This window comes from Flavobacterium sp. R1_16, assembly GCF_057652095.1.
Genome location: NZ_JBYFCG010000001.1, coordinates 634386 through 692056, shown reverse-complemented (window position 1 = coordinate 692056; position 57671 = coordinate 634386). Strand labels below are relative to the sequence as shown.

The window sequence follows — 57671 nt, the reverse complement described above, 5'->3', positions numbered from 1 at the left end:
TCCGTTAGCAACCGATGCAGTATAGGAAGTAGTTCCCGATGCAAAAGTTGGCGATATTGCTCCCGCTGTAGTGGTCAATGCTGATAAGGTAGCATCAGTAGACAAAACCGTAGCCGAACGTGTAACTGTTATAGTATATGTAGTAGTAGTAACACCATCTTCCGCAGTAACTAAAACCTCTATGGTATTTGGACCTACATTCAAAGGCAAAGCACCCGAAGGGCTTCCGCTAGTTACTGAAGCATAACTACCTCCGTTTACTCTAGCTTGTAGGGTTGCACCAGCATTGGTTCTCGTTGGAGTTACCGTTACCGATGTCACAGCATTCAAAACAGAAGCTGTATAGGAAGTCGTACCCGATGCAAAAGCTGGCGCTAATCCCGTCGCTGTTGTGGTCAATGCTGACAAACTGGACACTGTTGAAGCCGCCGCCCGCGTGACCGTAAGCGTATATGTTTTTTGTGTGGTAGCATCCTCTGCGGTAACTCTTACATCTATAGTATTGGCACCCACATTTAAAGATAAAGCTCCCGAAGCAGTAGCATTAGCTAATGAAGTATATGAACCTCCATTTACTCGAACTTCTAGTGTAGCCGCCGCCTGATTACGAGTAGCCGTTACTGTGGTGGTGGTGGTAGCAAATGTTGTTGTAGCATCATATGCAGTTGTACCCGCAGCAAATGTAGGAGTAAATCCTGTTGCTGTAGTAGTAAATGCTGATAAATTAGCATCGTTAGATGGACCAGCAGCTGTTGAAGTAACAGAAATATTGTCAATACTTATTTTAGCCTGAGAACCCGTTGGAGTTGCGCCAGTTGTTAAACTGTACTGATAAAATCTTAATCTAGCAGTTGCAGAATTATTAAAAGCACTTGGCAAAGCAATACTTGTTATACTTAAACTAGAAGCAACATTATTTCTTGCGGTAAATGGCAAATTTGTTCCAGTTAATTCAGTAAAAGTTGTACCATCTGTAGACCAAAACAACTTGAGTCTTGAATCTCTATCTCCAGTTGAGTTAAAGACAGTTGCCGCATCAAAAGAAACCGTTCCAGCAGTTCTGCCCGTGAAATTTAATCTCAAATCAACAGCACAAGCGTTTGTTGTACTAGTAGAAAGTAATTGCATATTTGCAGTTCCTCTCTGAACTCCTCCAGTTGAACCCGTTTGAAAAGTAGCCGTAGAAACTGTAATTCTGACACCATCACCTAATGTTCCAGATGCATTAGTTGCAACCGATGTCCATTCAGCACTGTCAGTACCATTAAAGTTATTTGGCCAGTTGGTAGCATTAGCAATGTTTGTAAAGGCTTCTGTATAATTACCTCCTGACATCACATATGGAGTTTGAGCAAAACTTTCCTGAGTACTCAAGAAAAACAAAGCCAATACTGCGAACACCCACTTGATTGATTTGCTTTTTGTGGTATAAAAAGCTTTAGTAAAGTTATTCATAAAAAAAATGGTTTAATTAAAAAACGTTTTGGTTTAAATTTAAAATATATATTGGGGGAAATGCATAGCACTTCCTCTTGGAACGTGAAAAAAGTTTTGGGGGACTACAAACATACAGCAAAAAACCACATACACAAACGTTTTACCAAAAAAAACTAAAAATTGTTAATAAATCGGCTTTTTTACTGAAAATACTATCACGATTTCGGTATTTTGTCGATTTTTTATGTTAATAATCGATAAATAGAAGTTGTTACAATACCAGCAAAATCAAGGATTTTGTTATATAAATGCGACAATTTCTATTTTAACTTCGATTATGTAACATGGTACACCCCTCTTTTTAAACTTTCAGATTGTCAATACTTTAGTTCTTGAAATAATTAAATGAATGGCTCATACTATGTAAAGTTACATTTATTCGTTAAAAAAAGAGATGAAACAAACGTTAAATTTTCGTGATGAAAAGGCACTTTTGTAGTTCATCGAATATTGGTGTTTCTGGTCGGTTTTTTCGCTAAAGCGGTGATTTGCAATTGTAAGAAATGGATGAAAGTTACTAATTAGAAATTCGAGATTTGAGATTTGAAATGGTCAGGATGAAGTTAGAGGTACGAGGTTAGAAATTAGAAGTAAATAGTGAGCAGTAGTCAGTGTACAGTACATAACTACAAACAACAAACTATCAACCTTAAACTTTAAACTTTAAACAACTTTAAACTATAAACCCTAAACCACTCTACGCGTCACTTCGAGTGTTTTTGTGTAGAGCAACGGAACAAAAATGTATCGAGAAGCTTTTTACCACATAGGTTAATTAAGGAATTAAAAACTTAATTTCCTTAATCCCTTAATGGTTATAAATTAAACCACATAGAAAAAAATAGAAACATAGTACCAAAATGAATGAGATAGAAAAACTAGTTTTTATCACATAGCTATGTGCCCTATGGCTAAGCGAAGCGTCTTTTATTCATCAACAAAATCCTATGTTCCTCTGCCTGTCGGCAGACAGGTATGTGGTTCAGAAAAATCAGAAATTCGAGATTTGAGATTTGAAGTGGGAAGTGGGCATTGGCACACAGATAAAACGGATGCAACAGATAAAACGGATTTTTAACAGTAAGATAGTTAAGATCAGTGAAGGAATTAAAAACTTAATTTCCTTAATCCCTTAATGGTTATAAATCTAAACCACATAGAAAAAAAAATAGAAACATAGTACCAAAAAGAATGAAATAGAAAAACTAGTTTTTACCTCATAGCTATGTGCCCTATGGCTAAGCGAAGCGTCTTTTATATAGCATCAAAATCCTATGTTCCTCTGCCTGTCGGCAGACAGGTATGTGGTTAAGAAAAATCAGAAATTTGAGATTCGAGATTTGAGGTTTGAAGTGGTCAGGATGAAGTTAGAGGTACGAGGTTAGAAATTAGAAGTAAGCAGTGGTCAGTGTTCAGTACATAACTACTAACAACAAATTACAAACTATAAACCCTAAACCACTCTACGCGTCACTTCGAGTTGAGCTTTTGTATGCGACTAGCTTACAAAAGTGAAGTATCGAGAAGCATCCACAGCACTGAACACTGAAACTTCCCTCTTCTAACTTCCCTCTTCTAACTTTAATTAACTATAATTTAAACTCCAAACTATTTTCAATTGAAATAAAATTAATAATTTAGCAAAAATTATAAAGAAGAAACTATGAAGACAAATTACACTTTTTTAAAAATAGTAGCAGTAGCGTTGTTATTTAGCTGTAACGCTTGGAGTCAGGCTACTATTGCACAATGGAATTTTAATGGCTCATCTAATACGGAAGTCCCTGGAGGCGCAAGCTCGCCTACACCTTCTGTGGGAGCAGGAACAGCAGAATTGGTAAATTTGAGTCTAGCAGCAACCTTTGCTTCTGGAAACACTACAGCTGGAACACTAGAAACCGAAACTACAAGTCCACCTAACTACGGTTGGAATTCTACTGGCTACCCAGCTCTAGGAGCAGGAGGAAGCAAAGGAAGTGGTGTACAATTTAACGTAAGCACAGTAGGACAAGCAGGAATCATTTTCAAATTTGAACAACGTTTGAGCAACACCTCTGCTAATACCTATGTAGCACAATACACTACCGACAGAACTGCTGGTTCACCAGTTTGGGTAGATGCTACCACCTTTACCTTTACTCCAGCCGCTACAGGAACTGGTGATACTTGGTATAATACTGCTGCAAGAACAGTTGACTTATCGTCTGTTTCAGCCCTTGATAATAATCCAAATGTAGCGTTCCGTGTGGTGAGTGCCTTTTCACCTGGAACATCAGATTATTTGGCAGCGCGTTCTACTTCTACCTATGCAGGAGGAACCGTTCGTTATGATATGGTTACCATTACCAGCAACACAACATTAGGAACAACTCAGTTTGAAAGTGCTAAAAATGCATTCAAAATCTATCCAAACCCTTCCAACAGAGAAGTGGTGCGTTTCAACCAAACTCAAGATGTAAAAGTGTATGATACCCTAGGAAAACTAATTTTATCTGCTAAAAATACGAACGCTATCGATACCAAATCGTTCAACACAGGTATCTATTTTATAAAAACAGAAAATGGTATTACCAAAAAATTAATTGTGAAATAAGTTTCTTGTTCTATGATACCCATCAAGGGCGCTACAGTGTAGCGCCCTTTTTTTATGCTTATAAAACAACCGCAGATTAACAGATAAAATGATTAAATGATACTATTTATGTTTATTTATAAATCTAATAAGTCAAACCATTAAATAGTTGTAAACCATTTAGAGATTTAAGAAAGTTAAGTCTAAATGTGACTTAATTTTCTTCATGGTTCAAAATAACGACCCTATTCTATATTCCTATTCACCAGTAGTAGCTACTCCCCTTTTACCCTCATTTAGCACCCTTTTTTCTCTTTTCGGCTGTCAAAAAACAAGCACTACATCGATTTTTTATTAGAAAACAAATGTTAAAATTGAATTTTAACATAAATGATTAATTTTTAGCCTTACCTAAAAATTAGCTGTCGATAAAATGCATTTTTCAGAAGATGAACGGTTAGCTCGACTATTTTTATCGATTTTTTAGGTTAGTTGTCCATTTTATTTTAGTTAGCAGTGCTATGCCCCTTACTTTGTGTAATATTCCCAAATATAACTTACTTATACCTAAACAATTAAAGGATTAACTAACAAACATTATGGAAACAAATCTACTACCAAAAAGTCTAAATGCAGCATTTAACTTTTTAAAAAACTGGCTCCTAACCTTGGGGCAAATGGCTATTGCATCTTTTAGCAACAGTGAAAAAAAAGACACAGAAGTGTCCAATCCTATTAAAATAGGAACAACTGATAATCGCTTTGCCTTTGCAAGGCAATTTAAATTGTCTACAAGGAACTATTTCTCAATGGCGTTAGTGCTGTTAGGTTTATTTTTTGTAGATACAAGTACTGCACAAGGAACATTAGGTAGATGGCAAATGTGCGGACTTAGTGGATCTACTGGAAGTGTTAATGCAACTGGTGTTAATACAAACACTACATTTTCAACATTAACTAGAGGACCTGGACTTTCGTCTTCGAGTGTTTCTGACGGATACAGATCAAGTGGTTTTTCAACAAGTAACTTAAATACATCAAACAATGACTATTATGAGTTTACCATAACACCTGATGCAGGTTATAAAATATCCCTTTCCGCCTTAAAAATTAGAGACCAACGATCTACTAATTCTTCTACGTTTGATGTGAATTTGCGTTTTAGCGATGATGGGTATACAAGCGATGTTGTTGCCTCTTGGGTTCCTAGCACAACCCTTACTAATAGAACTTTAAATTTAAGTGGAATAGCTGCATTACAGGATCGAACTACAGCAATAACTTTTAGAATTTATGGTTCGGATTCCAATAATACTTCTGATACCTATGGTTTTTTCTGTCAAGGTACAAACTCAGGAGATTTTAGAGGTATTGATGTTGATGGTACAGCTGTTGCTTTACCTGTATCGATAGGAAGATGGCAAATGTGCGGACTTAGCGGATCTACTGGAAGTGTGAACCCCACTGGTGTTGACACTAACATTACATTTTCGACTTTAACAAGAGGCGCTGGACTTTCGTCTTCAAGCGTTTCTGACGGATACAGATCAAGTGGTTTTTCAACAAGTAACTTAAATACATCAAACAATGACTATTATGAGTTTACCATAACACCTGATGCAGGTTATAAAATATCCCTTTCCGCCTTAAAAATTAGAGACCAACGATCTACTAATTCTTCTACGTTTGATGTGAATTTGCGTTTTAGCGATAATGGGTATGCAAGCGATGTTGTTGCCTCTTGGGTTCCTAGCACAACCCTTACTAATAGAACTTTAGATTTAAGTGGAATAGCTGCATTACAGGATCGAACTACAGCAATAACTTTTAGAATTTATGGTTCGGATTCCAATACTACTTCTGATACCTATGGTTTTTTCTGTCAAGGTACAAATCCAAGTGATTTTAAAGGTATTGATGTTGAAGGAAATGTTATTGCTTTAGGTAGTTCAACCATAAGTGTTACTGGTTCAACTAGCTTTAACTACAACGGTTCTAATCAAGGTCCTACTACTTCTTCAGTGACAGGTTCAACTGGAGCTGTTACTTACAGTTATTCTGGTACAGGTGCAACGTCCTATTCAGCTAGTGCTACTCGCCCTACCAATGCTGGTACCTATCAAGTTATTGCTACTCTGGCAGCTGATTCAAATTATAATGGCGCCGTGTCATCACCCTTAGCATTTACAATAAACAAAGCATCATTAACCATTACAGCTAACAATGTTAATAAAACATACGGTGCTACACTAACTGGTGGGGCTGGCTCAACTGCCTTTACTTCTAGCGGATTACAAAACGGACAATCTATCGGTTCTGTTACTATTGCTTACGGAACAGGTGCTGCCGCTACTGCTGCTGTAGCAACCTACACTGGTTCGGTTACTCCTAGTGCCGCTACTGGTGGAACATTCACTGCTAGCAATTATAGCATTAGCTATGCTTCTGGAAATATTATCGTTGGAAAAGCCAATCTTACTATTACTGCCAATGATGTTAATAAAACATACGGTACTACCTTAACAGGTGGTGCAGGATCTACTGCCTTTACTTCATCAGGTATACAAAATTCAGAATCGATTGGTTCTGTGACTATTGCCTACGGAACTGGAGCTGCTTCAAATGCAGCAGTTGGAACCTATAGTAATACAGTGACTCCAAGCGCTGCTACTGGTGGCACTTTTAACACCAATAATTATACTATTTCTTATGTTGCTGGAGACATTATCGTGAATCCAGGAGCCTTTGCAAAATTACAACTGCTATTACCAGGTGAAACCGCCGCTCCAGGAACTGGAAGCGGAAAAACAGGCTCGCCGTCGGCACAAAATACAACAACACCATTCACGGTAACTGTGAATGCAGTTGATGCTTTTTGGAACATTGTACCAACAGCTCCTGCAAATACAATTGCAATCACATCTACAGATAGCGCTGCACTATTGCCTTCGAATGCAAATCTAGCTTCTGGAACAAGAACTTTTAGTATTACTTTAAGAACACTTGGATCAGCTACTATAACAGCTACCAATGCAAGCAATGGTGGAATTACAGCCAATACAAGTCCTTCGGTAACGGTTACAGCGGGTACTAAAACCTCAACCAAAGATGGAAACTGGAACGATAGTACGGTTTGGTCACCTGCTGGTGAGCCTTATCTATATGATTTGGTTAACATAGGAACCAATCACGACATCATCGTAACGGAAGATGGGGCATGTGCATCGATTAATTTCACAAATACAAACTCATCATTAAATGTAAATATTGGAAAAACACTTGACGTATCTGGAGCAGTAACTTTAAATAGTTATAACACAGGAACCTTTACCTCTGCAAGCATTGGAGGTTTAGGAACGTTAAATACTGGAACATTAAATATTGGACTTGCTTCTGTATTGAACTCTACAGCCAATTCTGAAAATGCACTTACACTGAATATTGCTACATTAAATGTTGCGGGTGATTTTACCATCTACAACAATGACGAAGGTGGTGGAGATGCTAACGAACCTCGAGTGACTATCAACTCTCCATGTGTACTGTCGGCAAATAAATTAGCTTTAATCCAAACTGGAAACGGTGGTGGAGGCAGTAGAATAATTACTTTCAATGCCAATAATGGAGCAACTGTTAACCTATCAGGAGGACCAAATCCTATAACGATTAGCAGTGAAATAGATTTAGATGACGACCATGTAGATTTCAATTTGAGCAGCGGCTCTACTATAAACTACAACGGAAGTATAGCACAAAACATTCCAGCAAGTATCTCTAATAGTAGAATCGGTGGTGATACTGACAGTAGTGTACCTGTAAATTACGGTAATTTAACCATAAACAATAACACAGGAACTACAACCACTGACGCAACAGGAAGAAGAATAAATGTTGCAGGGAACTGGACCAATAATGGCGTGTTTACTGCAACAGGGTCAACAGTTAACTTTACTGGTAACGGGGCTCAAGCTATTACAGGAACGAATACAACTACTTTTAATGATGTAACTATTGCAAAAACAGGAGGCACTTTAACTGTAAATACAGATGCTACTATAGCTGATGATTTGACTTTCACGGCCTCTGGCGCAACCCTTTCTGTGAGCAATTCAAAAACTCTAAATGTTGCCGATGATTTAATTTTGAACAATGATGATGATAACTCAGTAACAGCTTCTGTGACTGGTTCGGGTACATTATTAGCCAGTACAGTTATTGTAGGTACTTCTCTTAATCCAGATAGTAATAGAACTACAACATTAAATTCGTCTGTATCCACATTTACCATCTCTAATGACTTGGAAATTAATAGTTATCATAGTGATGGAGATAGAAACAATGGAGTGTTTAACCTTCAAAGTGGTGTTTTAACTATTAATGGGGAAATTGATACGACAAACGAAAATAGTGGTAATACTTCTACCTTCTCTATGGCTTCAGGTGCGCAATCGGGTCTTCTTAAATTAACTGCAGCTTCTCCTTTTAACTTATCAGGACAAGGTACCAACACCATCAACTTGAATGGTACATCCGCTGTAGTGGAATATATGGGGTCTGTAAATCAAAATGCTTTAGGAACAACCTATAGAACATTACTAATCAACAATTCCAATACAGGAGTTACATTAAGTGGCAATGCTACTGCAGCCACTCTAGATTTGACTGATGGTTTACTGACTACTGGATCCAATGTGATGACAATAGCTTCTGGTGGAACTATTCTAAATGCATCTACCACCACTTATGTAAATGGTAAATTGGCTAGAGTGCTTACAAACACAAACGATTTTACCTACCCTGTAGGTAAAGGAGGCGTATATAGTCCAGTAGTATTTACGTATGCAGCTACTCCAGGTACAAAAACAGTTACTATTGAACAATTTGAAACTGGATCTCCTTTTTCTTCGCCTTCAATAAGCACAACAACATTTGGCACTAGATATTGGAATATTACGCAGTCAGCTATAGGAACTAGTTATAGAGTAGGCCTTAATGATAGAGGAAATACTCCTGTAGGTTCTGTAGTAATGTTAAGAAAAGATAATGCTAGTATTACATACAACAACCCAACAACTTATAGCGCTCCAAACTATAGCAACTCAAATGCGTTTTCAGCAACAGTAGTCTCTAACGATGTGGCTTTAGGTGAAACTGCAATTCCTTTATATATTACTGGAGTAACTGGTATTAACACTAAAATGTATGATGGGAATGCAATAGCCACTGCTATTGGAACTCCAGTATTAGCAGGAACCATTTTATCAGGGGAAACTGTAACTTTAAGTGGAACACCTGTATATACCTTCAATACTAAAAATGTTGGAACGGGTAAAGCGGTCACTGTATCTGGTTTAGTATTAACTGGTGCTAGTGCGGGAGCTTATTCCTTACCAACCAATCAAATCCCTGGATTGTCTGGTGATATTATTATCAGACCATTGGAGATTACTGCCAATGCAAACACTAAGGTATTTGATAACACAATTAACGTATTTACTCTTCCTAGCATTACTTCAGGTGCAATTCAAGGAACGGATACATTTGGTTTTATTTCAACTTACGATACAAAAAATGTAGGTAGCAATAAAACGATAACACCATCTGGAATTGTTAATGATGGTAACGGTGGAAATAATTACGCAGTAACCTTTATCAATGCCACAGGAGAGATTACCCCTAAAGCATTAACAATTACTGGTGCATCAACAATAAACAAAGTGTATGATGGTACAGACATTGCAGCGACAACATTAGGAACTTGGACTTTAACAGGTGTAATTTCGCCAAATGTAGTAATTCTTAACAAGTCGGCGGTATTTGCCTCTAAAGATGCGGGTACTTGGGCAATAACTTCAACAAGTACTCTTTCTGGAGCTGATGCCTCTAACTACACTTTAACACAACCCGCGTTAACTCCTAGAAGTATAACAAAAATTGCTCTTACTATTTCAGGAACTACAACCACTGATAAAGAGTACGATAGAACTAATACTGCTATACTAACAGGTGGTGTTTTGAACGGTGTTCTTTCTGGAGAAGATGTTAGTCTAGTTTTATCAGGACGTTATTCCTCTTCAAATGCTGGAGGACCTTATATAATAACCTCTACTAGTACTATTGTAGGGAATGATATTGCTAATTACACATTAACTCAACCAACATTAACGCCAAGAAGTATTAATAAAGTAACACTAACTGTTATTGGAGCTACCCCGGCGGATAAAGCTTATAATGGAAATACAATTGCTACTGTAACAGGAGGAAGTTTGGTAGGAGTAGTTCCCGGAGATGTGGTGTCACTAACACAGTCTGGAATTTTTCCAGATAAAAATGTTGGCGGTCCTTATGTTATAACCCCAAACTTTAGCATAGGTGGAGCTCCATCTGTAAATTATAATTTAATACAACCCTTACTAGCTGATGCGAGTATTACGCCTAAAACTCTAACTATATCAGGAACAAGTCAAAACAAAGTTTATGACGGCACAACTATTGCAACGCTTAACGGTGGTGGTTTAGTAGGAGTTGTTTCTGGAGAAAGTGTTCTGTTAGATTTAATAGTAAACTATTATTCTCCTCTATCGGGAGAACCTATTAAAGATGCAGGCGGACCATATAACGTAATCTCTACAAGTACCATTGCTTCGGGAGATATTGGGACTGACATAAATAACTATACTTTACAACAACCCACATTGAGTCCGAGAAATATTACCAAAATACCTTTAACAATTACCGGAGCAACAACTGTGGATAAGGTATATGATCGAACTAGAAATGCAACCATTTCTGATGGTGTTTTAAATGGTGTGCTTTCAGGTGAAGATGTAACTGTAAATTTATCAGGACTTTTTTCTTCTGCTAATGCAGGAGGGCCATATGATATTACTTCTACTAGTACATTGACAGGATTAGATGCTGGAAATTATACCTTAACTCAACCTCTATTAACCCCAAGAAGTATTTCAAAAATAACATTAACTATAACTGGTGCTTATTCTACAGACAAAGTTTATGATGGTACTACTGATGTTAATGTAATTGGTGGTGTTTTAGAAGGAATAGTACCTGGTGACATTGTTACATTATCTCAATCAGGAATTTATCCTACAAAAAATGTAGGAGGTCCTTATGATGTTGTTCCAAACTTTAGCATAAGTGGATCCGCTTCTATAAATTATATCCTAATGCAAGCTGATTTAGCCAAAGCTAGTATAACACCAAGGCCTCTTTCTATAGTAGGTAATACTCAAAATAAAATGTATGATGGAACAGATACAGCTACTTTAATAGGAGGAAGTCTATCTGGAGTTGTTTCAGGTGAAGATGTAGTTTTAAATTTAATAGTTAAATATTCGTCTAAAGATGCTGGAGGTCCTTATACTATTACATCAACCAGCACTATTTCGGGAGCTGATTATGGCGACAACTATACTTTCACTCAGCCGACATTAACACCAAGAAGTATTACAAAAATACCTCTAACAATAACTGGGGTTATGGCTGAAAATAAAATATATGACGGTACTAGAACAGCTACACTAATATTAAACAACCCTACTCTTAATGGCACAATAGTTTCTGGTGAAACACTAACTTTAAATTCAGCAAATGTTATCGGTACTTTTGATACCAAAGATGTGGGATTAAACAAAACTGTTACGGCATCTAACTTTATAATTGAAGGTCCATTCATAGCTAACTATATTGTTATCCAACCAAATACTACTGCTGATATTACAGCAAGAACTTTGACTATAACAGCAAATAATATTTCTAAATGCGCAGGTTCTTCTTATATCTTCTCTGGCACGGAATTTACTAGAGATTATATAGTCGCTGGAGATGTAATTGGTGTAACATTGACAAGTCTTGGCGCTGATATCTCAGCTACTGCAGGCTCCTATCAAATTGTTGCCTCTGATGCAGTTGGTACAGGAATTGAAAATTATGATATTAGCTATATTAATGGTAATTTATTAGTAAATAGTTTACCAAATGCTACAATATCGCAAAGCACAATAAAATGTCTTGATGATAATGCATCAATAACATTTACTGGATCAAATGGTGCACAAGGTACTTCTGGTGTTTGGTATAAATTTTACTATAGAATTGATGATAATCCTACCGAATTATCTATAACTTCTGTAAAAGGTAGTAGTACCGCTTCGGTTTCAGTACCTACATCAACCATACGAAGCGTTTTATATACTTTAGTGAGAGTAGAAGATCTAAATACAGGTTGCTCTCAAACTCAAACAGGAACCTCAAATGTAACCATTGGTCTATGTACTTCAGTAATGTTAAATCAGTGCGGTTCAACAATATCGTCATTAGATGCTCCTTTGTATTGTAATGGTATTCCTTCAGCCACTGATTATCGCTTTAAGGTTACTAAAAACGGAGTAGATTATTTCTTTGATAATGACTCTAGAAATATGAGAGCTTTTCAATTAACGAATATACCGGGAGTAGCGGAGCATGGTAAATCATACTCTGTAAGTGTATCTCTTTTCATCGGAGGACAGTGGTTGGCCTATGGGAATACATGTACAATTAATACACCTCCAGTAGTAGTTGTTAATACGACTCAAATTATGCTAAATCGATGTGGTACAACCTTGCCTTCTTTAAATACCACTATATATGCCGATGCAGTGGTAGGTGCTACTCAATATCGCTTTGAAGTTACTGGTGGTTCATATGGAGTCAGAACGGTTGATTCTCAAAATCGATATTTTACCTTGTCACAATTGACACCTGGTGGAGGAGAATTTGGGACAACCTATTCTATAAGAGTAGCAATAAACAAAGGTACTTGGCAAGCTTATGGTCCTGCTTGTACTATAAACACTCCAGCTGCTCTAGCACCAAGAATGGCAGCTCAGGATATCAATAGCAATGTGTTTGAGGTAAAAGCGTTCCCCAATCCATTTGCGAGACACTTTAACTTAGACATTCAAAGTTCTAGTGATGATTTGATTCAAGTACGAGTATATGATATGATAGGAAGAGAACTTGAGGTCCAAAAAGCCACTGTATCAGAATTGAGTACCAAAGAGATTGGAACGAATTATCCTTCTGGAGTGTACAATGTATTTGTAATCCAAGGAGATAAAGTGAAATCAATCCGAATGATTAAAAGATAATTTATAATATTCATTTTATAAAAACCTCTCCAATTATGGAGGGGTTTTTTTATGCTATACTCCTTGAACTAAAAAATAAAATTTTAAATAATTTATATACTATCAAATTACTAACTTTTGATTTATATCATTTTCAATATACCTACATTTACATATTTATTCTCTCTCTCCTATCACTGTAAACTTTCCAAATACAGATTATACCTCCTTTACATTAACTCAACATCACTAAAAATACTTCATCCTTTTGTTTAAATATATATTAAAAAAACAGTACCAAAAACTAAGCAAAACACACTATTTTATTGCCTTTTATCACAACTACAACGATGTAATTTGTAAATGTATAGTTTTTGTATATGTAATTTATTATTAAACAAATTTTAAAATTCATATGTTTGACATTGAATAAAAATAGCTTCTAAAAAGCTATTTTGAATTTATGTAGATTTATAGGAACATAGATTATTGACCTAAAGATATCTAAAAATAAAAAATGATGAAAACAAAAATACACATACTGATCACTTTACTAATATTGCTTTCAATCATCAGAACAAGTGCTCAAATTGGCATTGGAACCACAAATCCTTTTGCGGCGCTAGATATCACCTCTTCTAGTGATGGTTTGTTAATACCAAGAGTAGCTTTAACATCAACTACAACAGTACTTCCTGTACTAACTGGAACTACTTCTGAATTGGTTTATAATACAGCAACGGTAAATGATGTTACTCCTGGATTTTATTATTTAAGTACTAATACTGGTCCGTGGGTAAAGTTGGGCGGAGCGTCAGGTTGGCTTACAACTGGAAATACTGATATTGTAGATGGAACAAATTATTTAGGTACTGCTGCTCTTACAAATGTCGATGTTGCTTTTAGGAGAAATAATATAGCCGCAGGTAAAATTGGAGCAACTAGTACTTCTTTTGGTGTAGGCGCACTAACCTTGGGTGCAACAACAAATAATACGGCCTTTGGCACTAACTCATTAACAGTTAATACAACTGGAGCCAATAATACTGCTATTGGTACAAGTACTTTGGCCACCAACACTGCAGCTGATAATACCGCCGTAGGTTACAATGCTCTAACAGCAAATTCAACTGGAAGTAATAATGTTGCAATGGGTATTCGTGCTTTAGATGCAAATTCAACAGGATGGCAAAACATAGCAATAGGCACTGATGCTTTAGGTACAAACGTAGGAGGTTCTGCTAATGTTGCTATAGGTCATAGTGCTTTATTAAATTATGTGGGAGGTAATAACACTGTGGCAATTGGATATGAAGCAGGATTGAATAATACTGCGCCCAATAATACCTTATTGGGTCATCGAGCTGGAAATGCAGTTCAAGGAAGTGGAATTGTTGCAATTGGTTTCGAAGCAGGTGCAGGAATACGCGGGAATGACTGCGTTGCTATAGGTAATGGTGCTTTTGATGGTAACACTAATTCTGCTTCTCAATTTAGTATAGCAATTGGTACCCAAGCTATGGGTGCAAGTACAGGTGTCGCAGCCCATAATGTAGCAATAGGATATCAGGCTCTAAATGGAACTACTGCTAGTAACAATGTAGCGATAGGTACTCAAGCTTGTGGACAAACAACAACTGGAATTGATAATGTTGCTGTTGGATATAATGCAATGTTACAAGGTAATTCCCAGCAAAATATAGCTATTGGTAGAGATGCTTTAATGCAGTCTCCTGGAAATGGAAATGTTGCTGTAGGTCACGAAGCAGGTAGAGATACTCCAGGAAATAGTAATGTTTTTATTGGATATCAGGCGAACGGAACTGGAGCTACAACCAATACTATATCTGTTGGTTATCAAGCTAATTCTATTGCTGACAATCAAGTAACTTTAGGAAATGGTGCAATAACAACTCTAAGATGCGCTGCCACCACAATCACAGCAATATCGGACAGAAGAGATAAAGCGAATATTAAAAAAATATCTGAAGGAATTGATTTTATAAAAAAATTAAAACCTGTAACTTTCACTTGGAATACTAGAGATAAATTAAAAGTAGGTATCAAAGCTTCAGGTTTTATTGCACAAGACTTATTAGAATTACAAAAAGAGTCTTCTATTGGTGAAAATTTAGATTTAGTAGATGATGAAAATCCCGACAGATACGAAGCTAGATATGGCAATCTACTACCAGTTATGGTTAAAGGTATACAAGAACAACAAGAATTAATTGAGGAACTTCAAAAAACAAATGCCGAATTAATGAAAACAAATGCGGCAATATTGAAACGTTTGGAAAAATTGGAAAAAAAATAAGAGCGAAACTTTTAAAAAAAAGAACGCTCTTATCCAACCTAAACAAACAAATCTAACTATTTAATCTATAAGTTATATAATTCTGTGTTTCCACTCGGGCTTTTAAATCATGCATTAGATTATACAATCCAAAAAATGTTCTGTTTATGTATAAAAAATGTTTGGAACCTCTATTACCATTCATTTTTCTTAACTGGGTATCTTTTGTGAACTCTTCGCCCATAGTTGCTATCGCTCCAAAGAAATCTTCGTCAGAGAAATCAAAATAATCCACATGAAAGGGTTTAGTAAACAAGCTCAATAGTTTATGAAATAAACCTGTGAAATATTCAATTTCAGCTTCTGAATCATCTTCACGCAAAATTTCTAATTGAAATAATTTTTCTTTAAATAATATGGAATCATTGAGATACTTTGGATTTGCAAGCTCAAAATAAGGAATGTAAAAATCTTCAGGAACTTTCTTAATGCATCCAAAATCAATAGGCATCAAATTAGCATTTTTGTCAACCAAAAAATTACCTGGATGAGGATCAGCATGAACTTGCCTTAACTCATGCATTTGAAACATGTAAAAATCCCATAGCGCTTGTCCTAATTTATCTCCTTTTTCCCTATCGGTATTGTGCGCTGCAAACTCTGATAAATGCTCCCCTTCCATCCAATCCATAGTTAAAATTTTTTCTGATGAAAGTTCAGGATAATAGGTAGGAAACTTTAAATTCAAAATGTGATTGCAAGCATTAGCCATTTCAATACTTTGTTGCAACTCTAGAACATAATTAGTTTCTTCAAGTAATTTATGTTCTACTTCAATAAAATATTTTTCGGAATCTTTCCCTTTCAAATTAAACATTCTAGTTGCAAAGGGCTTTACCAAGGCTAAATCAGAACTTATACTATCGGCTACTCCTGGATATTGAATTTTTACAGCTAACTTTTTTCCATCTTTTGTAGCAATATGTACTTGACCTATGCTTGCGGCATTAACAGAATCTGGAGTGAACGTATCGAATATTTGTTCTGGATACTTTCCTAAATATTTTTTGAATGTTTTTCTAACTAAAGGTGCTGACAAAGGCGGTACAGAAAATTGTGATAAGGAAAATTTATCCACATAAGCCTGAGGCATAATACTTTTGTCCATGCTCAACATTTGAGCAACTTTGAGTGCACTCCCTTTTAAATTTTGTAGACCGTCGTATATATCTTCAGCATTGTTTTCGTTTAATTTATCTCTAGTCAATGATGGATTCACTATTTTTTCTCCATAGTAAGCCATATAATTTCCACCTACTTTGAAGCCAGTTTTTACTAGTTGACTCGCTCGTTCAATTTTCCCTGTTGGTATTTTATCTAATGTTTTCATTTTTTTTAATGTAAATCGTATTACATTTTGCGCTCAGTCCATAAAAATTTACCTAAATCGAACAGACTTTCCAATGGTTTAGTATCCAACAAGTCTACAACAGCATTAACTGATTTTTCTATTACGATATCCGTTTTTTCAAAGGATTTAGAAGAGTCATCTAACCAAAATTTCAAAATAAAGAGAAACTGAATCCATGCTCCTTCAGCAAAAATTGGCTTAGTTATTTTTTCTAATTTTGAATGGCCTTGATGAGCGTTTTCGACTATAATTTCGTTTATAAAAGATTTAAAATTAGTTCTAAATTGCTTTAAATCTTTTAAATTTTTCAAATTCGATTGGATTTCTCCTAGTGAGTATAGCACATAGCTTCTGTTCAATGTCAATATTTCAAAAAGAGTAAAATATAGGGTCAACAATTTATTTTTATCAGAATAAGTCGTGTAATCTTCTTGCTTCTGAATAGTTGCAGCAGCATTTTCAAAAAACTTCACCCAAATTGCCTGTTTTAAAGAATCGAATGAACCAAAAAAAGAATAGAAATCAGCTTCATCAATATCATTTTCCTTGCAAAACAGATAAACATTCTTTGGATTTTGATGGTGTTCTAAAACAGAATTCATGTATAGCTCAATGATTTTATCATCGTCTATCTTTATTTTTTTTGATGCTGCTTTTTTTGTAGTTGCCATAACTTTTTTTTAAATATGTTGTAAAGATACTATTTGTTTAATTATATATATAAAAGTTTAAACAAAATTTATGTTAAATTTTATGTCAGGGCATAAAAAAAGCTGTTTCAAAATTGAAACAGCTTTGAAATTTAAATGGTAAAAAATTTATTTACCTTCTTTTGCGTCTTGAATCATCTTCTCGTTAGCAACAATAGCAAATTCTACACGTCTATTTTTACTTCTTCCTTCAGGAGTATCATTTGAGGCTATTGGATCAGCAATCCCAAGACCCGTAACAGAAAATCTACTAGCAGCAAGACCTTTATTTGTTAAATAATTTTTAACAGATGCGGCTCTTTCTCCTGACAATTTTAAATTGTATTCTGCAGAGCCAGTACTATCCGTATAGCCATATATTACAATATTAGTATCAGGATATTCATTGAAAACCTTTACTAATTTGTCAAGATTCGCTTTAGCTGTAGAAGTTAATGTAGATTTATTGGTATCAAAACGAACAGCATTTTCATTTAAAACTAATTTAATCCCTTCTCCAACACGCTCCACTTCTGCGCCAGGAAGAGCATTGTCGATTTCTCTTGCTTGTTTATCCATTTTATGACCAATAACGCCACCTGCAACTCCTCCAACAACTCCTCCTAGAACTGCACCCATCGCTCCATTACCACCTTTTCCAAGATTGTTACCAAGTATTCCACCTATTACAGCACCACCAACTGCACCTATACCAGCACCTCTTTGAGCATTATTTGTATTCTTTAATGATTCACAGCTCGTAAATACAGAACCAATCGTAAAAACAAAAACCAAGGCTAATATTGTAATCTTTTTCATATCTATTTTTATTTGTTAATTCTTTTAAATTCGTAAACAACATCGGTCATTTTCCCTCCAACATTAATTTTATCAATTAATTGAAAAGAGTCTTGCGTTTGTGAAGAAAGACCTAAAACATAACCTTCTCTCACTTTCTTAGCTTTTTCACCAGCTGATACTACTTTTAAAACAAACTGACCTTCTTTGTTTACAAACCACTTAATTGGCGAACTAAAAGACGGGCAACCTGATTTAGTCAACTCCATTTGACCTGAATCGTTATTTGAAATGAATTTCCAAGTACTGCCTTCAAAGCATTTAGAATCTGCAATCTCAAAAGAGTTCACTTTGATGTATTCAGATCCAGGATAACTTACCGATGTTAATATCCAATTTCCTTTTATCGCAGCATGAGATTTCAAATCTACCTTAGTAGACGTTGCTGATTTTGATTTACAAGAAAAAATTAAAAGCGAAAACACGCTCATTAAAATAATCTTTTTCATTCGTTTTAAATTTATGATTAATTACCGCAAATATACGATGGTTTTTTTGAATGACATTTACATTATTCAATGATTTAGTGTAGAATTATTACTACGCCAATTTGTCATAAATATAGTGTTTGGTCTTAGTTTTGCTTAGTCTGAAATCAAATTGTTTAACCCTCTTACCTGATGGTAGGTTTTAAAAAAAATATAACTATGACAACTGGAAAAATTAACGTTTCGGTAGAAAACATCTTTCCTTTAATCAAAAAATTTTTATACAGTGATCACGAAATATTTTTACGTGAGTTAATATCAAATGGGACTGATGCTACTCTAAAATTAAAACATCTAACTAGTATTGGCGAGGCTAAAGTAGAATATGGCAATCCAATAATTGAAGTAAAAATTGATAAAGAAGGAAAAAAACTTCATATTATCGATCAAGGTATTGGAATGACATCGGATGAAGTAGAGAAATACATCAATCAACTGGCTTTTTCTGGTGCTGAAGAATTCTTAGAAAAATATAAAGATTCTGCCAAAGATTCAGGAATTATTGGTCATTTTGGTCTAGGATTTTATTCTGCTTTCATGGTAGCATCTAAAGTAGAAATCATAACCAAATCATACAAAGATGAACCTGCAGCACATTGGATTTGTGATGGTAGTCCAGAATTTTCATTAGAACCAGCTGACAAAACTTCACGCGGAACAGAAATCATTTTACATATTGCTGAAGATTCTTTGGAATTTTTGGAAGAATTTAAAATAAGAGAATTACTGAACAGATACAATAAGTTCATGCCGATTCCAATTAAATTTGGAACAAAAAAACAAGTACTTCCCAAAGCTGATGATGCTCCAGAAGATGCCAAAGCTGAGGAAATTGAAGTAGATAACATTATCAACAACACTAATCCTGCTTGGACCAAACAACCTACTGAATTAACTGATGAAGACTACAAGAACTTCTATCATGAATTGTATCCAATGCAGTTTGAGGAACCTTTATTTAATATTCATCTTAATGTTGATTATCCTTTTAACTTAACTGGTATTTTATATTTCCCAAAACTTGGTGCTGACATTCAAATCCAAAAAGATAAAATTCAATTGTATCAAAACCAGGTTTTTGTAACAGATAACGTAGAAGGTATTGTTCCTGAGTTTTTAATCATGTTAAAAGGAGCTATAGATTCTCCAGATATTCCTTTGAATGTTTCGCGTTCAAGTTTACAAGCCGATGGTGCTGTAAAGAAAATATCAAACTATATCACTCGTAAAGTTGCTGATAAATTAAAATCGTTATTCACAGAAAATCGTGAAGATTTTGAGAAAAAATGGAATGACATTAAGATTGTTCTCGAGTACGGAATGCTTTCTGAAGACAAATTCTATGAAAAAGCAGGCGCATTTGTTTTATACCCAACAGTTGATGACAAATATTACACTTTGGACGAACTAAAAGAAAATCTTAAAGAAAAGCAAACAGATAAAGATGGAAAATTAGTTGTTCTATACGCTGGAAATAAAGAAGCACAACATTCATACATAGAAATAGCCAAGGAAAAAGGATACGAAGTATTATTGTTGGATTCACCTATTATTTCACACCTGATTCAAAAATTAGAAAGTGACAATAAAGATCTAACCTTTGTTCGAGTAGATTCTGACCATATTGATAATCTCATCAAAAAAGAAGAAAGTGCAATTTCTAAACTATCAGATGAAGAAAAAGAAAATCTAAAAACAGTTTTAGAAACTATTGTTCCTAAACAAACGTATTCTGTTCAACTTGAAGCTCTAGATAGTAACGCATCTCCTTTTATCATTACTCAACCTGAATTTTTGAGACGTATGAAAGAAATGAGTCAATCTGGCGGTGGCGGAATGTTTGGAATGGGTAATATGCCAGAAATGTATAATTTGGTAGTAAACACCAATTCAAATTTGGCTACAACTATATTAGCTACCGTAGACAAATCTGTTCAAGAAAGTTTAGTAAAACAAGCGTTAGATTTAGCTAAATTGTCACAAAATTTATTAAAAGGAGAAGCATTGACCGCTTTTGTAAAAAGAAGTTTTGAAATGATAAAATAATATTAAGTAGAATTTTAAATCCAAAAAAAACCTGTAATTTTATTACAGGTTTTTTTATATCTATTATTTAATCAGAAACTACCTCTTCAAAGAGAAATGCGCTTTGAATAATTTATTGATGTTACTCTCTAGATATTCAATAGTAAACCAGTAATCACTTGCCGGAAGTTCACGACCATTAAAAGTTCCATTCCACCCCTCTCCTATGGTACTGATTTGTTTTAACAACTTTCCATATCTATCGAAGATATAGATTTTAGCCTCTGGTTGATTTTCTAATCCTACTATTTTCCATGTGTCATTAAATCCATCTCCGTTTGGGGTAAAATATCTTGGGTAATCTATCACTGTTACTTCTCGTGATAATTGAGTACAACCTTGACCGTCTTCAACCCATACTGTATGAACACCACTGCTTACTCCTACAAACACATTGGAACTTTGCAAAGGTCCATCATCTAATCGATACAAGAAAGGACCTGTTCCTCCTAAAGGATTTACTGTTATGGTCGCCTCTGGCGTGAATGCATCTGTCACTGTCGTGGTTAATGACTCTGCTGGATAATTGGGTATCACCGTCGCAAATACTTCTTCTGAAATACAACTAGTAAGTGTATTGGTAACTATTACTGAATAAAGCCCTTCTGCTGTGGCTTCATAAGTGCTTGCTGAGGCACCACTGATTTTTACTGATTCTTTAAACCAATTAAAATCATAGAGCGAATCGCTTAAACCCGTGTCTAATACATAATTTTTATAGGTAGTATTTGTTGCTTCTTCTACACAAATGATTCCGTCTTCTAACTCTGGCTGAGGTGATGGATTTACTGTAATGACAATAGTAATCGATTTACCTTTACATCCATTCAAAATTGGGGTGATGGTATAGGCTGCTGTTCCTACCGTAGTACCTGCTTCAAGAATTTGATCTATTGTGTTTCCGCCACCTCCATCTTCGGCACCTGTTACTCCATTTTGTACTACTGTCCAAGTAAAGTCTGTTCCTAAAATTTTTGGAGATAAAATGATATTTGTCGACTCTCCACTACAAATAACGGTTCCTGCCGAACCAAAAACTTCTGGCGTAGGATTTACTGTTACATTCACCACAATAGGTACTCCAACACAACTACTAGCTGTTGGGGTTATGGTATAATCTACCGTACCTGGTATGCTACTATTGGTAACCAATGTCTGAGCAATAGTACTTCCTGTATCTGGAAAAGAACCAATAACGGCTAATGGGTCTGTTGTCCAACTGAAAGTAGTTCCTGCTACTTTACTGCTTAAAACTATGGAGGTACGCTCTCCTGAACAAACGGTTGCTGGTGATGGATTGGCAGTAACATCGGGTATAGGATTTACAGTTACCGTAGCCAATACTGGTAATCCTGGGCATCCATTGGCTGTTGGAGTAATGGAATATACTGCCTCTCCTGATTTATTATCTACTGCTGTTTGTAATGTTTGTGCAATACTATCTCCTGAACCTGCTAGTGCTCCTGTAACATTGGTTTGAACTACATTCCAAACGTACGTTGTACCTGTAGTGTTGCTTGATAAACTAATAGCTGTGGTAGTGTCTGAACAAATGGACGAGTCTTTTGGCGTGGCTGTAGCTACTGGCAAGGCAATTATTGCAATTGTCAATGTAGTAGTACTAGCACATTGACCTGAGCTAGGTGTAAAGGTATAAGTGGTAGTCGCTGTCGGGTTAAAAGCTGGCAACCAAGTCCCTGCTATTCCGTTAATGGATAGTGTGGGTAAGCTAATTATTGTTCCTGAACATAAAGGGCCTATAGCACTAAATACAGGTGCTGTAACTGGATTTACTGTAATACTTAAGGTCGTGGTAGTAGCACATTGACCTGAGCTGGGTGTAAAGGTATAAGTGGTAGTAGTTGTATTATTTAAAGCGGGTGACCAAGTTCCTGTTACTCCATTAGTAGAGGTTGTAGGTAAGGCAGATAAGGTTGCTCCTGAACAAATAGGCGCTACTGCTGCAAAAGTCGGAACTACTTTTTGATTCACTGTTATGGTTAATGTCGCTGTAGCAGCACATAAACCCGCTGTTGGTGTAAAAGTATAAACTGTTGTTGTTGTATTGTCCAAAGCGGGTGACCATGTCCCTGTTATGCCATTGGTAGAGGTTGTAGGCAATGGAGACAAGGCTGTCCCTGAACATATTGGAGCAACTGAGGCAAAATTGGGAACTACCTTCTGATTAACCGTTATACTTAATGTTGCTGTAGTAGCACATACTCCTGTAGTTGGAGTGAAAGTATAGGTCGTGGTGGCGGTATTGTTTAAAGCTGGTGACCAAGTTCCTGTTATTGCATTAGTGGAAGTGGTAGGTAATGCACTTAAGACATCTCCTGAACAAATTGGAGATACGGATGCAAAGCTTGGGATAACTTTTGGATTTACTGTAATGGTTAAGGTGTTAGTAATAGCACACTGCCCTGCTGTTGGCGTAAAAATATATGTCGTCGTTGCTGTGTTATTTAAAGCGGGTGACCACGTTCCTGTTATTCCATTAAGGGAGGTTGTAGGCAATGGAGACAAGGCTGCTCCTGAACAAATAGCCGCTACCGTTGCAAAGGTCGGTGTGACAATCGGATTTACCGTAATACTTAATGTTGTTGACGTAGCACACACTCCTGTTGTTGGAGTAAAAGTATAGGTCGTGGTAGTGGTATTGTTTAAAGCGGGTGACCAAGTTCCTGTTATTCCATTAAGGGAGGTTGTAGGCAATGGAGACAAGGCTGCTCCTGAACAAATAGCCGCTACTGCCGTAAAAGTAGGAACTACTTTCTGATTAACCGTTATACTTAATGTTGTTGGCGTAGCACATACTCCTGTTGTTGGAGTGAAAGTATAGGTCGTGGTGGTGGTATTGTTTAAAGCTGGTGACCAAGTTCCTGTTATTGCATTGGTAGAAGTTGTAGGTAACGCATTTAGTGTTTCTCCTGAACAAATTGGAGATACGGGTGTAAAACTTGGAATGACTTTTGGATTTACTGTAATGATGGTGGTGGTGGTGGTAGCACACTGCCCTGCCGTTGGCGTGAAAGTATAAGTCGTCGTAGCTGTATTGTTTAAAGCAGGTGACCATACTCCTGTTATGCTATTGATAGAAGTTGTAGGTAAAGCAGATAAGGCTGTTCCTGAACAAATTGGCCCTACAGCTGCAAAGCTTGGAGTTATGTTTGGATTAATGGTTATTGTCACTGTACTTGAAACAGCACATACTCCTGCTGTAGGAGTAAAAGTATACGTAGTTGGGCCTACTGTTGCTGTATTTACTGTTGACGGACTCCAACTTCCTGCTACACTATTACTTGAAGTAGTTGGTAAAATGGGAGCTGGAGCGCCTTGACACAAACTAGTAGGAATGCCTGTAAATGTAGGGGTACTTTTTGGGTTTACTGTTACATTTAAAGTTTGGGTACTCGCACATGGAAAACTGGTTGGATCTGGTGTAAATACATAGGACTTGCTCGACGTATTGTCTATTGTTGATGGATTCCAAGTTCCTGTTATTGCATTGGGTGAAGTGGTTGCCAAGGTAGGAACCAAACTATCTCCTGAACAAATAGCAGGAATAGTAGCAAAATTTGGAGCTACTGTTGTGGAACATTTAGAAAAACAAGTAACTGTTTCAGAAGGAGCACAAGGAAGACCTAGTACTGATACTATGGTAAAGGTTACTGAAGTTCCTGGTGTTGTAACTGGAACGTCAAAATGGGAAGGAGAAATATGAGTTCCTGTAACCAAAGGACCTCCTGCAATAGAGTACGAATAGGTATAGCCTGCCCAACCAACTGGGTTACTCCAATCTAAAGCAACTGAAGTGGTCGTTGAATTTACATTATCGCAAAACAATCCCACTTTACCTCCTGTATTTGACACTACTTTTACAACTATAGCAGCTCGAGCACTCTCACATGAACCTACGGTTTGACTTACATAATAGGTTGTAGTTCCAACTGTACTTGTAGATGGTATAGGGGCAACTGAAGTAGATGTACCTCCTGTGGCATTTGTTCCATACCAATTTAAAGTCGCGCCTGATAAAGGTGTAGCTGTCAAAGCTACTGATGAACTATTTTGACAATATTCTACTGGGGAAACCGTTGGCAAAGGGGCGCTTGACACCACAGAGGCTTCAACAGAAGTCCTGGTCGATGAAATACAAGTTCCATCAACTGCTTCTGCCCAATAAGTAGTTGTTGAAGAAATACTCGGACTGGTAAATGATGAACCACTACCTAATGATGCTCCTCCTGTAGAGGATGAATACCAGTTTATAACACCCGAACTTGCAGTAGCACTAATCGTAACTGAACCTGTGCCACATCGACTACCTGGAGCCGTCGCAGTTATTGTGGGTAAGGGTAAAATGGTTACAGAAAGTGTTGCTTGAGTAGCACATTGACCTGCATTGGGAGTAAATGTATAATTGGTAGTTCCAACAGTAGAAGTGCTCACCACCGAATTCCAAGAGCCTGTTATTGATGGACTATTTGTTGAATTAGTGGGTAAAACAGGTGCTGATGCATTCTGACAAACAGAAGGAATTGGATTGAATGTAGGTGTTATACCTAAAGTTACATTTAAAGTTACAGTGTCAGTAATTGCTGTTCCGCATGAATTAGTTGCAGTTAAAGTTAACACAATGGTTCCAGAAGCAGAAGAATCTATAATATAATTCGTATTTAAAGAACTAACTGCTGAAAAACTTCCTCCTGCACCACCATCAGACCATGAAACTGATTGTTGTCCTTGAGCAGTTCCTGAGAGAGAAACGGTAGCACCTGGACATCCACTAATTGGAGTTGTACCTGCATCAACCGTGAAAGGATCAACGGGAGCAACACAACCTGTATTAACATAAGTTGGAGTACCAGATACTGTATAATTGACTGTAGCCCCATTACCTGCTACATTATTACCATTAATATCAATTAACAATGAACGATTATAACTCACTGTATCAGAACAACCTCCTCCAAAATTCATCGAAAGTGTTCTAGTTGCAGAAGCTCCAAAATTACCAAAATGACCTCCAGAAGTTGTCGCGTTATCCTGAAAAATAATATAAGTATCTTCTGATAAAGCTCCAAAATCATTAAGCACAATATCAAAATTATAGCTAGTTACTAAAATTACTTTTGCGTTAGCTGGTAGAATACCTCCTGGTGGCTCAATCAGTTTCCCACAACCACCTGCTAAAGAAATCTGTGTATTTATAGTTGCTACTTTTGTTGCTGAAATAGCATTTTGAACAATACCTTGCCAAGAATTGCTTGGCCAATTTACAGATAAAGAACTTGTATTTATTGGAGAAGTCCCAACTTTAAATCGTACCATTTCATTGAATCCTTCATCTCCGCCGTTATCACATGCATCAACTAGAATACTTTCTATTTGTGGACATTGTGAAAAGACGTTTTGAAAAGACAATACACAAAAAAGAATACCAATCGCTAGGTTTATATTAAATTTTAATTTCATTAATCTTTAAAAATTTGAAAAACATTAGAACGGATTACAAGTCAACAAAAACTATTATAAATATGTTGATTATAACTCTACGTTTTTATTATCAATTATCTGTTTATATAAACCCAACCTGTTTTAGATTTCCCACTTTCAAATTCTATTACATAATAATAGGTTGCATCTGGTAATTCTTGACCATCATCAGTTTTACCGAACCATTCATTTTTATAATTAGACTTGCTATATACTTTCATACCATATCTGTTGAAAATTTCTAGCTTTCTAACTTGAAAATTGGTCAAATCGAAATAATCGTTCTTTTTATCATCGTTTGGAGAAATCCCTCTTGGTATATCACAATAAAAAGAAGATACATTTTCAGTAGACTCTGCAGTGCAACCTTCACTGTTAATAACTACTTTGTAAGAATCTATAGCTTTGACGATTAATGTATTTGATGTTTCACCTAATAATACATCCCCTTTATACCATGAATAAGTAGCTTCACTATCAGAGGCCAAGGCAGTTAAAGTGTAATCGGTATCAATGCAATTTGCAGTTATTGACACTGATGGATTACTCACAACTACCGTTAGAGTTGCCACTACAGCACACTGTCCAGCATCTGGAGTAAAAGTATATGTTGTTGTTTCACTATCATTTAAAACTGGTGACCAAACTCCAGTTATATTGTTTATGGAAGTTGTAGGCAATGGTTCTAAATTAGCACCTGAACAAACTGGAGGAATAGCACTAAAAGTAGGTGAGACAATAGGGTTTACAACTATTTGTAAAGTTGTTGCATTTGCGCATTGCCCCGCATTGGGTGTAAAAGTATATGTAGTTGTTTGAGTATTATTCAAAGCTGGTGACCAAGAACCTAAAACTCCATTAGTGGAAGTCGTTGGTAATGTATTCAAATTAGCTCCGGAACATATTGGCGCGATTGCATTAAATGATGGAATGATATTTGGATTAACAACAATAGTTAAATTCGCATTAACAGCACATTGTCCAGCCGTTGGAGTAAATGTATAAGTTGTAGTTGCAGTGTTGTCTAAAGCTGGCGACCATAAACCTGATATTCCATTCGTTGAAGTTGTTTGTAACGCATTTAAAGTTGCTCCTGAACATATTGATGAAACAGCATCAAATGAAGGGACTGTATTAGGATTTACAGTGATTGTTAATGTTGTTGATGTAGAACATTGAACAAAATTTGGAGTAAATGATATATCATCAAATGCAAAATCATTCCCATTAGAAATAACTACTCTGTCATAGATTGCTATTTGAGCGGTTGTATTGGAACCTGAGTTCCAAACATATGAATATTGTACCCATTGGCAGTTAACAGATGGAGCCGTTTCTGACCCTATTGAAACACCATTAATCATCACATCGATAATTGCAGGATTAGGTGTTGCTACAGTTTGTAACCAGTAACTAAATGTGTAATTTTGATTTGGTACAACTGTGATAGTTTGTCCCCAAACTTTATCATTTCCAGAATTAGATGTTGAACCATCAACTACCATAACATTACCTGAAGTTGGCGTATGACCTGTGCATGGTGGAAAAAACTGAAACCATGAATTTGCTGCAGTAACTATTCCATAAGCTTTTTGAGTACCGTTCACTCCAACACTGGTAAAATATTGATAATCCGAAGAAAAACCTGTGTTCCCAGACGAAAAATCTCCGTTTACAACTAAGTTTGATGCGGGAGAACTACTTGAATTTGGTGTAAATGTATATGTGGTTGTCGCTGTATTATTTAAAGCTGGAGACCAAGTTCCACTAATATTATTTAGTGATGTTGTAGGTAGCGGTGCCAAAGTTTCTCCTGAACATATTGCCGGAATTGGATTAAATGTTGGTACAACACTTGGAATTATTGTTATAGTTAATGTAGCGGTACTTGCACATTGACCCGCCGTAGGAGTAAATGTATACGTAGTGGTATCAGAATTATTGATTGATGGTGACCATGAACCAGTTACATTGTTCGTAGATGTTGTTGGCAATGGTGCAATATTTCCTCCATTACATACTGGATCTACTGCATTAAATAATGGTACTATGCTTGAGTTTACATTTATTGTTAAATTAGCCGAACTTGCACATTGTCCTAAATCTGGTGTAAAAGTATAGGTTGTAGTTGCACTATTGTTCAAAGCAGGTGACCAAGAGCCTGTAATATTATTTGTGGATGTTGTAGGAAGTGGATTTAAATTACCTCCCGGACAAATTGGCGCAACTGGATTAAATGTTGGTATGATACTTGAATTTACATTCAATGTCACGGTACTAGTTTTAGTTGCATTACATGAATTTGTTGCGGTTAAGGTCAATGTTATTGTGCCACTAGCAGAAGGGCTTATGGTATAACTTGTTGACAATGAATTTGCCGCACTAAAACTCCCTCCATTTGGAGTTACAGACCAAACTACTGATTGTTGACCCACTGCTGTACCTGTCAAAGAAACCGTTGCTCCAGGACAGGCAGATATTGGAGAATTTCCAGCATCAACTGTAAAAACTTCTACTGGTGCAGAGCATCCATTATTAATATAACTAGCAGTTCCTGAAGGCGTAAAATTAACTGTTGCACCATCTTCTAAAGCTGATCCTCCACCTTGAGCTCCATTTACATTCACTAATTTAGTTCGATCATAGGTTACTGAGTCACTACAACCACCACCAAAGGACATTGAAAGTGTTCTCAACCCAGCATTGACATTATAGTTTGCAAAATGACCCGTTGTGGTAGTTGGATTATCTTGAAAAATGATATAAATGTTTTCGGTAATAGCCCCAAAGACATTAGAAGATATACTGAAATTATTACTTGTAACAAGAATTACTTTTGCATTAGCTGGTAAAACATTTCCAACTGGCTCTATCAATCGACCACAACCACCAGCATTGGCAATAAGATTATTTAACGAGGTAACCTTGTTAGCAGTAGCTGCATTTTTAATTAACCCCTGCCAAGAATTGCTTGGCCAATTTACAGATAGATTAGCAGCATTTAAATTAGAAGCACCCACTTTAAAACGAACCATCTCATTAAATCCTTCATCAGCACCTGTATCACAAGCATCAACTAAAATACTTTCTATTTGAAAACACTGAGAAAAAGTTTTTTGATGCGTAAAAAAGCTAAAAACAATAAAAAATACTAGGCTTAATTTAATTTTGAATTTCATTAATTTTGAAGATTTATGTTGGCGAAATGTATCGTATTTTTAATTTTTACAATAATTTCAACCGTTATTTATATGTTATTTAATTAATAAACGGAAATTTAAACAAAATTAACTAAAATTCGCAATATGCCTAACTACAAATGTTAAAAGTTGTAGTAATTTTAGACCTTACTAAATTCAGTTGAATTAAAATTCCAACAAATCATGACTTTACATATTGAAACCCCCGCCTTACTTTTTTCTGCAACTTCATTAATTTTGTTGGCCTACACCAATCGATTCCTTACTATTGCTACTATAGTAAGAAGCTTGAAAAAAAATTATGAAGAAAAAGAGAGTTCAAAAATTTTATTGGAAATTAAAAATCTCAACCTTAGAATAACACTTATCCGGTACATGCAAATGTTCGGCGTGCTCAGTTTATTCTTGTCTGTCTTTAGTATGTTACTACTTTTTATCAATCAGCAAGTGATTGGAATATATTTTTTTGGTTTAAGTCTGTTCAGTTTACTTATTTCTTTAGGAATTTCATTTTGGGAAATTAGTATTTCAGCAAATGCACTTCGATTACACCTGAGTGGTTTGGTTGATAATACTGAACAATAAATTAGGATTCAAAATTTATCATCTTTCTCTTTACATTATAATATGAACTCACTTTTCCATCCAGAACCAATACGCCTTGAGCTGCCAGATGCAGATATTGTTTATTTTCCAAATTTTTTCGATAAAGTTGAGGCTGATACCATTTTTATTGATTTAATGAAAAACACTGCTTGGCAACAAGATACTATAACAATTTATGGAAAAACACATTTGCAACCGCGATTAACAGCTCTTTACGGCAATGATGGAAAACCTTATTCCTATTCAAATATAAAGATGCAACCTAACAATTGGACATCTTTGTTACAAAAAATAAAGTTTCATGTTGAAAATGTAGCCGATACAAATTTCACAACCGTTTTACTCAATCATTACAGAAATGGAAACGATAGCAATGGTTGGCACGCAGATGATGAGAAAGAATTAGGCATCAATCCAACAATAGCATCTCTGAGTTTTGGTGCAGAACGCAACTTTCAGTTGAAACACAATAATGATAAAAATCTAAAAAAAAATATTATTTTAGAACATGGTAGTTTATTAATTATGAAAGGAGTTACACAACACAACTGGAAACATCAAATACCAAAAACAGCAAAACCAGTGGGCTCACGAATCAATCTAACCTTTCGTATTATTCATTAAATTTATATTAAAAACATCATCTGTAATCCGAACCACTCATGAATGAAATCATATCCTATTTTTCAACAATTCCTCCTCTTCACAGAAGTTTAATTCTGGTTTGTGGAATTACTTTTTTCTGGCTAATTGAAAATACATTTCCACTATTTAAATTAAAATACCACAAATGGAAACATGCTGGAATTAATTTTTTTCTGACTTTCACGACGGTGCTAATCAACTTTTGCCTTGCATTTATCTTATTAAAATCCTCAGATTGGGTGATGACCAATCATTTTGGAATTTTAGAATGGTTACCAAAAATCCCATTGGTTCCTTATATGATAATTGGATTACTGTTACTGGATTTAATTGGTGCTTACTTACCTCATTTTATTCAACATAAAACAAAATTTCTATGGCGTTTTCATATTATTCATCACTCTGATACTTGGATAGATACCACCTCGGCAAATAGACATCACCCCGGAGAGAGCGTTATCCGATTTATCTTTACAACAATGGGTGTTATTATCGTTGGAAGTCCAATGTGGTTAGTATTCCTCTATCAAACACTATCACTCATCGCAACCCAATTCAACCATGCTAATCTAGCATTACCAAAAAATCTAGACCTTTTTTTAAGTTACATCATTGTTTCACCTAACATGCACAAAACACACCATCATTATAAGATGCCCTATACAGACAGTAATTACGGAAATATATTCTCCGTTTGGGATAGACTCTTTGGTACTTTTATGACGCTTTCTACAGATAAAGTAATCTATGGTATTGATACTCACATGAAACCTGAAGAGCATAATAGCCTAAAAAACCTATTGAAAATCCCTTTTCAAAAAAGTAAAAACTCAACAAGCTAAAAAAATGAATATTTTTTTAAGCTCACTTAAAAAGTAATTATTTTTTTTACTAATATTGATTTAGAAAAAAATTGAATCAATAAACAATCAATAAAACCTGAATTAATTTTCAAGTAATGAAAAAGAGTAAACGAATAGAATTGAGTTGGGAAGAATCTGAAAGACTTATCACTTTAGCATTAGAAGAGAGAAATCCTTTTGAAATCATTAAAAAAGAACTAAATATTGATGAAAAAGATGTTCTGGAAATAATGAAAAAAAAATTGACTGCCGATAAATTCGAGATTTGGAAAAAGAAAGCAAATGCAGCTAAACCAAAACCAAAACCAATAAAAATCGATGACTTTGACGAAGATTTAGACGGTAAATACTATATAAAAAATAAATTCGATTAAAAAAAACTCTTGCTCAGCAAGGGTTTTTTATTTTTAAAACCATTTCCGTGAATACTATATTTGTTGTTAAATATTTCTAAAATCACAATATTCATTAACAATTTTATATTTTTGGACACGTATACAAAGAAATAAAATTCATCTATGAAAAAAATTACAAGTTTAATACTACTTGCACTATCCTTATTGAGCTTTAAAGTTATTAGTCAAAACAAACCAGAACAAGAAATCAAAATTAGTATCGATTTAAACACAATAAAAGATGACAAAGTTACTGTTGTAGTGACTCCTCCTAAATTAACAACAAACGAGATTACTTATAACTTCCCCAAAATCATTCCTGGCACCTACTCTGAAGATGACTACGGTAAAATGATTGTAAATTTAAAAGCCTTAGACAAAAACGGAAAGGAAATACCTGTTGCAAAAATGGATGAAAATTCATGGAAAATAACAGATGCTAAAAAATTGGCAACAATAACGTATCAGGTTAATGACACATTTGATAGTGAAAAAGGAACTGGTTTTGGTCAGGACGATATCTTTTCACCGGCTGGAACTAACATTGATGCTGGCAAAAATTTTATGCTGAACACACATGGATTTGTTGGTTATTTTTCTGATTTAAAAGACATCACTTATACTGTTGCTGTTGCTCATCCGGAAACACTTTGGGGAGCAACATCAATGACTGATACTGATCCAAGCAAAACTAACGATGTCTTTACAACAAACAGATATGCTGAATTAGTTGAAAATCCAATTATGTATGCCAAACCAGACTACACTACATTCAATGTAAACGGTATGGACATACTCATTGCGGTTTACTCTCCTAACGGAGTTCATAGTGCTGAAAGCTTGACACCAGAAATGAAAAAAGTAATGACGGCTCAAAAGAACTTTTTAGGAAAATTCAACTCTACTAAAAAATATAGCGTACTTATTTATTTATCAGATTTACAAAAAGAAGATGATGCTCATGGATTTGGTGCTCTAGAACATCCTACCGCAACAACAGTTGTGATGCCAGAAGCTATGGGAAAAGAAGAACTTGCTGAACAGTTAAAAGATGTTGTTTCGCATGAGTTTTTTCACATAGTAACTCCACTAACAATACATTCCAATGAAATCCAATACTTTGATTACAATAACCCCAAAATGTCTGCACACTTATGGATGTATGAAGGTGTAACAGAATATTTTGCCAACTTATTTCAAATCAATCAAGGATTAATTACCGAAGAGGAATTTTATGATAGAATGTCTGGTAAAATTGCTAATGCCTCTGAAATGAACGATACCATGCCTTTTACCGTCATGAGTGCCAATGTGTTGAAAAAACCGTATAAAGATCAATATCTAAATGTATACGAAAAAGGAGCTTTAATCGGTATGTGTATCGATATACTAATACGAGAAAAAAGTAATGGAGAAAGAGGCATTTTAGATTTAATGCAAAAATTATCTAATGAATATGGTGCAAAAAAAGCATTCAATGACAATGAACTTTTTGCTAAAATTGCCGAACTAACTTATCCTGAAGTAGAACAATTTCTAAAAACCTATGTTGCTGGAGAAACACCCATTCCTTACGACGTATTTTTTGAAAAAGTTGGCTTAACAAAAATAATTGAAAAAGTACCTGGCAATGTATTTTTGAAAGACAAAACACCCTACATTACTGTAAATCATGAAACAAAAGAGATTATAGTTCTTCCAGAAATTGAGTTGAATTCTTTTTTCAATGAACTTGGTATAAAAGGAGAAGATATAATTGTTTCCATAAACGACATCAATTACAATTTAGACAACATTTACGAAATGATTACCACCAGTGAATCTTGGAAAGAAGGTGATGCCATAACCGTTAAAATAAAGCGAAATGGTGAATTACTTACCATTAAGGGAAAAACTAAAATCCCGTTAACCGAATCGGAAACTTTTAGAGCTTCTAATGACACTAGTAAAAGTAAACTCAGAAATGCTTGGCTAAAGAACTAATCACAATACTAAAATCCCTAGTTCAAGTAAAGAATCTAGGGATTTTTTTATTTATTTGCTAAAACACAAACACCTATAAATTCATTTATGAAATACTTTATCGTTACCCTATTCACTATTGTAACCCTTTCCTCTTGTAGCAAAAAAGAATCCAACGGCAATTTACATATTACAGGAAATATCAAAGGATTGAAAAAAGGCACGCTCTATATTCAAAAAATAGTTGACACTTCACTTGTAGCCATTGACACCATAAAAATTGATGGAGATTCTAATTTCACAAGTGATTTAGAAATCAAATCACCTGAAATGTATTACTTATTTTTGGATAGAGGTGTTACCAATTCTCTTGACAATAATCTGCCATTCTTTGCCGAAGCTGGCTCAATAGACATTCAAACAAGTTTGGAATATTTCACTTCTGATTCTAAAATAACAGGCTCTAAAAATCAAGAAAAATACGAAGAATACAAAAAAATAATTTCCCGTTTTAATGATGAAAACCTGTCATTAACCGAACAAAAGTTCAATGCTTTCAAAAATAAAAACATGAAAATTGTGGATAGCATCGAAAATTTGCAAAATCTAAATTTAAAAAGAAGGTACTTGTTCACTACTAATTTTGCACTAAACAACAAAGATTTTGAAGTGGCACCTTATCTGGCGTTAGCTGAAATTTCAGATATCAATTTGAAATATCTGGATACCATTCAAAAAACCATGAGCCCAAAAGTAGCTCAATCTTTCTATGGGAAAAAATTGGTTCAATTTTACAAGGAAAGAAAAAAACAGGAATAAAAAAACCGTCTCTTTTCAGAGACGGTTTTTGAGCCGATAGAGGGACTCGAACCCACGACCTGCTGATTACAAATCAGCTGCTCTAGCCAGCTGAGCTACATCGGCGTTGTATTACGGTTGCAAATATAGAAGTGTATTTTATATTTGCAAAATAAAAATTACTTTTTTTTACCTCTTTTGTATACTACAATTCGTTAACCTTAGCAATCAATTGATTTGCAGCTTGTTCTAATTCAGTATTAATTTGTTTGAAATGAGCTTTTTTGTTTTGAACGTTTTTAGCATTTACTTTTGTAATTAAAGTATCAAAAGTAGCAATAGCTTCATCAATCAAAGCATTAGTAGCTTCTGTTGGTTTTCCTGTTGTTGACATTTCAAACAAGTACACTGCTTCTATAATATCTCCTAAAACGTAGTTTATGTCTTTCTTTAAATTTTTAACGTTTGCCATGGTAATTCTAATTTTATAAATTTCTTAATTCGGGTGCAAAAGTACACATAATCTTTCTATTAGCTACTACTAAATATAAATTTCTAAAACTGAGGCTTTTCCCATTAAATCATATTTTGTTACAGATGCAGGAAGCAAAACGGTATCGCCTTTACTATACGAATATACTTTTTCATCTAGTTCAATTTCAAATTTTCCTTCGACACACATATAAACGGTAAAAGAATCACCATCTTTATTGACCGAAACTTGCCCGTCAAGCGGAATAAAATTGGTCGTAAAATAGTTGCAATTTACTACCTCATTCGGTTCGTTTTCATTCTTAGAGTATTCAATTTTTGCTGTAGTCTCATTATAATTAATAGCCTCTAAAGCTAAATCCACGTGCAATCCTCTGTGATTTCCTTGAGCATCTACTCTATCAAAATCATAAATTCTATAGGTTATATCCGAAGTTTGCTGAATTTCGGCCACGACCATACCAGCTCCAATGGCGTGAACGGTTCCTGTTTCTAAAAAGAAAACATCTCCAGCATGTACTTTTACATCATTTAAAAGAGACAATACCGTTTTGTTTTGAAGATGGCTCACATATTCTTCTGCATTCGAATTCTCTTTGAAACCAACTATAATTCTGGCATTTTCATCGGCTTGCATAATGTACCACATTTCTGTTTTGCCAAAAGAATTATGACGTTTCTTAGCCAATTCGTCATTAGGATGCACTTGAATGGATAAATCTTCCCTTGCATCTAAAAATTTAAATAGTAATGGAAATTGTTTGCCAAAACGATTGTAAACCTTCTTTCCTAGAAGTTCTATTGGAAATTCGTTAATGATTTCAGTAAGCGATTTTCCTGCTAAATTTCCATTAGACACAACACTCACATCGCCTTCAACAGTTGATAATTCCCAGCTTTCACCAGTAATTTTAGAGGTTATTGGTTTGTTTAATACCGTTTGTAATTTCGTCCCACCCCAAATCCTTTCTTTTAAAATTGGTGCAAACTGTAATGGATATAATTTTGAACTCATTTTCTTTTCTTACAAATTTCTTCGATTCAGTAGCTAATTGTATTTGACTAATTTATACTATTTTTTTTAATGAAGCTAATGCTTTTGAGATATGTTTTGTAGGCATCATGCTATTATCAAAAATCATTTTTATGATTCCACTTTTATCAACTACATAGGTTACTCTACCGGGCACTAATCCGAATAATGCAGTAGGTACTCCAAAAATATTTCTAATTTTTTGATTTTCATCAGATAATAGAATAAATGGCAATCTATTTTGATGTGAAAATTTTTGATGAGAGGCTACACTATCGCTACTTATTCCTATTACCTCTGCTCCTAAATCTTTAAAATCCTCATACGCATCTCTAAAACTACAAGCCTGGGCTGTACAACCCAAAGTGTCATCTTTTGGATAAAAATAAATTACCAATGGGGTTTTACCAATAAAAAATTGGCTCTCAAAAAGATTTCCGTGAGTATCGTATGCAGAGAAATTAGGTATCTTGTCCCCTACTTTTAATGCCATTACTCTCCTTTGTAGGTTACAAAATTTCGAGGAGTTTCATAGAGAACAACTTCCAAATCTAGTGTTGGTGCTACTCGTTTTCGAATTTTATTCCAAATGACTACCACAATATTCTCGGCAGTAGGATTTAGATGTTCAAATTCTGGAACATCAAGGTTTAAGTTTTTGTGATCAAATGGAATTTCAACCTCTTCTTTGATAATATCTGTTAAAAATTTCACATCCATAACATAGCCCGTTTCTTGATCAATCTCTCCTGTAACACTGACAATCAATTCATAATTATGCCCGTGATAATTTGGATTGTTACATTTGCCAAAAATCAAATCATTTTTTTCAAAAGACCAATCTTTTCGATACAATCGATGAGCAGCGTTAAAGTGAGCTTTTCTGGATATCGTTACTTTCATTACTATTTGAGTTATAATTGATGGTCTTCTATATAATGATAAAATTCATCAAAAATTATTTTGAACCAAACCGTATAAATTTCAGGATTTTGAACCATATCCTCTTTTACATCTTGAATTTTCATCCATTTCCAATCCTCAACCTCATCAGGATTAATAACTGGATTTCCATTAAAATAACCTATCATCACATGGTCCAATTCATGCTCAGTCAATCCATTATCAAAAGGCGCCTTGTATATAAAATGAAACAATTCTTTCAACTCGACCTTAAATCCCATCTCTTCAAATAATCGTCTGCTGCCAGCTTCAATATTTGTTTCTCCATTGCGTTGATGACTACAACACGTATTGGTCCACAATAAAGGAGAATGGTATTTTTGATGAGCTCTTTGCTGGAGCATAATCTCATTATTTTCATTCAAAATAAAAACAGAGAACGCTCTATGAAGAATCGCTTTTTGATGAGCCTCCAACTTGGGCATCAAACCAATCTGCTCATCGAACTCGTTTACTAATATAACTTCTTCCTCTTTCATGCTATTTTATGATTGTCAAAAATACAAAAAAAGAAATGGTCTTTGCACGGATTTTGAATTTGTGAAAAGTTTAACTAGTGTTTGACAGTCAATTAAACCAATAGTATTCATAAATTTATAGTTACCAATCAGAGCGTTAATTTTTGTATAAATACCATCTAATTGTAAACTAATTGACATTTGAAACGTAATTGCAACCTTAGATTTGTATGAAAATGAAAACATAAAAATTATGGCTAAATCAAAACTAATTATTAACCTACTCCTATTACTTCCGCTGTTTATTCTAAATGCCTGCGGACAAAATCAAAAAGTAGAATCAAAAAAAAGAACCATCATGGAAAATAAAATTATCAAACCTAACAATCCTTATTACTCAAGAACAAGCACAGAGAAAGTGACCATTTCTAATGACGAATGGAAAAAAATATTACCTGAAAATCTCTATGGAGTAGCTCGTCTAGCACATACAGAAAGAGCATTTACGGGAACGCTCTGGGATTCTGAAGCTAAGGGAACCTATTACTGTGCAGCTTGTGGTAACAAACTATTTAAATCGAACCAAAAATTTATAAGTAGCTGTGGATGGCCTAGTTTCTTTGAACAAGAAAACAAGTCCAGCATTGTTTTTAAAGATGATAATTCCTATGGTATGCGAAGAATAGAAGCTCTTTGCGGAAGGTGTAACAGCCATTTAGGACATCTTTTTGATGATGGCCCTGCCCCTACGGGAAAACGATACTGTATGAATTCTGTTTCTTTAGAATTTGAACCTGATACCAAATAAAATGAAAAAAGTATTCCTAATTTGCGTCATGATTTCAACTAGTTTATTTGCACAAAAAAAAGACACTATTCAATCAACTAATTTAGAGTCAATCGTTCTAGGTGGTGGGTGTTATTGGTGTGTAGAAGCAGTTTATGAAAATTTAAATGGAGTTCAATCTGTTGTTTCTGGATTTTCTGGAGGTAAAATCAGCAATCCAAGTTATTACGATGTGTCTTCAGGAAAAACAGGATATGCTGAAGTAGTTCAAATTACCTATGACAAAACCATCACTAACCTAGATGAAATCTTTAAAGTCTTTTTTACAGTTCACGACCCAACTACTTTAAATAGGCAAGGTGCCGATGTAGGGACTCAATATCGCTCTGTTATCTTTTATAAAAATGAAGAACAAAAACAAGCAGCTCTATCTATAATTAACTCTTTGAAAAAAGCAAAAGTATATGATAGTCCAATTGTAACTACTTTGGAGCCATTTACAAAATTCTACAAAGCCGAAGAATACCATCAAAACTATTATCAAAACAACAAAAATCAACCTTATTGTCAGTTGGTCATACAGCCTAAAATAGAAAAATTCGAAAAAGTATTTAAGAACCGTTTGAAAAGGAAACATTAATCAATTCTTTTATTATAATCACCTTCAAATAGCGGTTTTCGTATTTATTTTATTGGGATATCTATGTGTATGATTCTTTGAGGTCAAGCATAAAAATAGAAACCGCCCCGAATTCATCGGGGCGGTTTCTATTTTTATGCTTGACCTGTGGGTCCAAAATTAAGTGGTATAGGAGGTTGCTCACTATCTTTAATCTCTCCGTGAGAAATTTCAAAACGATGAACGTTCTCAGCCAATGCCTTTACCAGTCTTTTTGCGTGCTGTGGCGTCAAAACAATTCTTGACTTCACCTTAGCTTTTGGTGTGCCTGGCATGATACAAACAAAATCTACAACAAACTCTGAAGCTGAATGATTGATAATAGCCAAATTGGAATAAATTCCTTCAGCCATAGCTTCGTCTAACTCAATATTTATTTGTCCTTGTGGTTGTTTAGAATCACTCATAGTTTAATAAATATATTCTTCTTTGTTAGCCATCATTTCGTTGTAATCTTCTTTAGACCCTACAATGGTATTTTCATATTCTCTCATACCTGTGCCAGCTGGGATTCTATGTCCAACAATAACATTTTCTTTCAAGCCTTCTAAGTAATCGATTTTACCTGCAACAGCAGCTTCATTCAACACTTTAGTCGTCTCTTGGAACGATGCAGCAGAAATAAATGATTTTGTTTGAAGCGAAGCTCTAGTAATACCTTGTAAAACAGGAGTCGCAGTAGCTGTAATTACATCACGTGCAACAACTAAGTTTTTATCCGTACGTTTCAACAATGAATTTTCATCACGCAATTGACGTGGAGAAATAATCTGACCTGCTTTCAACGTAGCTGAATCACCAGCATCAACTACAACTTTCATTCCGTATAATTTATCATTTTCAAGAATAAAATCTTTGGTATGAATCAATTGTTCCTCAAGGAATAATGTATCCCCTGGATCTTCTACTTGAACTTTACGCATCATTTGACGAATAACCACTTCAAAGTGTTTGTCATTGATTTTTACCCCTTGTAAACGGTATACTTCTTGAATTTCATTTACCAAATACTGTTGAACAGCTGCTGGTCCTTGAATTCTTAGAATATCTTCAGGAGTAATTGCTCCATCAGACAAAGGAACTCCTGCCCTTACGAAGTCATTTTCCTGAACTAAGATTTGACTTGACAATTTTACCAAGTATTTCTTAACCTCACCAAATTTAGATTCGATAACAATCTCACGGTTTCCTCTCTTGATTTTTCCAAAAGAAACTACTCCGTCGATTTCTGAAACTACAGCTGGATTTGAAGGATTACGAGCTTCTAATAACTCGGTAATTCTAGGTAAACCTCCTGTAATATCGCCCGCTTTAGAGGAACGACGTGGGATTTTTACCAATACTTTACCTGCTTTAATTTTTTCACCGTTTTCAACCATCAAGTGGGCGCCCACAGGCAAGTTGTATGAACGAATTAATTCATTGTCTTTACCGTAAACCAATAAAGTAGGAATTAATTTTTTAGTTCTAGATTCAGAAATTACTTTTTCTTGGAATCCAGTTTGTTCGTCGATTTCAACTTGATAGGATTGACCTTGTTCTAAATCTTCATAGGCAATTTTACCTGTAAACTCAGAAACGATAACCCCGTTATAAGGATCCCATTTACAAATTACAGTTCCTTTAGAAACAACATCTCCGTCTTTAACAAAAATACTTGAACCGTAAGGAATGTTATGAGTATTAAGAATTATTCCTGTTTTAACATCTACTAATTTCAATTCTGTTGAACGTGAAACTACAATATCAACTGAATTTCCTTCATTATCTTCTCCTTTAACGGTTTTCAAGTCTTCAATCTCTAATTTACCATCAAAACGAGTCACAATACTAGATTCTTCGGATATACCTCCAGCAACCCCTCCTACGTGGAACGTACGAAGTGTTAACTGTGTTCCTGGCTCACCGATGGACTGTGCTGCAATTACACCAACAGCCTCACCTCTTTGAGTCATTTTTCCAGTAGCTAAATTTCTACCATAACATTTGGCACAAATTCCTTTTAAAGCTTCACACGTCAATGGAGATCGAACTTCTACTTTTTCTATTGGAGAAGCCTCGATATTCTTCATAATAGTCTCTGTGATTTGTTGACCAGAGTATACTAAGATTTCAGAAGTCAATGGATTGATTACATCTTGCAACGCAACACGTCCTAAGATTCTTTCTCCAAGAGTTTCAACCACCTCTTCATTTTTCTTTAAAGCAGCAACTTCGATTCCTCTTAAGGTTCCACAATCATCAATATTAACAATTACGTCTTGAGATACGTCATGTAAACGACGTGTCAAGTAACCCGCATCGGCAGTTTTAAGAGCGGTATCGGCAAGACCTTTACGTGCACCGTGAGTAGAGATGAAATATTCCAAAATCGAAAGTCCTTCTTTAAAGTTAGACAAAATTGGATTTTCAATAATCTCTCCACCACCAGCATTCGATTTTTTAGGCTTAGCCATCAAACCACGCATACCTGTTAGCTGACGAATTTGTTCCTTAGAACCCCTCGCTCCAGAGTCAAGCATCATGTACACTGAGTTAAATCCTTGTTGGTCTTCTCTAATGTTTTTCATTGCTAACTCAGTAAGCATAGCATTGGTTGAAGTCCATACATCAATAACTTGGTTGTAACGTTCGTTATTGGTAATAAGACCCATGTTATAGTTTGCAGAAATACCTTCAACTTGCTCCCTAGCATCTGCAATTAATTCTCCTTTTTTCTCTGGAATTTTGATATCTCCAAGACTGAATGATAAACCACCTTTGAAAGCAAATTTATAACCCATATCTTTCATGTTATCCAAGAATCCTGCTGTTGTAGGTACATCGGTTACACTTAAAATGTGTCCAATAATATCTCTAAGGCTTTTCTTAGTTAATACTTCATTGATATATCCAGCTGCTTCAGGTACTACTTCATTAAATAATACTCTACCTGCAGTTGTTTGAATAATTTTATATACTAACTCTCCGTTTTCATTAAAATCTTTGGCTCTGATTTTCACACGAGCGTTCAATTCTAATCTTCCTTCATTCAAGGCGATATTTACCTCTTCGGCAGAATAGAAAGTTAATCCTTCTCCCAAGATTTTGTGCTCTGGAGTAGATAAACGTTCTTTGGTCATGTAATATAGACCCAAAACCATGTCTTGAGAAGGTACCGTGATTGGCGCACCATTGGCTGGATTCAAGATATTGTGTGAGGCCAACATTAACAATTGTGCTTCCAAAATAGCTTCTGGTCCAAGTGGCAAGTGTACCGCCATCTGGTCACCATCGAAATCCGCGTTGAATGCCGTACACACTAATGGGTGTAACTGAATCGCTTTACCTTCAATCAACTTAGGTTGGAACGCTTGAATACCCAAACGGTGTAAGGTAGGAGCACGGTTCAGTAATACTGGATGCCCTTTAATTACATTTTCAAGAATATCCCAAACAACTGGTTCTTTTTTGTCGATTATTTTCTTCGCAGATTTAACTGTTTTAACAATTCCTCTTTCGATTAATTTACGAATAACGAATGGTTTGTACAATTCGGCTGCCATATCTTTTGGCAATCCACATTCAAATAATTTCAATTCTGGACCAACAACAATTACCGAACGTGCTGAATAATCCACACGTTTTCCTAGTAAGTTTTGACGGAAACGACCTTGTTTTCCTTTCAATGAATCTGAAAGTGATTTTAATGGTCTGTTTGATTCTGTTTTAACCGCAGAAGCTTTACGTGTGTTATCAAATAATGAATCTACTGATTCCTGCAACATACGTTTTTCGTTACGCAAGATAACTTCAGGAGCTTTAATCTCCATCAATCGTTTCAAACGGTTGTTACGGATGATTACTCTTCTGTACAAATCGTTCAAGTCGGAAGTAGCAAAACGTCCTCCATCAAGCGGCACTAACGGACGCAATTCTGGTGGAATAACTGGTACCACTTTCATAATCATCCACTCAGGTCGATTCTCTCTATTTTCATTAGACTCACGGAAAGATTCTACAACTTGTAGTCTTTTTAAAGCCTCCGTTTTTCTTTGTTTTGATGTTTCGTTGTTAGCACTATGACGTAATTCATAAGACAACGCATCTAAATCGATACGAGCCAACAAATCCATGATACACTCTGCTCCCATTTTGGCAACAAATTTGTTTGGATCATGATCATCAAGATATTGGTTTTCTTGAGGAAGTGAATCTAAAATATTTAGATACTCTTCTTCTGTTAAGAAATCTAATCTTTCTATAGCCTCTCCATCAGGTCCTTTTGCAATTCCTGGTTGAATTACTACGTATCTTTCGTAGTAGATAATCATATCTAATTTCTTAGATGGCAATCCAAGGATGTATCCGATTTTGTTTGGCAAAGAACGGAAGTACCAAATGTGAGCTATTGGCACAACAAGGTTGATGTGTCCTACTCTATCACGACGTACTTTTTTCTCGGTAACTTCTACTCCACAACGATCACAAATAATTCCTTTATAACGGATTCTTTTGTATTTTCCACAAGCACATTCGAAGTCTTTTACTGGACCAAAAATGCGCTCACAAAATAGACCATCACGCTCTGGTTTGTGGGTTCTGTAGTTTATGGTTTCTGGCTTCAATACCTCACCTCTTGACTCGGCCAATATAGACTCAGGAGATGCTAAACCTATTGAAATCTTGTCAAACCTTTTCACAAGGTTTTTTTCTTTATTATTTCTATTATTCATCATAGTCATACTATTGATTTTTATGAAATTGTATTTTAAGTATTCAGTAATCAGTGTTCCGTGTTCAGAAAACTGCTTACTGAACACCAATCACTGCAAACTTTTTTATTCTTCTAATCTGATGTCTAATCCAAGACCTTTCAATTCATGCATTAATACATTGAATGATTCTGGCAATCCTGGCTCTGGCATAGTTTCTCCTTTTACGATAGCTTCGTAAGTTTTAGCTCTACCAATTACGTCATCTGATTTAACAGTTAAGATTTCTCTTAGGGTACTTGATGCACCGTATGCTTCAAGTGCCCAAACCTCCATCTCTCCAAAACGTTGACCTCCAAATTGTGCTTTACCACCCAATGGTTGTTGTGTAATCAACGAGTATGGACCTATAGAACGTGCGTGCATCTTATCATCTACCATGTGTCCTAGTTTCAACATGTAGATAACCCCTACTGTAGCTGGCTGATGGAAACGCTCTCCTGTTCCTCCGTCATACAAATAAGTATGTCCAAAACGTGGAATTCCAGCTTCGTCAGTCAATTCATTAATTTGGTCTAAAGTTGCTCCATCGAAAATTGGTGTAGCATATTTTCTACCTAATTTTTGTCCAGCCCAGCCTAAAACGGTTTCATAAATCTGACCGATGTTCATACGTGAAGGTACTCCCAGCGGGTTCAATACGATATCTACTGGTGTTCCGTCTTCTAAGAATGGCATATCTTCATCACGAACAATACGAGCAACAATACCTTTGTTACCGTGACGTCCCGCCATCTTATCCCCAACTTTCAACTTACGTTTTTTGGCGATATAAACTTTAGCTAATTTCAAAATTCCTGCTGGCAATTCATCTCCAACAGTAATCGTGAATTTCTCTCTACGCAATGCACCTTGTAAATCGTTTAATTTAATTTTATAATTGTGAATTAAATCATTAACCATTTTGTTCGTAGCATCATCAGCAACCCATTGTCCTTTGCTCAAGTGTGCAAAATCTTCAACAGCATACAGCATTTTTTGAGTGTATTTTTTACCTTTTGGCAATACTTCTTCACCCAAATCATTCATTACACCCTGAGATGTTTTTCCATTGACGATTAAGAACAATTTCTCAACTAATTTATCTTTTAGTTCAGTAAATTTCGTTTCGAACTCCATTTCTAGTGCACCTAGAGCATCTTTATCTTGAGTACGTTTACGTTTATCTTTTACCGCTCTTGCGAATAATTTTTTGTCTAAAACCACACCGTGTAAAGAAGGTGACGCTTTTAATGAAGCATCTTTTACATCTCCAGCTTTATCACCGAAAATAGCTCTTAACAGTTTCTCTTCTGGTGTTGGATCTGATTCTCCTTTAGGAGTAATTTTACCAATTAGAATATCACCAGGTTTTACTTCGGCTCCAATTCTAATCATACCGTTTTCATCCAAGTCTTTAGTAGCCTCTTCAGAAACGTTAGGAATATCATTCGTTAATTCTTCGTTACCTAATTTTGTATCTCTTACTTCTAGTGAGTAATCGTCTACGTGGATTGAGGTAAAAATATCGTCACGAACTACTTTTTCAGAAATTACAATCGCATCCTCGAAGTTATACCCTTTCCATGGCATGAAAGCTACTTTTAGGTTTCTACCTAAAGCTAATTCTCCATTTTGTGTGGCATACCCTTCAGATAAAACTTGACCAGGAACTACTCTATCTCCTTTTCTTACGATAGGTTTCAAGTTGATGCTAGTACTTTGATTGGTTTTTCTGAATTTTATTAAATTATATGTTTTTTCATCTGGTTCAAAACTTACCATTCTTTCTTCTTCAGAACGGTCGTATTTGATAGTGATGATATTAGCATCTACATATTCAACAACTCCATGTCCTTCTGCATTGATTAATACTCTTGAGTCAGAAGCTACTTGACGCTCTAGACCGGTTCCTACAATTGGTGCTTCAGGGCGTAACAATGGTACAGCCTGACGCATCATGTTTGATCCCATCAATGCACGGTTCGCATCATCATGCTCCAAGAAAGGAATTAATGAAGCTGAAATAGAAGCGATTTGGTTTGGAGCAACGTCTGTAAAATGTACTGCTGAAGGATCGACAACAGGAAAATCTCCTTCTTGACGAGCAATTACATTCTCTGCTGTAATTTTACCATCATCATTCATTTCAATATTAGCCTGAGCTATGAACATTCCTTCTTCTTCTTCAGCGCTTAAATAAGTAGGCTCAGCATTCAAATCGACACTTCCATTTGTTACCTTACGGTAAGGAGTTTCAATGAATCCCATTCCGTTAACTTTCGCATAAACACCAAGAGATGATATCAATCCAATGTTTGGTCCCTCAGGAGTTTCAATTGGACACAATCTTCCGTAATGTGTATAGTGAACGTCACGCACCTCAAACCCAGCTCTTTCTCTTGAAAGTCCACCTGGTCCTAGTGCAGATAATCTTCTTTTGTGTGTAATCTCTGCTAATGGATTTGTTTGGTCCATAAATTGAGACAACTGGTTGGTTCCAAAGAAAGAGTTGATAACCGATGATAATGTTTTAGCATTAATCAAATCGATTGGTGTAAACACCTCATTATCTCTAACGTTCATTCTCTCACGAATGGTTCTCGCCATACGAGCTAAACCAACACCGAATTGTTGTGACAATTGCTCACCAACGGTTCTAACACGACGGTTGGACAAGTGATCGATATCATCAATCTCTGCTTTAGAGTTGATTAATTCAATCAAATATTTCACAATGGTGATGATATCTTCCTTGGTCAAGACTTGCTTTTCCATTGGAGTATCTAAACCTAATTTTTTATTTATTCTGTAACGACCTACTTCACCTAAATTGTAACGTTGGTCAGAAAAGAATAATTTATCTATAATACCACGGGCAGTCTCTTCATCAGGCGGTTCTGCATTACGCAATTGTCTGTAAATATGCTCAACGGCTTCTTTTTCTGAATTGGTTGGATCCTTTTGTAAGGTATTGTGAATGATAGCATAATCGGTTTGATTACTGCTCTCTTTGTGTAACAAAATAGATTTAACGTTAGAGTCAATAATTTCCTCTACGTTATCTTTATCTAAAATAGTATCCCTATCAAGGATAATTTCGTTACGTTCGATAGAAACTACCTCACCAGTATCCTCATCTACGAAATCCTCATGCCATGTATTCAAAACACGTGCAGCTAGTTTTCTTCCGATGTATTTTTTAAGTCCTGTTTTAGATACTTTAATTTCTTCAGCAAGGTCAAAAATCTCAAGAATATCTTTATCTCTTTCGAAACCGATAGCACGGAATAAAGTAGTTACAGGTAATTTTTTCTTTCTGTCGATATACGCATACATTACGCTATTGATATCCGTAGAAAATTCTATCCAAGAACCTTTAAAAGGAATTACTCTGGCAGAATATAATTTGGTTCCATTTGCATGGTAAGATTGACCAAAGAAAACCCCAGGAGAACGATGCAATTGTGACACAACCACACGCTCAGCACCATTGATAACAAAAGTACCACTAGGTGTCATGTAAGGAATTGTGCCAAGATACACATCTTGAACAATAGTTTCAAAATCTTCGTGTTCTGGATCTGTACAATACAGTTTTAACCTTGCTTTTAAAGGCACGCTGTATGTTAAACCTCTTTCTATACACTCTTGTATAGTGTAACGTGGTGGATCTACAAAATAATCGAGGAACTCCAACACAAAATTGTTTCTTGTATCTGTAATTGGAAAGTTTTCCATGAAGGTGTTGTACAAGCCTTCGTTGCCTCTTTCATCCGATTTGGTTTCCAATTGGAAAAAATCTTTAAATGATTTAACCTGAACATCCAGAAAATCTGGGTATTGAGGGATGTTTTTTGTAGAGGCAAAATTCAATCTTTCAGTCTGATTTGTTATCATCAATGGACAAAATTTTGATTTAAAAAAAGTAATTTTTGTGTGTAAGGACACGGTTTGATTCTACTTTTCCTTTTTTTGATAATCGATACATCTTAAAAATAAACCAGGAAAATCAGTTTATTTTTGTCTTCGTATGGATTAAAAGCTTTTCGTATTTAACCTTATTTTATGACAATAATTTCATTATACGAAAAATGGTTTAGGCCATTGAGTAGTTAACTCAAGACCTAAACCTAGTTCTAAAACTATGTTAGAGTTATTTTAACTCAACAACAGCTCCAGCTTCTTCTAAAGATTTTTTAAGACCTTCAGCCTCATCTTTAGTTACACCTTCTTTAATGTTTGATGGAGCAGCATCAACTAAATCTTTAGATTCTTTCAAACCTAAACCAGTTAATTCTTTTACCGCTTTTACTACTGCCAATTTAGAAGCACCAGCATCTTTTAATACTACTGTAAATTCTGTTTGCTCTTCAGCAGCAGCTTCACCAGCACCACCACCAGAAACTACAACTGCAGCTGCAGCTGGTTCGATACCGTACTCATCTTTTAATATTGTTGCTAAATCGTTAACTTCTTTTACTGTTAAGTTAACTAATTGTTCTGCGAATTGTTTCAAATCTGCCATTTTTTCTATCGTTTTAAAATGATTTGTAAAAATATAATTTATTAATGTGCGCGTTTTAATGCACCTAAGTCAAACTAATTACTCGTTTGAATTAAGCAACCTCTTCGTCTTTGAATTGGTTTTTAAGAGCTGATATTACTCTTTGTGCAGGAGATTGAAGTAATCCAATGATTTCTCCAATTACCTCTTCTTTAGATTTAAGCGAAGCTAATGAATCTAATAAGTTGTCTCCGATGTAAATTTCTGAATTGATAAATGCACCTTTAAAAACTGGCTTATCTGATTTCTTACGAAATTCTTTGATAATCTTTCCAGGAGCATTAGCTGTATCAGAAATGAATATAGCTGTATTACCTTTCAAAACTGAAGGCAAATCTCCATAATCATTATCAGAAGTCTCCATAGCTTTTGCAAGCAAAGTGTTTTTAACAACTTCTAACTTCATTCCAGCTTTAAAACAAGCTCTACGTAAATTAGAGGTAGTTTCTGCATTTAATCCAGAAATATCCGCTAAATAAATAATATTAGAACTTGCTAACTGTGCAGCTAAACCTTCAATTGCGATTGATTTTTCTTCTCTAGTCATACTAAAATTTTTAACTACAATTATACTGCTTTTGGATCCAATGCAATTGCAGGACTCATTGTGCTAGTTAAGTGAATACTTTTAATGTATGTCCCTTTAGCCGCAGTAGGTTTAAGTTTGATTAATGTTTGAATAATTTCGTGAGCGTTATCTACAATCTTATCAGTATCAAAAGAAACTCTTCCAATACCTGCATGTACGATACCTGTTTTATCCACTTTAAAGTCGATTTTACCCGCTTTCACTTCTTGAACAGCTTTAGCAACGTCCATAGTTACTGTACCTGTTTTAGGGTTTGGCATTAAACCTCTAGGTCCTAAAATACGTCCTAATGGTCCTAATTTACCCATAACTGCTGGCATAGTGATAATTACATCAACATCAGTCCAACCGTCTTTAATTTTTTGAAGATAATCATCTAAACCTACATGGTCTGCACCTGCAGCTTTAGCCTCAGCTTCTTTATCAGGAGTTACAAGAGCCAAAACTCTCACATCTTTACCTGTTCCGTGAGGCAATGTTACCACTCCTCTAACCATTTGATTTGCTTTTCTAGGGTCAACACCCAAACGAACAGCAATATCTACTGACTCATCAAATTTCGCTGAAGCAACTGTTTTGATTAATGCAGATGCATCTTTCAAGCTATACAGTTTGTTCTTCTCGATTTTTGAAGCCGCTTCTTTTTGTTTTTTTGTCAATTTTGCCATTTCTATCTCTTATTTTAATGGAGAATCTCCTGTTAAAGTTATTCCCATAGATCTAGCTGTTCCAGCTATCATACTCATTGCTGATTCGATAGTGAATGCATTTAAATCAACCATTTTATCCTCAGCGATAGTTCTAATCACGTCCCAAGTAACAGATGCTACTTTTTTACGATTAGGCTCTCCAGAACCTGATTTTAATTTTGCAGCGTCCATTAACTGAACGGCAGCAGGTGGAGTTTTCACAACAAAATCGAACGATTTGTCTTTATACACTGTAATTTGCACTGGACAAACTTTACCGGCTTTATCTTGGGTTCTAGCATTAAATTGCTTACAGAATTCCATGATGTTTACACCAGCAGCTCCTAGAGCAGGTCCAACCGGTGGCGATGGGTTCGCAGCACCTCCCTTAACTTGTAGTTTAACTACTTTACTAATCTCTTTAGCCATTTTTAAAAAATTTAACACATCAACATTGGAAGCGATAGATGTGGTTTATTATTAGTGTAACAAAAATTATACTTTTTCAACTTGCATAAAACTCAATTCAAGAGGTGTTTTTCTTCCGAAAATTTTCACCATAACTTCAAGTTTACGCTTTTCATCATTAATTTTTTCAACAGTCCCATTGAAACCATTGAAGGGTCCATCAATTACTTTAATCGTTTCGCCTACATTAAAAGGAATAGCGTGAACATCTGTTTTAACAGCCAATTCATCAACTTTTCCTAACATTCTGTTCACTTCTGACAACCTCAAAGGCACAGGATCTCCGCTTTTAGTTTCGCCCAAAAATCCTATTACACTAGTTATCGACTTGATAATATGAGGAATCTCTCCAGCTAGGTTAGCTTCAATCATTACATAACCTGGAAAGTATACTTTATCTTTGGTAATTTTTTTTCCATCACGAACCTGAACTACTTTCTCCGTAGGAACAAGCACTTGTGAGATATAATCAGCCATGCCCAATCTATTGATTTCAGTCTCGATATAAGCTTTTACCTTATTCTCTTGACCGCTTACAACTCTAACAACGTACCATTTTTTTAGATTAGTTTCTGTCATTGCGAAAAAAAATTAAGCTTTTATCCAATTAAAAAATTGAGCTAGTAGCTTTGCGAAGGCTTCATCTACTCCCCAAGTTGCCAAGGCAAACACAACTGAAAAAACAGCAACAACAATTGTTAAACGTTGTACTTCTTCCCATGCAGGCCAAGTAACGTTTGACTTTAATTCTTCGAATGCTTCTGATATATAATTAACAACTTTCATTATGATTTTGTTTTTGCACGGGCGGAGGGATTCGAACCCCCATCAACGGTTTTGGAGACCGCTATTCTACCCTTGAACTACGCCCGTTCGTGTTAAAAGCCAGTGCTGTTAAAAAACGACACTGGCTTTAAATTCTATTTTTCAGGATTAACCTACGATTTCAGTAACTTGTCCAGCACCTACTGTTCTACCACCTTCACGGATAGCGAAACGTAAACCTACGTTCATTGCAATTGGGCTTAACAATTCAACATCAATAGTCAAGTTATCACCAGGCATTACCATCTCTACACCCGCTGGTAAAGAAATAACTCCTGTTACGTCAGTTGTACGTACGTAGAACTGTGGACGGTAGTTATTGTGGAATGGAGTGTGACGTCCACCTTCTTCTTTTTTCAAGATATATACCTCAGCTTTGAATTTTTTGTGAGGTTTTACTGAACCTGGCTTAATAATAACCATACCTCTTTTGATATCAGCTTTATCAATACCTCTTAACAATAAACCTACGTTATCTCCAGCTTCACCTCTATCAAGGATTTTACGGAACATCTCAACTCCTGTAATTGTAGAAGTTAATTTTTCAGCTCCCATACCAATGATTTCAACAGCATCTCCAGTGTTAGCAATTCCAGTTTCGATACGACCTGTAGCAACAGTTCCACGACCTGTGATTGTAAATACGTCTTCAACTGGCATCAAGAATGGTTTAGCTACGTCACGCACTGGCTCTTCAATCCAAGCATCAACAGCTTCCATTAATTCAATAATTTTTGGTACCCAAGCTGGATCGTTGTTCAATCCACCTAAAGCTGAACCTTGAACTACTGGACTATTATCTCCATCATATTCGTAGAAAGACAATAAATCTCTAATTTCCATCTCAACTAACTCCAATAACTCAGCATCATCAACCATATCCACTTTGTTCATGAATACTACCATTCTTGGAATACCTACTTGACGTCCTAAAAGGATGTGCTCACGAGTTTGTGGCATTGGTCCATCAGTAGCAGCTACCACTAAGATAGCTCCATCCATTTGAGCAGCACCAGTAACCATGTTTTTTACGTAATCCGCGTGACCTGGACAGTCAACGTGTGCGTAGTGACGGTTAGCAGTTTCGTACTCAACGTGAGATGTATTAATAGTAATACCTCTTTCTTTTTCTTCTGGAGCGTTATCGATTTGATCAAACGATTTTGCTTGACAGTAACCAGCATCAGATAATACTTTCGTGATTGCAGCAGTTAAAGTAGTTTTTCCATGATCTACGTGTCCAATTGTACCTATATTTAAGTGCGGTTTGGAACGATTAAAATTTTCTTTTGCCATTTTGCTTAATTTTTAATCTTAGTTATATATTTATTAGTGTTCAAAATATTCATCTTTGAGCCAACTACGGGAATTGAACCCGTGACCTCTTCCTTACCAAGGAAGCACTCTACCCCTGAGCTAAGTCGGCAGAAGCCCCACCCCAGCCCTCCCCGAAAGGGAGGGAGTAGAGTCCTTTTTTTTAAGATTTAATGATTTTAAATTTTCGCAATCTAAAATCTGCAATCTAAAATTCATTCTAGTGGGGAGAGCAGGATTCGAACCTGCGAAGTTCACACAGCAGATTTACAGTCTGCCCTCGTTGGCCGCTTGAGTATCTCCCCAACTTTTAAATATCAAAAAAGAGCCGATAGAGGGACTCGAACCCACGACCTGCTGATTACAAATCAGCTGCTCTAGCCAGCTGAGCTACATCGGCTTATATAATAAAAAAAGTCCGCTATTTCTAACGGACTGCAAATGTATATCTTTTTGTTTTTTAATCAAAACATTTTTATTAAAAATTTAGATTAAATATGTGCATTGATTTTTTCTTTCCTTTTTATCAATGATCGCTCTAAAGATTCTGCTGACAACTCAATTGCTTCCTCAAATGTTTTGCATTGTTTTTTTACTATAAAATCATCGCCTGGTACATGAAGTTTAACCTCAACAATTTTATTTTCTTTATCACTTGTCTTTTCTACCTTCAAAAAAACGTCAGATGAAACAATTTTATCATAGTATTTTTCCAACTTATCCATTCTTTCTTGAATAAAATCGACCAGCTTTCTGTCAATAGTAAAATTAACAGCATTCAAATTTACCTTCATAATACATACTTTTAATGGTTATAATTTTTTAACTTATTTTGTATTCCTCGGATGTGCGTTCCCATACACTTTTTTGAGCTCTGACAAACTACTGTGCGTATACACTTGAGTAGAAGCCAAGCTAGAGTGCCCCAATAATTCTTTAACCGAATTGATATCTGCACCGTTATTCAACAAATGAGTTGCGAACGTATGTCTCAAAATATGAGGGCTCTTTTTTACCTTCTCCGAGACAATACTAAAGTAGTCATTTATTAAACGATAAACAAGAGAATCACTCATTTTAACTCCTTTTATAGTTAAGAAAAAATAATCCTCATCTTTAATCTGCTCTAAATTAGCTCTTTCAGGAAAATAAGATGTAATTTGTTGTGAAATAATTGGCAAAATCGGAAGAATTCTTTCCTTATTTCTTTTTCCCAGAACTTTTAGAGTATTGGTTGCATTATTAACATTAGAAACTTTAAGATGAATCAATTCTGTTCTCCTAATCCCTGTAGTATATAACAAATCAATAATCAATTTATCCCTAACTCCTTCGAATCCTTTGGGGTATTCAATACGATTTAAAACAGCATCTAATTCTTTTTCCGAGAAGGGAATTTGGAGATTTTTTGGCGTTTTTAATGCCTTATGCTTCAAGAGTGGGCTGACTTCAATTTGCTTTGTTTTTAACAAAAACCTGTAAAATGATTTGAGTGAGGATACTTTTCTATTCACAGATGTGTTTGAAATTCCATCGTCTACCAAAGAAACTATCCAACTTCTGATTTGGCTATAGTTTACTTCGTGAAGAGCATCTTGTTCAAACTCTTTTTGTAAAAAACTTTGAAAAAAAACAATATCGTTCAGATAAGCATTCACTGTATGTGGAGAATAGTTTTTCTCCAATAGTAAATAATCACGAAATGCATGAAGGATTTCTGCCATAAAAAAGTTTAGATTGCAGGTTTATCGCATAAAAAAACTGCTAGTATCAAAGATATTAAACTTTGATTACTAACAGTTATCTTATTTAAAGAAAATTGCTATTAACTTTCTAAACTGTCTTTCAAGTTTTGAATGTATGCCGCTTTCTGAATTTTCATTCTATGAGTTACAGAAGGTTTAATAAATGCAGTACGTGCTCTTAGTTGACGAACAGTTCCTGTTTTATCAAATTTTCTTTTATAGCGCTTTAATGCTCTATCGATATTTTCTCCGTCTTTAATTGGTATAATTAACATAATATAGACACCTCCTCTCGTTAAGGGTGCAAAAGTATATTTTTATTTTGAATTGTGAATTATAAATTATGAAAAAAATAAAAAAATACAGAGTATAACAATAGAGATTCTTTATTCTTTCAACAAATTTCTTGAAATTACTACTTTTTGAATTTCAGTAGTACCCTCTCCAATAGTACATAATTTAGCATCACGATAAAATTTTTCTACGGGGAAATCTTTAGTAAAACCATAGCCTCCATGAATTTGAACTGCTTCGCTTGCTATTTTTACACACATTTCTGAAGCATACATTTTAGCCATCGCTCCAGCGGTTGTAACCGGTTTATTATTTTGTTTTAAAGAAGCAGCTTTGTGTATCAATAATTCTGAAGCTTCAATTTCTGTAGCCATTTCTGCTAACTTAAATGCTATGGCTTGAAATTCAGAAATGGGTTTCCCAAACTGATGCCGCTCTTTAGAATACTTCAAGGCGGCTTCGTAAGCACCTTTTGCAATTCCTAATGACAAAGCTCCAATAGAAATTCGACCTCCATCTAAAATTTTCATAGCTTGAACAAAACCTTCCCCTACTTGACCTAATCTATTAGCATCTGGCACTCGGCAATTATCAAAAACTAATTCTGCAGTTTCGCTGGCTCGCATGCCTAATTTATTTTCTTTTTTTCCAGAAGCAAACCCTTGCATTCCTTTCTCAAGAACAAAAGCAGTAGTACCTTTAGAATCTCCTTTTTCGCCAGTTCTAACAATTACAACTGAAATATCGGCTGAAATCGCATGAGTAATAAAATTTTTAGACCCGTTAATAATCCAATCATTTCCCTTTCTCACTGCGGTTGTATTCATACGGGCGGCATCGGAACCTGTGTTGTGCTCTGTTAAACCCCAAGCTCCAATATGTTCACCAGTAGCTAATTTAGGAATCCATCGTTTTTTTTGTTCTTCTGTACCAAAGGTCAAAATATGATTTGTACACAGCGAATTGTGCGCCGCAACCGACAATCCTATCGAAGGATCGACTTTAGAAATCTCCTCGATAATAGTTATATATTCATGATAACCTAAGCCAGAGCCTCCCAATTCTTCGGGAACCAAAACCCCCATAAAACCCATAGCTCCTAATTTTTTAAATAATTCTTTGGGGAAAATTTGAGCCTCATCCCATTCCATAATATAGGGGCGAATATTTTGTTCTGCAAAATCTTTAATCGATTGTGCAATCATGGATTGGGTTTCATTGTATTCGAAATTCATATTTCGAGAGTTTAGTTAGAATTCCAAATATAAGACAATTATATTGGTTTTTTCCACTGGAAAGCCTTTGATTTTTATTAAATCCTCAGCGTTTTTTATTTCTCCATTCATACTCCTGTAGGTGACTATAGATTTAGCCAAAGGATATTTAAAATAAGGAAACTGCATCAATTCTTTTATTGTAGCTGTATTGATATTTATTTTTTTGATGTTAGGTATTACTTTGACTTTGAAGCTCTGATTCAGTTTTGAAATTACCTCTGGCGACAATCCCCAAATATCATTCATCTGTTCCATACTAACAAAAGCACCCAGCTTTTCTTTCTCTTTTAGAATTCGTTCGGATAGGCCATCACCTATTCCGTAAACTTTTTTTAAATCTTCTTGAGTTGCTTGATTGATGTCTAAAACAAGGGCACTCTCTTTTTTCGAAAAATCATTTTTTGTATACGATTTGAATTCTTTTTTGTTTTTTACCCAATCAGGAAATTTAAAATAAGGCGAAATAACATTCAGTAATGAATCTGAAACCTTTGTCACAGCCTGAAATTCTTGGGCCGAATTAACGTATTTATTGGTTTTTCTGAAAGCCAATAATCTATCTATTTCTTGAGTAGACATCCCAAGCTTGTATCCTTTAAAATCAGTTATGAAATTAGGATTAAAAGGATAAATTTTTGGAGTGTCGAACTCTGTTTGTTCTTTTGCTTTATCAATTTCTGTTTGTAAAGAAAGCCACTGTTGTTTTTCTGCACTGTTTTCATGAGTCTCAATTGAAGTAAAATCAATGAAAAAATAAGCCAATTGAAACACAATGATTAAGGTTAGCAATAAAAAAATACCTGCTCGTTGGGAAGCAGTATATTGGAAATAGGTTTTTATTTTAGACAATAGCATCGGAATCTATAATTTACAAATCAAAAACAGAACTTCTTTTTGCTCGAATTAAATCTTTAAGTCGCAACCAAAAAGCTAAAGTAAGATACACTCCAAACCAGAGTCCAGCGGTTACAAAAGAGATGTAAATAAAAAACAATCGAACGCTATTGGCGCGCATCCCTAATGTATCTGCCAATCGAGAGGAAACATGAAAGCCATGTTTTTCAAAGAAATATTTGAGTTGTAAAATTGGTGACATTGCTCTACTCTAATAAATGTAAATATACATATTTTCTAACTGTTTTTCAATAGTCTTGTTCCTATGGCACATTCTAAGCACCGCCCTTTGTCGCAATATTCATTTTTGAGTTGCAATAGAGATTGAGTATCCAATGCATTTTTAGATGGAATTCCAAAACTATCAAACTTTGTAACAACCCTATTTTTCTCGGCGACAACTTGTTGCATCAATTGTATTACATCTTCCGAAACTTCCTTTCCTTGACTTTTAGCATACAAAAATTGCAATGGAATAATTGTATTTATAACAAGCAAATCGATAAAAGATGTTGTTAATGCTTTCTTTTTCTTTGAACTTTCTTTATCAAATTGATAGTGATTTTGCCAATAGGAAGATACTGACACTTTAAAAATTTCATAGATTCCCTGAATCGAATTTAACTGAATGAGCTTTGAAAATAAATTTTGTTGACCATGGTATAAATTAGCCAATTGAGACAATCTTATCGTTGGGAAATTATCGGGTCGATGTTTAAAAAACTGAACTGGTTCTGAAATAAATTCCTCCATTTGATATTTTTGCGAAATGTAAACGTATCGTTTGCGCAACTCTTTAAAATACCTATCTTCCTTGTCAACGCTCAACAATCCAGCCTTAGCAAAAAATAATGCTTCAAGATTTTCGA

42 protein-coding genes and 5 tRNA genes (2 of these 47 cut by a window edge) are annotated in these 57671 nt (G+C 35.3%); 13 read left to right on the top strand and 34 right to left on the bottom strand.

Translation table 11 applies throughout. The features are described from left to right. Nucleotides 1-1455, bottom strand: the beginning of a protein-coding gene (locus AC23L6_RS03050; RefSeq protein WP_487560826.1) for a cadherin-like beta sandwich domain-containing protein. The gene continues 6702 nt to the left of window position 1, outside the view; 1455 of the gene's 8157 nt are visible here — the first part of the coding sequence; the start codon lies at nucleotides 1453-1455; its stop codon lies beyond the left edge, outside the window. 949 nt (nucleotides 1456-2404) lie between these two features. Here AC23L6_RS03050 and AC23L6_RS03045 point away from each other — a divergent pair. The 4 genes from AC23L6_RS03045 (at nucleotide 2405) to AC23L6_RS03030 (ending at nucleotide 15517) form a co-directional block, all read left to right on the top strand. Further along, a complete protein-coding gene (locus tag AC23L6_RS03045) occupies nucleotides 2405-2575 on the top strand; it encodes a hypothetical protein (protein ID WP_487560825.1) in 171 nt (56 codons plus the stop codon). A gap of 585 nt (nucleotides 2576-3160) precedes the next feature. Beyond that, nucleotides 3161-4090, top strand: a complete 930-nt coding sequence (locus AC23L6_RS03040; protein WP_487560824.1) for a T9SS type A sorting domain-containing protein — start codon at nucleotides 3161-3163, stop codon at nucleotides 4088-4090. Between the two features lie 578 nt (nucleotides 4091-4668). Next, nucleotides 4669-13221: a YDG domain-containing protein gene (locus tag AC23L6_RS03035; RefSeq protein ID WP_487560823.1), complete on the top strand. Its 8553-nt coding sequence runs from the start codon at nucleotides 4669-4671 to the stop codon at nucleotides 13219-13221. Between the two features lie 496 nt (nucleotides 13222-13717). Beyond that, a complete protein-coding gene (locus tag AC23L6_RS03030) occupies nucleotides 13718-15517 on the top strand; it encodes a tail fiber domain-containing protein (protein WP_487560822.1) in 1800 nt (599 codons plus the stop codon). A 52-nt stretch (nucleotides 15518-15569) separates the two neighbouring features. Here AC23L6_RS03030 and AC23L6_RS03025 read toward each other — a convergent pair whose 3' ends face one another. The 4 genes from AC23L6_RS03025 to AC23L6_RS03010 form a co-directional block, all read right to left on the bottom strand. After that, a complete protein-coding gene (locus tag AC23L6_RS03025) occupies nucleotides 15570-16886 on the bottom strand; it encodes an ABC1 kinase family protein (protein WP_487560821.1) in 1317 nt (438 codons plus the stop codon). Nucleotides 16887-16906: 20 nt separating this feature from the next. Next, nucleotides 16907-17578: a TetR family transcriptional regulator C-terminal domain-containing protein gene (locus tag AC23L6_RS03020; protein WP_487560820.1), complete on the bottom strand. Its 672-nt coding sequence runs from the start codon at nucleotides 17576-17578 to the stop codon at nucleotides 16907-16909. A gap of 147 nt (nucleotides 17579-17725) precedes the next feature. Further along, complete coding sequence (locus AC23L6_RS03015) at nucleotides 17726-18415, bottom strand: YiaD family glycine zipper/OmpA-like lipoprotein (RefSeq protein ID WP_487560819.1); 690 nt, start codon at nucleotides 18413-18415, stop codon at nucleotides 17726-17728. Between the two features lie 8 nt (nucleotides 18416-18423). Further along, entirely contained in the window at nucleotides 18424-18903 is a 480-nt protein-coding gene (locus tag AC23L6_RS03010) for a hypothetical protein (protein WP_487560818.1), read from the bottom strand. A 198-nt stretch (nucleotides 18904-19101) separates the two neighbouring features. Here AC23L6_RS03010 and htpG point away from each other — a divergent pair, with 198 nt between their 5' ends. Beyond that, a complete protein-coding gene (gene htpG / locus AC23L6_RS03005) occupies nucleotides 19102-20988 on the top strand; it encodes a molecular chaperone HtpG (RefSeq protein ID WP_487560817.1) in 1887 nt (628 codons plus the stop codon). Between the two features lie 78 nt (nucleotides 20989-21066). On the opposite strand, the gene AC23L6_RS03000 is transcribed toward htpG, so the two are convergent. Next, a complete protein-coding gene (locus tag AC23L6_RS03000; protein WP_487560816.1) occupies nucleotides 21067-26505 on the bottom strand; it encodes a T9SS type B sorting domain-containing protein in 5439 nt (1812 codons plus the stop codon). A gap of 95 nt (nucleotides 26506-26600) precedes the next feature. Continuing rightward, nucleotides 26601-29705 carry a T9SS type B sorting domain-containing protein gene (locus tag AC23L6_RS02995; protein ID WP_487560815.1) on the bottom strand — a complete coding sequence of 1035 codons (3105 nt, stop codon included), beginning with the start codon at nucleotides 29703-29705 and terminating at the stop codon, nucleotides 26601-26603. Nucleotides 29706-29909: 204 nt separating this feature from the next. Between AC23L6_RS02995 and AC23L6_RS02990 the strand changes: the two genes are divergently transcribed. The 6 genes from AC23L6_RS02990 to AC23L6_RS02965 all read left to right on the top strand — a co-directional run bounded on the left by AC23L6_RS02990 (nucleotide 29910) and on the right by AC23L6_RS02965 (nucleotide 35016). Next, the gene (locus AC23L6_RS02990; RefSeq protein ID WP_487560814.1) at nucleotides 29910-30311 is read left to right on the top strand and encodes a DUF2721 domain-containing protein; all 402 of its coding nucleotides are present in this window, start codon (nucleotides 29910-29912) and stop codon (nucleotides 30309-30311) included. A gap of 42 nt (nucleotides 30312-30353) precedes the next feature. Then, nucleotides 30354-30956, top strand: coding sequence for an alpha-ketoglutarate-dependent dioxygenase AlkB family protein (locus AC23L6_RS02985; RefSeq protein ID WP_487560813.1), 603 nt, complete (start codon nucleotides 30354-30356; stop codon nucleotides 30954-30956). A 38-nt stretch (nucleotides 30957-30994) separates the two neighbouring features. Continuing rightward, nucleotides 30995-31819: a sterol desaturase family protein gene (locus tag AC23L6_RS02980; RefSeq protein ID WP_487560812.1), complete on the top strand. Its 825-nt coding sequence runs from the start codon at nucleotides 30995-30997 to the stop codon at nucleotides 31817-31819. A 116-nt stretch (nucleotides 31820-31935) separates the two neighbouring features. Next, on the top strand, nucleotides 31936-32214 hold the full coding sequence (locus tag AC23L6_RS02975) for a DUF2805 domain-containing protein (protein WP_487560811.1): 279 nt from the start codon (nucleotides 31936-31938) through the stop codon (nucleotides 32212-32214). A gap of 144 nt (nucleotides 32215-32358) precedes the next feature. After that, nucleotides 32359-34218 (top strand): M61 family metallopeptidase, encoded by a 1860-nt coding sequence (locus AC23L6_RS02970; protein WP_487560810.1) that lies wholly within the window; start codon nucleotides 32359-32361, stop codon nucleotides 34216-34218. An 87-nt stretch (nucleotides 34219-34305) separates the two neighbouring features. After that, a complete protein-coding gene (locus tag AC23L6_RS02965) occupies nucleotides 34306-35016 on the top strand; it encodes a DUF4369 domain-containing protein (protein WP_487560809.1) in 711 nt (236 codons plus the stop codon). 31 nt (nucleotides 35017-35047) lie between these two features. Here AC23L6_RS02965 and AC23L6_RS02960 read toward each other — a convergent pair. The 6 genes from AC23L6_RS02960 to idi form a co-directional block, all read right to left on the bottom strand. After that, nucleotides 35048-35121: transfer RNA gene (locus AC23L6_RS02960), tRNA-Thr, on the bottom strand. A 79-nt stretch (nucleotides 35122-35200) separates the two neighbouring features. Next, a complete protein-coding gene (locus tag AC23L6_RS02955) occupies nucleotides 35201-35467 on the bottom strand; it encodes a hypothetical protein (protein ID WP_487560808.1) in 267 nt (88 codons plus the stop codon). A 69-nt stretch (nucleotides 35468-35536) separates the two neighbouring features. Next, entirely contained in the window at nucleotides 35537-36502 is a 966-nt protein-coding gene (locus AC23L6_RS02950; RefSeq protein ID WP_487560807.1) for a type I phosphomannose isomerase catalytic subunit, read from the bottom strand. Between the two features lie 52 nt (nucleotides 36503-36554). After that, nucleotides 36555-37013 (bottom strand): peroxiredoxin, encoded by a 459-nt coding sequence (locus AC23L6_RS02945; protein ID WP_487560806.1) that lies wholly within the window; start codon nucleotides 37011-37013, stop codon nucleotides 36555-36557. Beyond that, on the bottom strand, nucleotides 37013-37423 hold the full coding sequence (locus tag AC23L6_RS02940; RefSeq protein WP_487560805.1) for a 6-pyruvoyl trahydropterin synthase family protein: 411 nt from the start codon (nucleotides 37421-37423) through the stop codon (nucleotides 37013-37015). The genes AC23L6_RS02945 and AC23L6_RS02940 overlap by 1 nt, the downstream gene beginning before the upstream one ends. A gap of 11 nt (nucleotides 37424-37434) precedes the next feature. Then, on the bottom strand, nucleotides 37435-37962 hold the full coding sequence (gene idi / locus AC23L6_RS02935) for an isopentenyl-diphosphate Delta-isomerase (RefSeq protein WP_487560804.1): 528 nt from the start codon (nucleotides 37960-37962) through the stop codon (nucleotides 37435-37437). Nucleotides 37963-38194: 232 nt separating this feature from the next. Between idi and msrB the strand changes: the two genes are divergently transcribed. Next, nucleotides 38195-38749, top strand: coding sequence for a peptide-methionine (R)-S-oxide reductase MsrB (gene msrB / locus AC23L6_RS02930; RefSeq protein WP_487560803.1), 555 nt, complete (start codon nucleotides 38195-38197; stop codon nucleotides 38747-38749). Nucleotide 38750: 1 nt separating this feature from the next. After that, a complete protein-coding gene (gene msrA / locus AC23L6_RS02925) occupies nucleotides 38751-39368 on the top strand; it encodes a peptide-methionine (S)-S-oxide reductase MsrA (RefSeq protein ID WP_487560802.1) in 618 nt (205 codons plus the stop codon). Nucleotides 39369-39502: 134 nt separating this feature from the next. Here the strand turns inward: msrA and AC23L6_RS02920 are convergent, their stop codons facing one another. The 21 genes from AC23L6_RS02920 to AC23L6_RS02820 all read right to left on the bottom strand — a co-directional run. Further along, entirely contained in the window at nucleotides 39503-39814 is a 312-nt protein-coding gene (locus tag AC23L6_RS02920; RefSeq protein WP_487560801.1) for a DUF3467 domain-containing protein, read from the bottom strand. A gap of 3 nt (nucleotides 39815-39817) precedes the next feature. Next, entirely contained in the window at nucleotides 39818-44125 is a 4308-nt protein-coding gene (rpoC, locus tag AC23L6_RS02915) for a DNA-directed RNA polymerase subunit beta' (RefSeq protein WP_487560800.1), read from the bottom strand. Between the two features lie 102 nt (nucleotides 44126-44227). Then, nucleotides 44228-48040 carry a DNA-directed RNA polymerase subunit beta gene (gene rpoB / locus AC23L6_RS02910; protein ID WP_487560799.1) on the bottom strand — a complete coding sequence of 1271 codons (3813 nt, stop codon included), beginning with the start codon at nucleotides 48038-48040 and terminating at the stop codon, nucleotides 44228-44230. Between the two features lie 256 nt (nucleotides 48041-48296). Continuing rightward, complete coding sequence (rplL, locus tag AC23L6_RS02905; RefSeq protein ID WP_487560798.1) at nucleotides 48297-48668, bottom strand: 50S ribosomal protein L7/L12; 372 nt, start codon at nucleotides 48666-48668, stop codon at nucleotides 48297-48299. Between the two features lie 91 nt (nucleotides 48669-48759). Further along, the gene (gene rplJ / locus AC23L6_RS02900; RefSeq protein ID WP_487560797.1) at nucleotides 48760-49254 is read right to left on the bottom strand and encodes a 50S ribosomal protein L10; all 495 of its coding nucleotides are present in this window, start codon (nucleotides 49252-49254) and stop codon (nucleotides 48760-48762) included. Between the two features lie 20 nt (nucleotides 49255-49274). Beyond that, nucleotides 49275-49964: a 50S ribosomal protein L1 gene (rplA, locus tag AC23L6_RS02895; RefSeq protein WP_487560796.1), complete on the bottom strand. Its 690-nt coding sequence runs from the start codon at nucleotides 49962-49964 to the stop codon at nucleotides 49275-49277. Between the two features lie 9 nt (nucleotides 49965-49973). Continuing rightward, on the bottom strand, nucleotides 49974-50414 hold the full coding sequence (rplK, locus tag AC23L6_RS02890) for a 50S ribosomal protein L11 (protein ID WP_487560795.1): 441 nt from the start codon (nucleotides 50412-50414) through the stop codon (nucleotides 49974-49976). 66 nt (nucleotides 50415-50480) lie between these two features. Further along, entirely contained in the window at nucleotides 50481-51032 is a 552-nt protein-coding gene (gene nusG / locus AC23L6_RS02885; protein ID WP_487560794.1) for a transcription termination/antitermination protein NusG, read from the bottom strand. A gap of 12 nt (nucleotides 51033-51044) precedes the next feature. Continuing rightward, on the bottom strand, nucleotides 51045-51242 hold the full coding sequence (secE, locus tag AC23L6_RS02880) for a preprotein translocase subunit SecE (RefSeq protein ID WP_487560890.1): 198 nt from the start codon (nucleotides 51240-51242) through the stop codon (nucleotides 51045-51047). 13 nt (nucleotides 51243-51255) lie between these two features. Then, nucleotides 51256-51326, bottom strand: a tRNA-Trp gene (locus AC23L6_RS02875). Nucleotides 51327-51386: 60 nt separating this feature from the next. Then, nucleotides 51387-52574 carry an elongation factor Tu gene (gene tuf / locus AC23L6_RS02870; protein ID WP_487560793.1) on the bottom strand — a complete coding sequence of 396 codons (1188 nt, stop codon included), beginning with the start codon at nucleotides 52572-52574 and terminating at the stop codon, nucleotides 51387-51389. A gap of 58 nt (nucleotides 52575-52632) precedes the next feature. Continuing rightward, a tRNA-Thr gene (locus AC23L6_RS02865) sits at nucleotides 52633-52704 on the bottom strand. Between the two features lie 112 nt (nucleotides 52705-52816). Continuing rightward, nucleotides 52817-52897: transfer RNA gene (locus AC23L6_RS02860), tRNA-Tyr, on the bottom strand. Nucleotides 52898-52918: 21 nt separating this feature from the next. Then, a tRNA-Thr gene (locus AC23L6_RS02855) sits at nucleotides 52919-52992 on the bottom strand. 91 nt (nucleotides 52993-53083) lie between these two features. Continuing rightward, on the bottom strand, nucleotides 53084-53386 hold the full coding sequence (gene hpf / locus AC23L6_RS02850; RefSeq protein WP_487560792.1) for a ribosome hibernation-promoting factor, HPF/YfiA family: 303 nt from the start codon (nucleotides 53384-53386) through the stop codon (nucleotides 53084-53086). A 33-nt stretch (nucleotides 53387-53419) separates the two neighbouring features. Next, nucleotides 53420-54316, bottom strand: a complete 897-nt coding sequence (locus AC23L6_RS02845) for a tyrosine-type recombinase/integrase (protein WP_487560791.1) — start codon at nucleotides 54314-54316, stop codon at nucleotides 53420-53422. Nucleotides 54317-54417: 101 nt separating this feature from the next. Beyond that, nucleotides 54418-54612: a 30S ribosomal protein S21 gene (rpsU, locus tag AC23L6_RS02840; protein ID WP_487560790.1), complete on the bottom strand. Its 195-nt coding sequence runs from the start codon at nucleotides 54610-54612 to the stop codon at nucleotides 54418-54420. A gap of 111 nt (nucleotides 54613-54723) precedes the next feature. Then, a complete protein-coding gene (locus AC23L6_RS02835; protein ID WP_487560789.1) occupies nucleotides 54724-55866 on the bottom strand; it encodes an acyl-CoA dehydrogenase family protein in 1143 nt (380 codons plus the stop codon). 15 nt (nucleotides 55867-55881) lie between these two features. Then, nucleotides 55882-56763, bottom strand: a complete 882-nt coding sequence (locus tag AC23L6_RS02830; protein ID WP_487560788.1) for a ComEA family DNA-binding protein — start codon at nucleotides 56761-56763, stop codon at nucleotides 55882-55884. Nucleotides 56764-56776: 13 nt separating this feature from the next. Beyond that, the gene (locus AC23L6_RS02825; protein ID WP_487560787.1) at nucleotides 56777-57004 is read right to left on the bottom strand and encodes a PspC domain-containing protein; all 228 of its coding nucleotides are present in this window, start codon (nucleotides 57002-57004) and stop codon (nucleotides 56777-56779) included. A gap of 35 nt (nucleotides 57005-57039) precedes the next feature. Continuing rightward, a protein-coding gene (locus AC23L6_RS02820) for a DUF2851 family protein (protein WP_487560786.1) crosses the window boundary here: on the bottom strand, nucleotides 57040-57671 show its end. The gene runs 640 nt beyond the window's last position; 632 of the gene's 1272 nt are visible here — the last part of the coding sequence; the start codon falls outside the window, past its right edge; it ends in the stop codon at nucleotides 57040-57042.

Coding starts and splice junctions, on each gene's coding strand:
- AC23L6_RS02835 (WP_487560789.1), bottom strand. CDS start 55,866: ATGAATTTCGAATACAATGAAACCCAATCCATGATTGCACAATCGATT.
- msrB (WP_487560803.1), top strand. CDS start 38,195: ATGGCTAAATCAAAACTAATTATTAACCTACTCCTATTACTTCCGCTG.
- rpsU (WP_487560790.1), bottom strand. CDS start 54,612: ATGTTAATTATACCAATTAAAGACGGAGAAAATATCGATAGAGCATTA.
- AC23L6_RS02995 (WP_487560815.1), bottom strand. CDS start 29,705: ATGAAATTCAAAATTAAATTAAGCCTAGTATTTTTTATTGTTTTTAGC.
- AC23L6_RS02940 (WP_487560805.1), bottom strand. CDS start 37,423: ATGAAAGTAACGATATCCAGAAAAGCTCACTTTAACGCTGCTCATCGA.
- AC23L6_RS03020 (WP_487560820.1), bottom strand. CDS start 17,578: ATGGCAACTACAAAAAAAGCAGCATCAAAAAAAATAAAGATAGACGAT.
- rpoB (WP_487560799.1), bottom strand. CDS start 48,040: ATGATAACAAATCAGACTGAAAGATTGAATTTTGCCTCTACAAAAAAC.
- AC23L6_RS02830 (WP_487560788.1), bottom strand. CDS start 56,763: ATGCTATTGTCTAAAATAAAAACCTATTTCCAATATACTGCTTCCCAA.
- AC23L6_RS02965 (WP_487560809.1), top strand. CDS start 34,306: ATGAAATACTTTATCGTTACCCTATTCACTATTGTAACCCTTTCCTCT.
- rplJ (WP_487560797.1), bottom strand. CDS start 49,254: ATGACTAGAGAAGAAAAATCAATCGCAATTGAAGGTTTAGCTGCACAG.
- rplK (WP_487560795.1), bottom strand. CDS start 50,414: ATGGCTAAAGAGATTAGTAAAGTAGTTAAACTACAAGTTAAGGGAGGT.
- AC23L6_RS02955 (WP_487560808.1), bottom strand. CDS start 35,467: ATGGCAAACGTTAAAAATTTAAAGAAAGACATAAACTACGTTTTAGGA.
- AC23L6_RS03030 (WP_487560822.1), top strand. CDS start 13,718: ATGATGAAAACAAAAATACACATACTGATCACTTTACTAATATTGCTT.
- rplL (WP_487560798.1), bottom strand. CDS start 48,668: ATGGCAGATTTGAAACAATTCGCAGAACAATTAGTTAACTTAACAGTA.
- AC23L6_RS02980 (WP_487560812.1), top strand. CDS start 30,995: ATGAATGAAATCATATCCTATTTTTCAACAATTCCTCCTCTTCACAGA.
- AC23L6_RS03000 (WP_487560816.1), bottom strand. CDS start 26,505: ATGAAATTAAAATTTAATATAAACCTAGCGATTGGTATTCTTTTTTGT.
- nusG (WP_487560794.1), bottom strand. CDS start 51,032: ATGACAGAAACTAATCTAAAAAAATGGTACGTTGTTAGAGTTGTAAGC.
- AC23L6_RS02920 (WP_487560801.1), bottom strand. CDS start 39,814: ATGAGTGATTCTAAACAACCACAAGGACAAATAAATATTGAGTTAGAC.
- AC23L6_RS02970 (WP_487560810.1), top strand. CDS start 32,359: ATGAAAAAAATTACAAGTTTAATACTACTTGCACTATCCTTATTGAGC.
- AC23L6_RS03040 (WP_487560824.1), top strand. CDS start 3,161: ATGAAGACAAATTACACTTTTTTAAAAATAGTAGCAGTAGCGTTGTTA.
- AC23L6_RS03015 (WP_487560819.1), bottom strand. CDS start 18,415: ATGAAAAAGATTACAATATTAGCCTTGGTTTTTGTTTTTACGATTGGT.
- tuf (WP_487560793.1), bottom strand. CDS start 52,574: ATGGCAAAAGAAAATTTTAATCGTTCCAAACCGCACTTAAATATAGGT.
- AC23L6_RS03025 (WP_487560821.1), bottom strand. CDS start 16,886: ATGAAAACATTAGATAAAATACCAACAGGGAAAATTGAACGAGCGAGT.
- rplA (WP_487560796.1), bottom strand. CDS start 49,964: ATGGCAAAATTGACAAAAAAACAAAAAGAAGCGGCTTCAAAAATCGAG.
- idi (WP_487560804.1), bottom strand. CDS start 37,962: ATGAAAGAGGAAGAAGTTATATTAGTAAACGAGTTCGATGAGCAGATT.
- AC23L6_RS03010 (WP_487560818.1), bottom strand. CDS start 18,903: ATGAAAAAGATTATTTTAATGAGCGTGTTTTCGCTTTTAATTTTTTCT.
- hpf (WP_487560792.1), bottom strand. CDS start 53,386: ATGAAGGTAAATTTGAATGCTGTTAATTTTACTATTGACAGAAAGCTG.
- AC23L6_RS03045 (WP_487560825.1), top strand. CDS start 2,405: ATGGCTAAGCGAAGCGTCTTTTATTCATCAACAAAATCCTATGTTCCT.
- msrA (WP_487560802.1), top strand. CDS start 38,751: ATGAAAAAAGTATTCCTAATTTGCGTCATGATTTCAACTAGTTTATTT.
- AC23L6_RS02945 (WP_487560806.1), bottom strand. CDS start 37,013: ATGGCATTAAAAGTAGGGGACAAGATACCTAATTTCTCTGCATACGAT.
- htpG (WP_487560817.1), top strand. CDS start 19,102: ATGACAACTGGAAAAATTAACGTTTCGGTAGAAAACATCTTTCCTTTA.
- rpoC (WP_487560800.1), bottom strand. CDS start 44,125: ATGATGAATAATAGAAATAATAAAGAAAAAAACCTTGTGAAAAGGTTT.
- AC23L6_RS02950 (WP_487560807.1), bottom strand. CDS start 36,502: ATGAGTTCAAAATTATATCCATTACAGTTTGCACCAATTTTAAAAGAA.
- AC23L6_RS02975 (WP_487560811.1), top strand. CDS start 31,936: ATGAAAAAGAGTAAACGAATAGAATTGAGTTGGGAAGAATCTGAAAGA.
- AC23L6_RS03035 (WP_487560823.1), top strand. CDS start 4,669: ATGGAAACAAATCTACTACCAAAAAGTCTAAATGCAGCATTTAACTTT.
- AC23L6_RS02990 (WP_487560814.1), top strand. CDS start 29,910: ATGACTTTACATATTGAAACCCCCGCCTTACTTTTTTCTGCAACTTCA.
- AC23L6_RS02985 (WP_487560813.1), top strand. CDS start 30,354: ATGAACTCACTTTTCCATCCAGAACCAATACGCCTTGAGCTGCCAGAT.
- AC23L6_RS02845 (WP_487560791.1), bottom strand. CDS start 54,316: ATGGCAGAAATCCTTCATGCATTTCGTGATTATTTACTATTGGAGAAA.
- AC23L6_RS02825 (WP_487560787.1), bottom strand. CDS start 57,004: ATGTCACCAATTTTACAACTCAAATATTTCTTTGAAAAACATGGCTTT.